This window comes from Anabaena sp. 90 (genome assembly GCF_000312705.1).
Classification (GTDB): Bacteria; Cyanobacteriota; Cyanobacteriia; order Cyanobacteriales; family Nostocaceae; genus Dolichospermum; species Dolichospermum lemmermannii.
The window spans coordinates 3278329-3335999 of record NC_019427.1; the positions used below are offsets into that span (position 1 = coordinate 3278329).

Genomic DNA, 57671 nt, shown 5'->3' on the forward strand with positions numbered 1-57671 from the left:
ACTCGTGAAGTTTTGGATGCGATGAGAGAAGACGCGCAGGTAAATTTAACTGCTTTGAAGGTAGATGGAGGGATGGTTTATAACAACCTGCTAATGCAATTTCAAAGCGATGTGTTAGGTGTGCAAGTGATTCGTCCCCAGGTATCAGAAACTACTGCTTTAGGGGCAGCTTATGCTGCTGGGTTGGCGACTGGTTTCTGGAGTAGTCTGGAGGAGTTAGCTGATAATTGGCTTTTAGATCAGACTTGGGAAGCGAAGATGGATGCTGTGGAGAGGGAAGGTTGTTATCGGCTTTGGAAGAAGGCGGTTACTAAAACTTTTGATTGGGTGTAATCAGTTGCAAGGGCAGATTTACCATGCCCCTACAATTTAGGATAATTTATATGGATGCACTCAAGTCAATACGTTTATGCAAATCTATCTTCAGTATATGCCTTTATGGATCGGGGTCTAACTGTTTGCCAGGGATATCGAGGTTGTAACTTGTTTAACGGGAAACTACCAAGACGATTTTCAATATGATCTTTTTCTCTGTCAGTGATGTTGAACATGGTGTAAACAGTTTCATCAATTTGGTTAAGAGCATTGAAAAAATCGGATTCAACTTCTTGAAAATCAGCAAATCGCTGGCGATAGTTTTGCATCAAAGTGGTATAATCTTGAGGCACATTCAATTTTTGAATGGTTGCCTTAGAAATAGTTTCATCAGTGCTATTAGTTAAGAGTAAATAAACTAATTCTGCTAAATCAGCATCAACCAGTTCTAGTGAAAACAAATCTGCCCCAATACAGTTACCATCCAAGGTTAATTCTTCTGCTAATACGTCTTCTGTACTCCAGCTAGAAAAGTTTAAACCCAAACGGCGATCGCTCAACCTGTAGCGACTTGTGACAATTTGCTTTTCTACTTCTGATAATAGCCACTCATTGGGATTGTTTCTAGCAATACCAGCTAAACGAGATAGATTATTATACCCATCTACTAATTGCTGTTCTATATCAGGTGCTAAATTTTTGATCCAAGGTAATGCTTCGAGGACACGAGGGTAAATATGTGAACGAGAAGAACCTTCCAATACTCCTGATCTCAGTCTAATTAAGTAGTAAAAACGAACTAATTTACTATTTATAAAAGAAGTAATTGCCTTTGCTGATATTCCGTCTGTTTTTGGTAAAGCTACAACAATGCTATTACGAGCAGCAAGGTCTTCTCTCTCCACGACAGAAGCAAATGGAACAAGTGCTAATTCAGCCACAGCAATAAATGATGAATGTGTAAGCTCCCCCCAAATACTAAGTTTCTGGACATCTTCAAGATTGAGCCATCCTTCCGGTTCCCCGTGCCAACCCATTGCCAAATTTCCACCTGTTAATATTTGGATAGAACGATTGCCTGTAGAACTTTCAGTAACTTGTGCCTCTCTACCTGCTTGAATGCCATAGGTAAACCAAAATGGACGGTTATTTCGGCTCATTTGTTTTGCAACGGCTTCTTTTAACTCAACAACGTTTCTACCATTATCGTTTGGATAAAGTTTTTTTAGTATTGGAACATCATTAGGATGCAGCAATGGTAACAAATAATCTCCCCACAAACCTTCTGTGGGATTACTTGGATCAATAGCAGTAATTCTTGGACTAATTTTGGCATCAAAAAAATCTTTGTATTTAATTTTTACCGATTGTTCATTACTTGGCCATTTTGACGGTACATAAACTTCAATTTCATCATCTTCTTGGGCTGATGTTTTTTCAATTACTAACAACATAGGAATTACATTTGCATCCCACTGTTTTCCAGCAAACTCCAGCCAAACTATTTTTCGTAGTGCTGCATTTTGTCTAGGATAAAGCAGTTTCCAAACCTTTGCGGCTGCTTCAGAATTAGCGTAGCCACCACTTACCACCATGCCTAAAAAACCATTCGGTTCTAGCCATTCTGTCAAAGAACGATAGAGAAAAACTAAACCTGTGTCGGCATTTTGTCCCCAGACTTGTTGCCATAGTCCTTTCATTTCCTCGCCATATTTTACCCGTTCTGCACGAATATAAGGCGGATTTCCGAGAATGTATTTCCACTGACTGCGATCGCGTTCCAATGATCCAGGAGATAAAAAATCTTCTCCTAAAATCGAAACTAAATCATCATCCCGAAGCAAACTGTTTAAGTTATAAACATAAATATTGGGAATATCTGTTTGATTTCTAGAAGGTTTAAATCTTATCATTGCCCACATTAATTGAAAGTGGCTGATAAAAGCAGCAAATGGATTCAGATCAAACCCCCAAACATTTTTTTGTAGCTCTCGCAATACAAAATCTACATCTAAATCTCTCGCTTTTGCATCTTCTAAACAGCGATGAACATAGCGCACGAGAAATGAACCACTGCCACAAGATGGATCTAGTAATTTTCCTTCTTCGTGACTGTAAACAGTTTGTTCTAATAACCAATCAACAATTGCAGGAGGTGTATAAAATTCTCCTAAGCGTTTGCGTTTGGCAGCAGGTAAAAATTCTTGATAAATGTCTCCTAAGATTTCTTCAGACAACCCTGAAAAATCATAAGCATTAAATCGGAGAATCAGACGTTGCAAGGCTTCATTTAATGCTCCATTTGTTTCATAAATCCAATCAAACACATTTTGTTCAAATGGCTCATGATACAGCCGCCCCAAATCCTCAGCAACCAGTTTTACTAATGCCTTTGCATCTCCAATTAGGTGATCAACAAACGCTGACCAATCTTTTGGACCACCATTAGAAAGTCGTCGTTTATTGGTTAATTCTAAATCCTCTACTAATCGTAGAAACAAAACTCGTGCAATCAATACAGCTACAGAATCAGCCGCAAATGCCTCCCTAATTCTTTCTTGTATTTGTTTATCTTTTGCATTTATTTCTCGCCCATATTGAGCTTCAAACTGGGGTAAAATATCCTCACATAAATGCCTTTCAAAATTAAATTTACGTTTGAGGCGCATCATTGCTCGCTCTCTACTATCTTTCGTCGCAGATGCTAAATTGCCCTCAGCTTCTTTTTCTTGCTGCTTAAAATATTCATAATTTTTACTTAATTCTGCAATAACACCTTCTGCGGCAGCGTTTAATTCTGTAAAACTAATTTGTAAATCTTGTCGCAATTGATTTAAAGTATCATTTGCATCAAGTTTTAAATAAATATAAGGTAGGTTTCCTTCAATAAAAGTTTGCCATTGATTATCGTGAGATGCTTGTGAATAAGAAATAAATTTGAGTGTTTCTCTCAATTCTTCAAAAGTAATATTAGATAAATAAATTGGATTTTCTAATCCTTCAACAGCCTCACCTGTTGGCTTAACAATCCAAAGATAGTGAGCCGTCAGAAATACAACATAACGAGTTAAACCTTCAACATATTTGCGTTTTTGATTCCATAACTTTTGTCGTCCGGGTTCTGTAGTCAGTTCTTTATCATCTTTTTTTAAATCACCCACAACCCAAGCAATTTTTTCATGGGTTAAAAGCTTAATATCTGCATACCCTCCTCCACCTGCATCCTCTGTGACAACATAATCTTTAGGATAATCAAGCAATCCTGCCAAAAAATCTCGGACATCTGGATTGTAGGATCTTTCTGGCCTATTCCACTCTAAAGCCAGCCATTTTTCTAATGGGTTCAGGTGTTGTTTTGGTGATCTACTATTTTTAGGCACAGTCTAACCTCTTTATATTTCAGTGATGATTGATATTCTAATATACAACAGATTAGTATTATGCGATTTGCTTGCAGCGGCACTTCGCTATCGCTCATCCTTTCCTTTCTCTCTCAATAAGCGATCGCTACTAAAAAATATCACTGAGTAATTGTAAATGTTGCTGCACAGGCGCAATAGTATTAGCAACAATCATCCCACTAGCAGCCACAGCCGGCAACCCAATCCCCGGAAAAGTCGAATCTCCACAACACAACAACCCCGATAAAGGTGTATTCCCACCAGGAAATAAACCCTTCCCTGCCGCTATAGCTGGTCCATAACTACCATGATGACGACGCAAAAATCGCCCATGAGTAAGGGGAGTACCCACCAAACTGACTTCACAACGAGAACGAATATCAGGAATAATTCTTTCTAAAGCTTGCCACATCACTTCCGCACGTTCTTGTTTTAACAACGCATATTCTTCGCTATTGCGTTCCTTTCCTTGCCAAATAGCATAAGGTTCATTACCAGGAGTATAAACGTGAATTACGTGCTTACCCACTGGTGCTAAAGACGAATCAAGAACTGAAGGAATAGATACAACTACCACATTTTGCGGTGCAGTTACGCCTTTGTCCCAATCGTTAACTACAATGTAGTGAATACCTAGATTCTCAGGCAATCCTGCTGCATCAATACCTAAATGCAGGTGCATAAAACTATCACATTCAGGTATTGCTTGTTGCTTTTCTGCATACCGTTTGGGGACAGCACCTTCAGGAATGAGTTTGAGAGTGTCCCACACAGAAGCATTAGAAACAACAGCTTTACTGGCTCGGATTTCTTGACCACTCCGCAGACGTACCCCGACAGCACGGTTATTTTCTACTAAAACTTGCTCCACATGAGCATTCAAAACTAACTTACCACCATGTTTATTCAACCCCCGTACCAGTGCATCAACTAATGCACCACTTCCCCCAATCGGATAATCTAACTGCACATGAGGACGATACCAATCTGCAAACATGAAAGCCACTTCTGCGGCTATTGTCCCATCTGCGGGTAATCCAGATAACAAAAAGCAAAGTAAATCTAACCAGTTGCGAATAAAAGGGTCTGTGATTACACCATCAATAATGTTAGAAAAAGACCCTGTTAATTTGATGACGTTAGCGGCCTGTTGCAGTAAAGCTGGGGTAAATTTACCCATAGTTAACACCGCACCTAAATCATAGCGCAAGGCAGAGGGTGGGAGAGCAGTGGCACTCTTACCTAAAGGTGTCATAATTTCCTGGAGTTTGCGCCATTGTGCTACAGCTTTATCTCCCCGCAGTTGTTGCAATATTTCACAGAATTGGTCAGCACCAACTTGAGCATCAAAGTAGCCTTCTGGTAAATAACAACCCCAGGTATTGTAATTGACGCAGGGTAAATCTTCGCCAATAGCATCTAAAACTTGACGTAAGGGATTAGGTGAAGGGGTATAAGATAAACCAGAATATAAAGAGGGTCCAGACTCAAACTTGTAGCCATTGCGTTCAAAAGCATGAGCCGCACCACCGGCAATGGAGTGGCTTTCTACTACTGTGACATCAATTCCATAGCGTGCTAAGAGTGCAGCGCAACTCAATCCGCCAATACCGCTACCAATTACGACTACTTCTGTGTTACTCATAAAGAATGCTTGATGACTGGGCTTTTTCAAAAATCATAGATAATGGATTTATTCTCAATTCTCGTCAACTTTGGTTAGCAGTAGGTTAGCTGGAAAAATTCAAATCATGTAACGGTATGTAAGGTTGATTCAATCCGTTATTGTTGTTGAGTTTTAGCAATTTTACAAAACCCAATATATTTGGATTTTATCACACGAACCTATTTACCTATTGATGATTCATGTCAACAAGAATAAAAATTTTATCCATTTGAATGTGTTTTCATAAAAAATTACAATTTTACTTTTGTTATATCTGGCTTTATTTTAGCATTTTAGTCATCTCCTAAAAGGGTTGCAGCATAACCATACTTATTTTGATGATTCTTATTTAACCATCTTTTAACAGCCGCATTTTCACAATCTTGTTTTTGATGTCCATCTTGTTTTTTAATAAATTCTGGTTCTAAATTAATTACTTGTTTTTGATTAGGAGAAACTACAATGGGTGTGACACAGCCATGAAAATAAGTTGTAGTTCCATTTCGATGATTACGAAAATTACAATGAGGGCAACTAATTTTCTTAGATGAGAAATATTCTGTCCCATCTAAAGCGATTAAAATTTCTTCATCTAAGTAGACAAACTTTTTCAAAACTCCATTTTTATTTAACCATTCATAGACCTCTTGAAAAGTCATAAAGAATATTTAAATTCACCTGATGTCTAATGACCAAGTTGAGCTTTAGCCTGTTGCCACAGGGCATCTAATTCTTCTAAACTATAATCTGTCAACGGACGTTCAATTACATCTTCCATTTTTTGCAATCGCTGAATAAATCGCTGACTTGTCCCTTGTAAACCCGCACTAGGATCAAGTTTATGCCATCTGGCAATTTGAATAATGGCAAATAGTAAATCACCTAATTCCGATTCTTGTCTTTCTTTGGTTTCTTCAGCTAAAGCCTGTTGAAATTCCCCTAACTCTTCCTGGAATTTGCCCCAAACTTCATCTACATTATTCCACTCAAAACCAACCTTAGCCGCCTTTTCAGATATCTTCATAGCTGCATTTAATGGCGGAAGACTACGGCGATAACGATTCAATTGATCACTGAGTTTTTGGGTTTCTATAGTTTCGCCTTTTTCCGCAGCTTTGATGGTTTCCCAATTTTTGTGTACCTCTTCCATATTTGCCACAGTCACATCAGCAAATACATGAGGATGACGACGTATTAACTTTTGAGAAATACCCTCAGCGATTTCTTGCAGAGAAAAATCACCCGCTTCACTGGCAATTTGCGCCTGTAATACTACTTGTAATAATAAATCACCTAATTCTTCAGAAATAGCCTTTTTATCCCCAGTTTGAATTGCATCTACCACCTCATAAGCCTCCTCAATCACGTAAGGAGTCAGGCTTGACGGGGTTTGTGCCAAATCCCAAGGACAACCTTGAGGTGATCTTAATTTTGCCACCACATCTATTAATTCTTGTAACGCCAGCAAAGTTTGATTAACTTCCATATTTTTTACCGCTTTTTTGCACTGCGACGACTGGGGCTAACTTTACGTTTCTTAATTTTGCCACGGGGAAGTAAACCTTGAATACCCTGTTTTTGAAAGCGCTTATAACCGGAAACAGTCCAATCGCTGCAAGAATGACTCATTGCACCGAGTTCACAGCCGACAAAGAGGGCAAAAAATTCTCCATAATATATATAGATGGTCTTCCCCACAGTTCCCCACACTTCCCCCCAGTTCCAAGCCACATTTCCCAACTTGGTGAAAATCATCACCACCACAATGGCCACCAAGGCCAAAAAAGTCGTCAGATACACCACTCTTAATGTTGTACCAATAATCGGACCGTGAGATAAAAAAGAGCGATGGCGCAGACTTTTTTGATAAGGTAGCCAAATCCACCGCAGAAAACCCCACCGCTGAAATTGACGGGAGTAAATATCCAAATCGGGACCAAACATCAGCCCCCCAAACATAAACCCACCCGCCACCAACAAAGTCATATTACTGCTGTGAGTGGAAATCAATGTTATACCCGCTACCACAGGCATAGACCAGATAGTAATGCGATCATGCGTTTGACCAGAGGGCATCTTAGAAAATTAAAAATTAAAAGTTCAAAATTAAAAATTTTAGTCCTGAGTTAGTATAGCTCAATACCGTTTAAATCAAGCTTTCCCAGCTCTAAAAAAAAGTTTATCAAAAGACTTGCAAAATTTGGCAAGGCTATGCTATATTGATTGAGTGAAAGAAACGGGCGGTTAGCTCAGTTGGTAGAGCGCCTGCCTTACAAGCAGGATGTCATCAGTTCGAGTCTGGTACTGCCCATTTAACCCGTTTGTTTGCAGCGCAAAACTTTTTGTGACTTTACCCATATCTTTGCTGAGACGGCAAGCTTATGCTTCCTACTCAATCCGGCAAAGTTATGGGTTTAGCTTTTGAAGCTATACTCAAAACGCTTGGGACATAGACTTTTATAAAATCACGAAAAACCTAGATTTGTAAGGGTTTAGCAGTACTGATATGTGTCAACTTAACGTAAAATCATAGACCCCTGGGAATGAATTCCCAGTCTAATAGCCAAAGCCCGCCTGGGAATGAAGTCCCAGTCTAATAGCCAAAGTTATCTAAAGATAACTAAATATAAAAAAATCTTTAGAGACTTCCAATTTAAAAAAATATCCCAAAATTTCTTGTAGTGCGGGCATCTTGCCCGCTAATAATACAAGGACGGGCAAGATACCCTTGGTGTGCGAGAGAGTTGGAGAAGTTTGGTATAAATTTGACGATCGCCTGCTTTGAAAAATGTTTTATTCTTCCTCCTCAAGCTTACCAATAGCGTCATCAAACTTATTGATGATGTCGAGTAATTTCGATACGACTCGCGCAAAGATTTTTTTACGCTCTAATAATTTCGGTTTTTCGTTGCAAGCACTCAACACCGTTTCCCTTAACGGTTCTTTCCCAGAGAATTTGTAGTCAGCAATCATTTGATTAACGGCTTCGATCTTGAGGTTCTCCTCTGTGCAGAGTCGCTGAATCGCTGCAATACGTTCTTGATTCCAGAAGTCTTTAAAAACAGTTTCGATTTTCTCTTCTGGTTCAATGCTAGGCATTCGCTCTTCAATAAATTTCTCCAGTAGATCCCGCTTACTGCGTAGTTGGGCTTCTTTCCCGATTATCTCAAGGATATAGGCTTTCTGATTTTGGTAATCTTCTTGCGTAGCATCATTGTCGCGCTGGAGTTTGCCCAAAAGCTCAAGAATATAAGTAACATTAATTTCATCTCTGTGGATCAGTTCTAATTCAAAATCAACTTCCTCAACCAGAGATTCCTTTTCTTTATCGGGTTTGGGTCGCGTTTGATCATAGATGTCCAGATATTTGCTTTTATAATCTTCAAAGGTTTGTTCATCCAGATTTAAGTCGGAAAAACTAAACTCAGTAAATGATTTACTAACATTTAATAGGCGGATAAGATTACGAAAGGCTTTAACAAACTCAACTTGCTCCTCTTCACTAATCAGTTTATTGACATCGTTGGGAATAGTGGCGATCGCTCTGAGTTCTTGTACACCTTGATTAAATTTTTCAATGTAATATTCGTAGGGTTCAATAAAAATTTCTTCCTTAGCGTTGGTGTCGGAAAACAAAATAACTGCTTGATCGGTATTATCTTTGAGGTTGCGGAAACAAACTATATTTCCCTGGGATTTAAGTTCGCCCAAAATGCGATTAGTGCGGGAGTATGCTTGAATTAATCCGTGATATTTCAGATTTTTGTCAACGTAAAGTGTATTCAGCTTTTTGACATCAAAGCCCGTGAGAAACATATTGACTACTAACAGAATATCGGCGCGTTCCTGATCCTGAAAGTTTTCTCGATCCCTGTCCTTCATCCGCTTGGAGATGTCTTTATAATAGGCATAAAAAGCCTGACTATCCTTGGCTGAATGTTGGGTTTTATATATCTGGTTATAGTCCGCGATAAATTGATTTAATTTGTCGCGGCTATGACTGCGGTTACTTGTATCTGCGCTGATATTGAAACCAGGTTCTCCAATTAAGCCGTTTGCGTCTTCGTCTTCTTCGTTATCGCTGGGGGTAAAAATAGTAATTACTCGCAGATCATGTAATCCCTGTTTTTGTTTATTTTTAAAGGTTTCATAATAAGTAATTAGAGTATCTACATTACTGACGCAGAGCATAGCAGAGAATTTTATGCCGTGGGTTTTACGGTGATGGTTGGCAATAATCCAATCTACAATTAGAGAAATTCGGTCGGGATTTTCAAAAAATTCTCGGTCTAATTTTGGTTCTGTGATCAGTGTGCCGTCTTTGCGTTTGATTTTGCCCCAATACTCGACGGAAAATTTAAGAACATTTTCATCAGCGATCGCATTGGTGATTACATATTTATGCAGACATTCTTGGAATAGGTCTTTAGTGGTGCGTTTACCGTGTTGATTACTGGCAGCGTTATCGGCAAAGATGGGAGTACCAGTAAAGCCAAACATTTGGGCTTTGGTAAAGAATTTGACGATATTTTTATGGGTTTCACCAAATTGGGAACGGTGGCATTCATCAAAGATAAACACAATGCGCTGATCTTTCAAGCCCTCCATTGCGGCTTCATGGCGAGGCTTTTTGATAGCGGTGTTCAGTTTTTGGATGGTGGTGACAATGAGGCGACTATCCCCAGCCATTTGGTTAACGAGTTGTTTAGTGTTATCGGTGGTGTCTACGCAGTCGGGGCTGAAATCATTAAATTCTCTGCTGGTTTGGTAGTCAAGGTCAGCACGATCAACCACAAACAGCACTTTATGTACTTTGGGGAGTTGGGTAAGGATTTGGGCAGCTTTGAAGCTGGTGAGGGTTTTACCTGATCCGGTGGTATGCCAGATATAGCCATTTTTATCGGTATCCTTGACTCGCTCAATAATGGCTTCTACTGCGTAGTATTGATAGGGACGCAACACCATTAGCACTTTATCGGATTCGTGCAGGACAATGTATTTACAGATCATTTTGGAGACGTGGCATTTTTCCAGAAAGCTGTCGGCGAAGTCTTCCAGTTGGGTTATGAGGTTGTTTTCTTGATCTGCCCAATAGAAGGTTTGTTTAAATTCTTGTTTTCGGTTGTTGGCGTAGTAGCGGGTATTAACTCCGTTGGAGATAACGAAAATTTGGACATATTGGAAGAGTCCATTTTCTGCGCCGTAGGAATGGCGTTGGTAGCGGTTGATTTGGTTGAAGGCTTCTTTGAGTTCCAGTCCTCGGCGTTTGAGTTCAATTTGCACCAGGGGTAAGCCGTTAATCAGCAAGGTTACGTCGTAGCGATTTTTGTAATTGCCTTGCTGGGTGATCTGGTTGGTGACTTGATATTGATTTTGACACCAATGTTCAGTGTTGAGAAATTCTAGGTAAAAGGTTGTACCATCATCGCGGCTAAGTTCCATTTTGTCTCGCAGACGTTTGGCGCGGTCAAAGATGTTACCTTTATCGAGGTGGTTGAGGATGCTTTTAAATTCGGTGTCGCTGAGGGTAATACCGTTATGTTTTTCCAGTCGGGCTTTGAGATTGGCTTTCAGGTCTTCGGCATTGCTAATGTTGACTGGTTCATAGCCTAGCCCCGTTAGACGTTTGATCAGGTTTTGTTCGAGTTCTAGTTCAGATTGGGGCATGATGATCGATCGCCTGAAATGATTGAATTGATTAAGATTCTGGGGTAAGGTTTAGACCCCGATAAACTTGTTCAATGGGGAAGCTGAAATTGATGCTTTTTAGTTCAATGGTGTCACTTTCTCCATAGTTAATAATCATCCATTGTCCCGCATCATTTTTGTGATACAAATCTATTTCGATTGCAGTGGAACTAACCAATAGGTAATCTTTCAATACTGGGTTGTTTTGATACATTCTGAACCGATCGCACTCTTAAACCGAATTTTTTGAGCAAAGATTTTCTGCATAACGCCGCGTTTGTAGGTTTGCAGGAGTTTTCGTTTGCGACGGAGTTGGGTTAGACGGCGATCTATAGCCCCTAGTAAACTAGCGATCTTCTCTTGTTCTGCGATCGAGGGCAATAAAAATTTGGAATTTAGAAAATCAGAAAAATGTACTCTTTTTTTCTCTACTAAAGACCCCATTGCAATACTGTCATAGAATCTAATGGAACTACTCTTAGTTAGGAGATAATCAACAAAAATGACATTCGCTTTTGGATTAACAGAAAATATATTGTAATACTTAGAGACTTTTACAAGTTTTGACTCTGTATGTCTTGCCAATGCACCAAAACGTAAATTCATTGGGTTATAAGCAAAATCATTAGGTTGAACAACCTTATATGCTTCTTCTTCATTTTTCACAAGAAAGCTTCTCTCATATCTCTCTGTTTTAGGGACAATTCCACTTTCAATAGTCAAGCTATATAATGGCAATTCTTCAGAAGCTAGAACATTGCTTTCAATCAAGATATTTTTAAGTTTTTGTGATTGCCAATCGCCCTCAAACTCAGGAAACCGCAAAACAGGAACATTTTTATTTAACTTATTACCCATTACCTATTACCTATTACCTATTACCTAACTTTCCAGTGGCAAAGAAAGAACTTTTACTTGGCTGATTTTGGACAACTGCTTATCATTTGTAATCAACATCGCATCACATTCCCAAGCACTAGCAACAATAATAGCATCAGGCATCTTTAAGCTATACTGCCGCCGTAATTGAATTGTTTTTTCAACAATATTTGCACTTATGTACACCTGAACCAGACTTTGTAGACTTGATCTAATTAGACTTTCTTCTTGTGAAGATAAACCCTTAAAAGATAAAACTTCAATATTTGTAATGACAGAATAACCGATCACTCCATTTGGAACTGGTTGAGTTAATTCTTCATTAAATAACGAGATTAAGATATTAGTATCAATGAGATAATCTAGTTTCATCCCACTCACTCCTAATTTGCTGTTGCCAAGCTAAAGCATTAACCCCTTGAAAAGCCTTGATTTTTCCTGATAGTTCGTTAAGGGAATGCTGTGCGCCTTGTTGGTTATGGAGTTTTTGACTGAGATATTGCAAAACCTCTTGTTGTTCTGCCCAAGATAATTGTTCCAGTAAACTAAACACTTGATCCTTCGTAATTTGCAAAGTCACCATAGCCAAAATCTCCATAAATTTAATAAAACCAATCTAGCAAAAAAGATCAATAAAATCAGTAATTTCCTGATAAAAAACCTGCCCCTTTTCTCTACTGCTACTTGCAGTTACTACTAATCTTAAAGTTTCCACCAACGAACTGATAGCAGCATCACAAACCAAATCAAAAAGCTGACCTAAATCATCTTGGTTTTGTTGTCCATAAGCTAAAGCATTAATATAATTATTGCGAATTTTATTATTAATCACCACAATGGGATACCCGGCACGAATTAACAATAAATTCATTAATAATCTAGCCGTTCTGCCATTCCCATCCCGAAAAGGATGGATCGAGACAAAACGATAATGAGCCATTGTTGCATATTCTACAGGATGGAGGGGTAAAGTAGCATTTGAATTGAGCCAGATTGCAAAATCCGCCATTAATTGAGACAGTAAATAATGGGGAGGATAAAGATAATTTTTTCCTGCTGCCATTACATCCAGCGTCCGATAACAACCCGCTTCATTAGGGTTAATTTTTCTCAGAATCAGATTGTGAATTTGTTTAATTTCCCATTCATTAATTTCTGTATCTTTTTGGGCTAAACTCTCAATATAGTCTATCGCCTCTTTATGTCCAATCACCTCCAAATGTTCATCAAGAGTCTTACCACCAATTGTAATCCCTTTAGTTAACACTAACTCGGTTTCACTTTGAGTTAAAGTATTCCCTTCAATGGCATTAGAGTTATAAGTAAAGCGGACATCATACAGCTTTTTGAGTTCCGCGATCATTGTTGTGTCAAAGGGTCTAAAGTCATCTAGCCAAACTTTTAGCTTGTCTATTTGCTCTAATTTAAGTTGATAATTCATACTCACATATTTACTTATTAAAGCAGTTAAGGAAAAATCTTTTTTTTGACTTAAACCAATTACCTGTTGAATAAACTGCTCGTAAAGTTGAGAGGAAGATACTAGCATAGGGTAATTGGTAATGGGTAATGGGTAATGGGTAATGGGTAATTGGTGATGAAATCTCTACTTTCATCCTGTAAATCCTTAAATCCTGGATATCCTGATTCTGACAAAAAAATTCTGACAATTTCCCCAGCCTCTAAAACGGTGCTTCAATCCCCAACTCCCTACAAAAACCCCGAATTAATTGATCCGTCTCCACCATATTGCGATCAATTTCCCGGATCTCCCTAGCCACCGCATCTAAATCAATCCCCTCCTCCTCCTCAAAAGTATCCACATAACGGGGAATATTCAAATTAAAATCATTCTCGGCAATCTCCGCTAACGGGGCGCGATAGCTATACTTTTCCTCCTCCAACCGTTGGCGATAGGTAGAGACAATTTTATCAACATCCTCATCCCGCAAATAGTTCTGATTCTTCGCTTTTTCAAAATAGGCACTGGCATCAATAAATAAAATATCGTCAGGATATTCCCGACACTTCTTAAACACTAAAATACAAGTTGGGATACTCGTCCCATAAAAAATATTCGCTGGCAACCCAATCACCGCATCTAACCAATTCCTTTCCTTGATTAGATACTTACGAATATGCCCCTCTGCCGCACCACGAAACAAAACCCCGTGGGGCAACACCACCGCCATAATGGCGTTTTCATCCAGATGATGAATCATGTGTTGGACAAAGGCAAAATCAGCCTTAGAAGCCGGGGCTAACTTCCCATATTGACTAAAGCGATCATCTGACTCAAACAGCTTATTGGCGCTCCAATTGGCTGAAAATGGCGGATTTGCCACCACCGCCTCAAACCGCATCCCCTCATGCTGGGGTTTCTCCAGCGTATCCTCTTGCCTCAGATCAAAATTGCGATAATGTACCCCATGCAAAATCATGTTCATCCGCGCCAAGTTGTAAGTTGTGCGGTTCATTTCTTGTCCGTAAAAATCCCCGACTGATTCTACCTCCCGCGCTACCCGCAACAACAAAGATCCCGAACCACAAGTTGGGTCATAAACCGACTTCAACCGACTTTTCCCCGTCGTCACAATCTTCGCCAATACCTTAGAAACCTGCTGGGGTGTGTAAAACTCCCCTGCTTTTTTACCTGCACCACTGGCAAACTGCCCAATCAAATATTCGTATGCATCCCCCAGTACATCGCTTTCCGTATCCTCTAGCCGAAAATCAATTTTATTCAAATGCACTAAAATCTTGGCAATTAACGCATTTTTGGCCTTCGGAGTCCGCCCCAACTTCGTCGAATTCAGATCCAGATCCTCAAACAAATGATCAAAATCTTCCTCACTTTCCCCGCCCATTGTGGAGCGTTCAATGTTGTTTAAAACATCCGTCAAGTCCCCCAAAATAAAAATTGAACTCTGTTCTAACTCCTCATCACTAATCTCATCCTTATCCGCCTGATTGCCCAATGCCCGTTTAGCCAGAGAACTAAACAACTCAGATGGCTTCAAAAAATAACCCAATTCGGCAATAGATTCTTCTTTAATTGCTGCTAAATATTCCTGCCCATCTTCCGAGGATTCATCAAGCTTTAAAAAATCAATCTTATCCTCCGCCAAAATCTCATTGGCGTAAAGATGCTGACGCTCGGATAGGTACTTATAGAAAATAAACCCTAAGCAATAATCCCGAAACTCATCGGCGTTCATCTTGCCCCGTAGAGAATCGGCAATATTCCAAAGCTGAGTTTCTAATTTTTTCTTTTGTCCGTTTTGTCCGTTCAGTCCGTTCGTCATTTATCTCTCTTATTGGGCGTTACCGCAGGTCAGCGTAGCTATCTCTAGCACTGCTAAAAATAGTGTCTCAGCCAAGTATAGGACATAGCAAGGGACTAGGCATGGAAAAGTTATAAGGAAAATGCCGAAAACCCTTGAAGGTGTGGCTGACTGAGTCAGCCACACCTGTTCTTTAGACGAGGGATGAAGGCTAGGGGTAGGATTTATCCTGCATTGACGTTAATTGCGCTGAGTATTTGTATCTAATCGTCATTCAAATTTTCTCCTAATTAACCCTGGTCAGTTTCGCCAGGGTTTTTTATTGCTGAATTTGAATACTAATGAATTAAAAAAGCAGATTTCGCCACCTTTTTTAATTTCGAGTTTCATTTTAATAAATTTATTTTTCCTCACTAATTGTTGGGGGAATGAGATAAATTATTCCGGAAACAATTGTTAAGATTACAGATATCCAAAAGGCAATTAAAACCGGAGTTTGCCAAGTTGGAGATAAGGGGGCAATTAGTAGAGATATGGCGATGATTTGACTAACCGTTTTCAGTTTACCCCAAATATTTGCCCCAGTAATAGTAGTTTGATTAACTCGCCAACCTGCGATCGCTAATTCCCGTGCTAAAATTATAAACACTGCCCAAGCTGGAATTTTTCCCAATTCTACCAATACTAACAATGGTGCAAGTACCAATAATTTATCTACTAAAGGATCAAGAAACTTACCTAACTCGCTAATTTGGTTAAGTTTTCTGGCTAAATATCCATCTAACCAATCAGTTAACGCTGCAATTAAAAATATTGTCAAACATATCCACTTTGCTTGATTTGTGGGATTGTATAAACCGTAAAGTAAAAAAGGTATTCCTAGCAGTCGAGAAAAAGTAATCCAATTAGGTAGAGTCATGACAATTTAAAATTTAATAATTCACTGAGTCTTCCATACCCACCAGGTACACCACTAGCAACATTAGTCAGCCAAACACCACGAATTTCTGTAGTTACAGGTAGAGAATTTGAATTTTGAGTATAACTAGGATTTGCAGAAATTGGAAATATTGTTAAACTAATGACAAATCCCAAACACAAAAAATACACAAAAAACCGCCGTAATACAGAATTCATTAGTTAAATAAGTCTAGATTGCTAATATCTATATAACTACAAAATCCAATTTTATTGTCGGGATTAGATAAAGATATGAATATTTTTTGATAAAACAAGGAACAGAGAAGAGGGAACAGGAAACAGGGAACAGAAAAATATTGATTCTTCATTCTGACTCCTGACTCCTGACTCCTTTCTTAGAATCTTTCTACACCTGAGAATTGTTGAATAGATGCTTTTGCTGCTTCTCCACAAGTGCGAGGTGTGGGAAAAATCTTGCCAGGATTTGCCAAACCTTGGGGATTAAATACCTGTCTTACCCATTGCATTGTTTCTAAATCAGCTTCACTAAACATATCTGGCATATAGCATTTTTTATCAGCACCAATACCATGTTCACCGGAAATACTTCCACCTACTCTTACACATAGCCTGAGAATTTCTCCTCCCAATTCTTCGACTTTTTCCAATTCTCCATGTACAGAATTATCAAATAAAATTAATGGATGTAAATTACCATCTCCAGCATGAAAAACATTGGCAATGGGATAACCATATTCATGACTTAATCTTTCAATTTCCTGGAGAACATAAGGTAATTGAGTGCGAGGAATTACCCCATCTTGCACATAATAATCAGGGCTAATATGTCCCGCAGCCGCAAAAGCTGCTTTTCTGCCTTTCCATAATTTTAATCTAGTTTCTGGGTCACTAGCACTAGTAACATTTCGCGCCCCATTCTTTTTGCAAATTTCTATGACTCGCTGTTTATTGGCAGAAACTTCTACTTCTAAACCATCAATTTCTACTAACAAAATTGCCGTCGCATCACGAGGATAACAATTAGTGGCAACAACATCTTCTACAGCATTGATACTAATATTATCCATCATTTCCATGCCACCGGGAATAATCCCCGCGCTAATAATATCAGAAACGGTGGCAGCCGCAGCATCTACGCTAGTAAAATCTGCTAGTAAGACACAAATAGATTCCGCACTCTTGAGAATCTTCAGGGTGATTTCTGTGGCAATTCCTAATGTTCCTTCTGAACCCACAAATACACCAGGTAAATCATAACCTGGGGTTTCGGGAATTTGTCCACCAACATCAACTATTTCACCGTTAGGAAGGACAAGTTTTAAGCCCAAAACATGATTTGTTGTCACACCATATTTTAAACAATGGACTCCTCCAGAATTTTCGGCAATATTGCCACCAATAGAACAAATAATTTGACTAGAAGGGTCAGGTGCAAAGTAAAAACCAGCACCACTAACAGCTTGAGTCACCCAACTATTAATTACTCCTGGTTGCACTACAGCCCGTTGATTTTCTAAATCAATACTAAGGATTTGTCGCATTAAAGAAGTGACAATTAAAACAGAATTTTCCGTTGGTAAAGCCCCACCAGATAAACCTGTTCCTGAACCTCTAGCAATGAAGGGAACGGAATATTGATTGCAAATTTTGACAATTTCTGAGACTTGTTCTGTGGTTCTGGGTAATACTGCGACTGGGGGACATTGTTTATAGCTGGTTAAACCGTCACATTCATAGGTGAGAAGTTCTTCTTTGCGTTGAACTACGCCTTTTTCACCAACTACAGCGACAAATTTTTTGATAATAGGTTTCCAGTTGATTTCTTTTTTATTTTTGGTAAGCATGGATTTTTTTATTTGTGGTAGATATTGACTGTATTTATTATTTTATATAAAGAATATAACTTATATTGTATTTTTGAAAGAATTGGTACAGGATAATTTGATATGATTTAGAAATTAACCATTGACAAAAAATCGAATTTATGTTTTGTGAGATATTTTTTATGGCACACAAATAATACCTAATCCTGCCATCTGACGAATATGCTCATCAAAGGCAAAAACTTCAAAGACACTTAAACGATTTGCCATTACTAAAATAGAACAATCAGTATAACTCCATTCTTTATCATTATATTTACAAAAAGTCTCCCAGATAAGCTGGTCATCTTGATCAGAAATATTGATGTAACGATGTTCAGTTCTTAAAACTTGACCAATTTTAATAGAAGCATCACTAGAAATTTTACTTCTAATCCAAGTGACTGTCTCATCAAATACTGTTTCTAAGATAATCCAGCGATGATTTAGATTATGGTATGTATATTGCTTTGCTATTTGATGATTGGTTTCAGATTTAACGAAAAAAGCAATTAAAGCTGAGGTATCAACAATTATTTCTTGATTCATGGTTTTATATTAAAATAGTTGAGTTTAATATAAAACATCATCAATATGTTCTGCATAGTTAGTAGATAGTTCTGCTTTTTGATCTTTAATTATAAATTCAGGATCAGGATTAGGAATTTCTAAACTTCCACAGAGTTCCCAAGTCTTAGTTTTAATTAAATTTGATTGTTCTTTCGCTAAATATGCTTCCAGAGCTTTAAGCAAAATATTTTGTAAAGAATCAGATTGATTTTGCAATTGATTCATTAATTGATCAGGAATCTCTAATGTAACTTTATTCATGGTGATTTAGAGATAAAAATCTGTTTTATGAAAATTATACCCTAATTTGTATTTTAGATCAACAAGGTTTGAGTTTGACACTGAGATAAAAAATAAGTGTAAGCATTCAGCTATCAGTGGTTAGCAGTCAGCTAAAACCGGATTTTAGGATCTTATTCAAGTGCATACCGCTATAACCAGCTAATAATGTATCATAAGTTAGAGATTTTTTTAAAATCCTGAATTTCTAAATTTAAAAATAATTAATTTTATGAATTTTCGTGATGAGTTTAAATTGTTACTCCGCGCTCGTTATCCGTTGATTTATATTCCTACTTATGAGGAAGAACGGGTAGAAGCGGCGATTCGGGAAGAGGCGATAAATCAAGGTAATCGTCCGGTGTATACTTGGGATTTTGTGGACGGTTATCAAGGAAGTCCCAATGATGTGGGGTTTGGTAAACGTAACCCGTTACAGGCTTTGGAGTTTGTGGAAAAGTTGACTGCTGCTGCACCTGCGGTGTTGATTTTACGAGATTATCATAGATTTTTGGATGATGTGGCTATTTCTCGTAAACTTCGTAATTTAGCCAAACTGCTGAAATCACAACCGAAAAATATTGTCCTATTATCCCCTCGCGTCGCTATTCCTGACGATTTGACGGAAGTGCTGACGGTGGTTGAGTTTCCCCTACCTAACGCCTCGGAAATCAAAATGGAGGTGGAACGGTTGTTACAAGCCACCGGGAATCCCCCTGTTGGCAAGTTTTTGGATGATTTGGTGCGTTCTTGTCAAGGGTTGTCTATGGAAAGAATCCGCCGGGTATTGGCGCGAGGAATCGCCACTCATGGACAATTAGAACCGGAAGATGTAGATTTAGTTTTGGCAGAAAAGCGGCAAACTATCCGCCAAACCCAAATTCTTGATTTTTACCCCGCCACTGAGGAAATTACTGATATTGGTGGTTTGGATAATTTGAAAGATTGGTTAATTCGGCGTGGGGGTTCGTTTAGCGAAAAAGCCCGACAATATGGTTTACCTTATCCCCGTGGGTTAATGTTGGTGGGAATTCAAGGAACTGGTAAATCTTTAACGGCCAAAGCGATCGCTCACCATTGGCATTTACCTCTGTTACGATTAGACGTAGGGCGGTTATTTGGTGGTTTGGTGGGTGAGTCAGAATCCCGCACCCGGCAAATGATTCAAGTCGCAGAAGCGCTCGCTCCCTGTATACTTTGGATTGATGAAATTGACAAAGCTTTTTCGGGTTTGGGTAGCAAAGGTGATGCAGGAACTACCAGCCGGGTATTTGGGACTTTTATCAATTGGTTAGCGGAAAAAACTTCTCCTGTATTTGTTGTGGCTACTGCTAATGATATTCAGGCGTTACCACCAGAAATGTTAAGAAAAGGGCGATTTGATGAAATTTTCTTTGTCGGTTTACCCAGCCAAGAAGAAAGAAAAGCCATTTTCAATGTGCATTTATCCCGATTGCGTCCCCATAATTTGAACAGCTATGAAATCGAAAGATTAGCCTACGAAACCCCCGATTTTTCCGGTGCAGAAATTGAACAAACGTTAATTGAAGCCATGCACATTGGCTTTAGTCAAAACCGTGATTTCACCACTGATGATATTTTAGAGGCTGCTAGTCAAATTATCCCCTTGGCACGAACTGCCCTCGAACAGATTCAAAAACTCCAAGAATGGGCAGCATCCGGTAGGGCGCGTCTAGCCTCAAAATACAGTCCTTTAAGCGATCGCATTCAACGTCAATTATAGGAGTCAGGAGTCAGGAGTCAGGAGTCAGGAGGAAGAAAAGAAAGAAGAAAGAAGGAAGAAGAAAGAAGGAAGAAGAAAAAAACTAACCAATTACCAATTACCAATTACCAATTACCAATTACCAATTACCAATTACCAATTACCAATTACCAATTACCAATTACCAATTACCAATTCCCTACTATATGCTTACAAACTTACTTAAAGTTATACTCGGTTTTATTTTAGCGATCGCAGTTTTATTAGGTACTGGCTTAACAGTTGCCCTATATTTTGTTAACCGTACCGCAGTAACTCCTCCCAAGCCACTGTATGCTAACGATAATCCTTCTAAACAAATTAAAAAGCCCAAAGCCACTCCCAAATCTCAACCGCAAAAACCAGCTACTCCCAACCCCACATCTAGCCCTACAGCTACTCCCACTCCCACACCCACAGAATCACCCAAACCATTACCACCAGATGCTTACGAAGGAACTGTTACTTGGGCGCAAGGACTAAGTATGCGGTCTGAACCAGATGCAAATTCTTCCACAACTGGTGGAGTTGGTGGTAATAAAAAAGTAATTATTTTAGAAGAAAGCGCCGATAAAAAATGGCAAAAAATTCGCATTGCTGATACCGATAAAGAAGGTTGGGTAAAAGCAGGTAACATTCAACGTTCCCCGTAAATAGGTGAGCATTAAAAATTATCCTATTTATGCTGATAAAATAGTCGGTTTTAACCGACTTTAGCTTTTAGACAGGGAATTTATTCCCTGGCTGGCTGGAAGGGAAATCAATACCGCGTTTAATTTGTTCACGTTCAATAGCTTGAAATAAAGCCAGAAAATTACCTTCTCCAAAACCTTGGGCAAAAGAACGACGTTCAATAAACTCAAAGAAAAAAGTTGGTTTTGAAAAAATTGGTTGACTGAAAATTTGCAATAATAACTGACCTGGGTGAGAATTTTCATGCCAGTCTACCAGAATTTCCTGATGAGATATAGCTTGTAATTCTTCAGTTGACAGAGAAAATTTATATCGTTGTTGTAGCTGGGAATAGTAACTTTGGGGAACAGAAAGAAAAGATAAACCAGCAGCGCGAAATCGAGAAATTGCATTCACAAGATCAGGTATTAATAAAGCAATATGTTGAATACCTGCCCCTCGATTTACATCCAAAAACTCCTGAATTTGCGAACTAGGCGAAGCCGGTTCATTAATTGGTAATTGAATATTACCATGAGGTGAAATCATTACCTGACTATGCAAACCAGAACGATCAGTTTTAATATTAAAAGTTTGTTGAGGTTGAAAATCAAATATTTTTTGATACCAATTAACAGCAGTTTCTAATTCACCAACTCCCACATTCAAAACTAGATGATCAATCGCCGTAATAGAATCATGTAAAATATTTTCGTTATCTGCTATTCTTGCTGTATTTTTAGTAATTAACGTATGATTTAAACTACCCCAAGCAGCAATTTTGGCATACTGACAAAATCCAGCATCTTCAACAGGTTGAAGAATCCTAGCCCCATTACTTATAGCCCTTGCTGTCAAAGCTTCCACATCATCAACTACAAAGGCTATATCAGCCACACCGGGAGGATGTTGACGCAAAAACTCAGCCACCGGGCTAGTCGGTAAAATCGCAGAAGAAAGTAAAAAGTAGACAGATCCACTTTTCACCACTTCTGTCCGAGTATGTAACGATTTTTGATGATGAGAAAGACTTGGAAAAAAGCCATCATTTACTGTTTGAAAACCAAGACAATAAACAAACCAATCTCGCCACCTTTGGGCATCTTCGACATAAAAGTGAACGTGATCAATTTGCAGCATAATTTATTTTAAATCCAGTATTTACTATCACCTTTATCTATGACATACTAAAAAAATAAATGACTCTCAGGTTGAATATTAATTTCCATGGGTATAGCCTGGGGTTCGGCAGATAAAGCATAAAAAATAGCATTTGCCGCAGTTTCACAACTCAGCATTTTACTCCGATCTACTTTTAAATTTACCTTATCCCAAAAAGAAGAATCTATCCCCCCAAAGTAAAAAAGCGTAATTTTCACCCCAAAGCGTTTCAGTTCTTCCGCTATACATTTACTAAAACCCACCACACCGAACTTAGACGCAGAATAAGCCGCAGCCATAGGCATTGAATGTTTACCAAGAATACCGACAACATTACAAATATGACCAGATTTCCGTTTTTGCATCTCCTTCGCTGCGGCTTGAGTGGTGTAAAAACAGCCTTTTAAATTCAAATCCAGCATTGCATCTAAATCTGCCGATTCAATGGTGTTGTAGGCTTTGAGAATACCCGCTCCAGCTGCATTTACCAAAACATCAATTTGTCCAAACTGAGCTATTGTCCTTTGAATTAATGCGTCTACCTGTTGGGGTTGAGTAATATCAGTAGGAACTGTCAGAACCTCTCCTGATAACTCATTAGCTAATGCTGCTAAACTTTCCCCGTCTCTAGCTACAAGTACCAACCTCGCACCAGTGGAGGATAACTGACGAGTTAAGGTAGAACCAATACCACCAGTAGCACCGACAATGACAATAACTTTATCTTGTAGCATCATAATATTTACATTTCTTTACAGACTATATTTATAGTACAGTCTATCTCGGTATTCTGGGTTTAATTCTCTAAATCAAATTAATTATCCAAATCCAACAAATCATAGTTCAGATTTTTTCACACCCACTTCCCATTTTTTACCGACTTGCTGAATTTGCAAAGAATGACAAGAATGGAGAAATTTAGCAAAACTACCCCCAATCTTTAATTGTTTGATTTGTTCAGTTATTGGTTTACCATATTGCTGATAAAATTTACTTGCCAAAATACTAATATCAACAGATTTATGATTATCTACCTTGCTTAAATTAGTCAAAATATTCTTGATTGCTTGCTCTAAATCTGCGGAAGAATTAATAGGATATAATACTTTTGATGTCAGAATTTCCTGTTGTGAATTATCCTGAGTATTTTCTGATTTCGATTGATGATGTTCAAAAAGGGTGACATATAATTCAGATTTCTCATCAATTTGATGAACTACAATCTCAGATGGATAGTGAATAAATACGTCTTTGGCTTGCTTACCGGGAAAGTGATGAGCAATAATTTGGCTAATGGTTAATTGATGTTTGCTTTTAAATAATTTAGACAGAATCGAAAGCTTAATCCAATAACTTTTAGTTTGTTTTTGTTGTAATTTAATCAAACCCTTCATTTGCAAAAGAAACTGCTCTATAGATGGTATCTCTGGCAAAGGTTTAAGAGAATAATTAATAGTTTCACTTGTTAAACTATTGAATACTTTAATATTTTCTCCATGCTGAGTAACTTGATAAACTAATATCCCATTTTGTTGTAGTGTATTACATAAGTTTGTCATTACCTTATCTGACGAACAAACAAACACCTCCTTCACATGAGGATAGCGTTCATGAATAGAAGAACCCACCGCAATCATTTTACCATCAGCATTATCTCTACCAGCAGGAACATGAATTAAATCATAGCCACGTTCATGTAATTCTACATCCAACTTTCCGCGATTTGACCAATTAGCAAAAGCAATTTTAACTTGTACAGGACAATGACAAATTGTAGTTAAAAACTTTTCTGTATTCGTGTTTAGTTGCAGGTTTTCTGCATCTAAAAGCAAAATAGTTATACTAGCAGATTGTCGTTGGAGTAAATGGTTAGTATTTACATCAATATTTTCTGGATTTAGCTGCTCAACAGCAGATATTAAATCTGATAGTATTTGTGAATCAAAAGCTGCGGGAACAAGCACCGCTTTAAGTGATGATTGCAGTCTTTGTAATAATTCATCCCAGCTTTGAGTTTGACTGAGTATGGCTGTGAATTTTGTACTTAAAGCCGATTTATTTGTAGATATTTGCCAGTTAATAGTTCGATATTTTGCAATCAAGAATTCTGGTTGCTGTTTTTGAATAGCAATAATTGATTGACAAATCTCGACAGAGATTTTTTGTAATAAGGCAGAATCATGATAGGACATAGCTTACAGCGTACAGTAGAGCATCCTGAGTATGAAGCCTCAAGTCTGAAAATATATTTTCCAGAACTCAACCTTCAGTAACTTCTATAACTTTAACTGTTACCTTACCTTGTGCCAACTGAATCACTAAATTTTCTCCTATAGTTAATTCTGATACAGAACGAGGAATTACACCATTTTCTGTTATCACCACTGCATAGCCACGCTGTAAAACGGACTTGGGGTCAATACTAGCCAATTTTTGTCGTAACATTTCTAAGTGTTGGTCGGCCTGTTGTAATTTTCCCGTTGTTACCTGTAATAATTGCCGATGTTTCCAAGATAACTTGTCTCTTTCCTGTTCTACTTGTCTATCTAACCGCAATTGACGCAACCGATGTTTTAATCCTTGAAGTTGCTTTTCCCTAGCTGCTAATGATGAATTTACGGCTGTACACAAGCCTGTAATTCGCTGTTGGTGTTGAATTTGCAAATCAGCCAATGCAGGTACTACGGTTTCCGCTGCGGCTGTTGGTGTATGTACGCATAAATCGGCCACCAAATCAGTTAAGGATTCATCCCTTTCATGTCCAATACCAGTAATAACGGGAATTGGACAATTAGCAACAGCCATAACCACTCTTTCATCATTAAAACAAGCTAATTCCTCAACAGCACCACCACCTCTTGATAAAATTAATACTTCTGCACGTCCATCTTTTTTAACCCGTTCAATGGCTTTTACGATAGATGCTGGTGCTTGTTCACCTTGTACTGTTGCGGGAGAAAATAAGATGTGTAAGCCGGGATATCTATGTTTAAGGGTTTTTTGAATATCACCCCAAGCGGCTGCTGTTGGGGACGTAATAACGGCGATAATTTGCGGATGTGAGGGAAAGTATCTTTTTCTCTCTGTATCAAATAGTCCCTCAGCCTGTAAGCGATTTTTCAGTTGTTGATAGCGTAATGCCTGTAAACCTACACCAGCAGGTAAGGCTTGCCACACTGTTAATTGATACTCTCCCCGTTGCGGGTAAATACGAATACTGCCTAAAATAATTAACTGTTCACCAGGAACTGGCATTTGTGCTAATTTTGCTACTTGACTTTTCCAAGCCACGCACTTAATCGCGGCTGTACTATCAGTATCTCTTAATGTAAAAAATAACCCACTCTGGTGATGATTGGTGCTGGAAACTTCTCCAGTTACCCACACTTGTCTGAGAATTTCATCTTGTTCTAAGAGTAATTTTAGATAGTCGGTTAAACCAGCTACGGAAAGGGCGGTATTAGGAAAGTCAAAGGTCATAGCAGTAGGTGATAGGTGATACAAATAACCGAGATCCCCGACTTTTTGATCACCTTTTGTTCATGGATTGATGATTGGAAAATGAAAAAAATTAGGGGAGAGTTCTTAATTGAGTTAGTATTATTGTATCATAAAGGTCTAATGCCTTGATTTGTGCAGATTATTGATAATTTCCCTCACGCTTTGAGAATCGGGATAATAAAACTTTATATACTGATATAAGAAAATACTAATTTATGACAAGACAACCGCACGACCAACTTGCTAAAGAATATCTAGAAGAATTATTAGCACCTTTAGGAGAGGTCAAAACCAGTAAAGATGTAAAAAGCGAAGTTCAGGAAATAGATGTTTGGTTTGTTCCGACAACAACAGTTATAAATTCAGAATTAGGATTATTAGGAAAAATGGCAGTTACAAGCTGTCTTTTTGAACCTTACCGTAATGCACGTAATGAGATAGAAATTAGAAGTTGTTTGTTAAAATTGTATAGCGTTCAGGGTGAATTGTTAAGACAAGCAAAAAGAGAAAAACGTTCTATCTCTGAAGAAGAATTACCCTTTCTATGGATTTTAACACCAACTTGTTCTGAAAGAATCTTGGAAGGGTTTGGAGCAAAAACAAAGGAGGGATGGGAAAAAGGAGTTTATTTTCTGCCAAAATACCAGAAAGCGGCTATTGTTGCTATTAACCAATTACCCATAATAGAGGATACACTATGGTTAAGGGCAATGGGAAAAGGCAAAACTCAAACTGAAGCTATCAGCAAAGTTGTTGAACTTTCACGAGAGAATGATAAATTGAACAAACTGGTAGCAATTTTCGCATCTTGGCAGAAAAATTTAGAATTGAATAGTGATGTCAATGATGAAGAAGTAAGGGAGTTAATTATGAGTTTATCACCAGCATATCTTAAACAGTGTGAAGAATGGAAACAAGAGGGAATAGAAGAAGGAAGACAGGAAGGAAGACAGGAAGGACAACAAGACGGACAGCGTTTGATGGTCGAGAGTTTGTTAGCGGTGCGTTTTGGTAATTTAGATGAGGAGTTATCTACTATTGTGATTCCGATGATGGAACTTTCTTTAACGGAAAGAACCCAGTTATTACTTAATTTATCTAATCTTTCCCGTGAGGAATTGTTAGCTAGGTTTAAAGTTGATTAGATGTTTTGAAAAACAATGTAGAGACGTTTCATGAAACGTCTCTTTTATAAGTTTGAATGGAATTATCTATCGAATAAAAATGGAAGAAAATAATAATAGCGATGAAGATAAGGAGTTAAGGATAGCTTGATCACCAGCATATTTATACCATCAGTTTCTTGTTTTGATGTTTGTTGCAGCACTTTCAAAATTTGGAAGTTTAAGAAAGTACCTTAACTGTTTGCCATTTGTTAGCTAAACAGTGCAAAGTCGCGGCTTTACCTTGGATATTGCCAATGCTTTCACTGATTTGTAAAGACTGCTGGTAGAGGGCGATAGCTTCGCTCGCCGTAGGCATCGCTTCTCTACATCAACGATTGCATAAAATCATTCACTGCATCATATTGATCTGCCATTCGAGAATAAAACTCTAGTGACCGCAAATCCAATTCTGGTAATAATTCACTCTTACTTACTAAGTCATATCCTGTAGAACGCAAACAATAAACCGAAATTACACCATCTTGCCAAAACCAAACCTCTGATACTCCGACTCGACGATAAATTTCTAGGGTGTCAATTCCACCACTGGTGACTATTACCTCAATTGCCAAGTCTGGAACTGGTTTGCGTGTACTCAAACAATAAGACTCATCTGGTTCTTTGCGTGCGCCTAATTCTTTTGTCCCAATTGTTGTACTACCACGTCCATAAAAACGAATATTTTTCACCCGCATATAAATCTCTAAAAGCTGACCTAAAGTATTTTTAGGTTCTTCATGGGCATCAGATAAAGGAGTCATAATTTCTAAATACCCATCTAAATAAGTTAACTGCGCTCCAGTTTCTGCCAAATCTGCATCTAATTTTTCCAGAGTTTCCCATGTTAGATTTGATAGCAAAGCTCCAACTGGATTTTTTTTAGCTTGAGAAATTGTGACAACCATCTGATTCACCTTTTACGCTATTTTTATAATATCCTAATTGCCTATAAAACCTATGGTAATTGCTCATATTCATCTTCTAGTTGCCACATTTTAGCGGCTTCATAATTGTCATCCTTGTTGTTTTGCGATATGCCCTAAACACCATAATGTCATGGCTTTACCTTGGACATCCCCAATGCTTTCACTGATTTGTAAAGACTGCTGGTAGAGGGCGATAGCTTCGCTCGCCGTAGGCATCGCTTCCCAATACTGCTCGGTTAAGCCTCAAAAAGTCATTATATGGTAGGTTGGGTTGGGTCACGTGAACGTATCCCTGGGGGACACTGCGTGAACGCCAAGCAATGGAACGTATCCCTGACGGGAGGCGTTAGCCATAACCCAACGAAATCATTGGTAATGTTGGGTTTTGTTACCTCAACCCAACCTACAACTAATTTTCATAGAAATATACCCACTATCCTAATTAGGACTTGCCAAAGCACACACATTCACATACGATGATTGGTAACATATCTGCCAATCATTTAACTGTGTCCGAAAAGGAGCATCTATGTCTGAGCCATTCTTTAACTTTCAACAAGGGTCAATATCTACCCCCTTCTACAACCATCAGGGTTTGAGCGTTTATCAAGATCCTTTCTATAGCAATCCTTATAATTCTTCTCAGTTACCTGTTCCGGTTATTGATACGTTTGTTCAGGCAATTAATGCAACAAAAGTTTTTCTAAGTGAACTCAGTGGTAATTCTCAAAAAGATTACATTATGGGGACTGCTTTTGGTCTTTATAATCAGGAGTCGGCTAATCCAATATTGACAGATTGGGCGCAAAATAATTTTACTGGTACACCACATATAGAATTAGTATTTGGTCAAAACTTCAATGGAGCCTATGCGAAGGACAATGATACTATTTATCTGTCTGGAGAATTTTTAGCGGCTAATTTGGGTAATGTTGAGGCTGTTACAGGGGTTTTATTAGAGGAAGTTGGGCATTATTTAGATAGTCAAATTAATGTTGTAGATGCTGCTGGAGATGAAGGAGATATTTGGTCAAAGTTGTTGCGGGGACAAAGTATTAGTTCTGGAGAATTGGTATTGTTGAAGGGTGAAGATGATCATGGCTTTGTGATTGTTGATGGGTTGAGTATTGGGATTGAAAAGTCTGAAGTTGCTCTCGCTAGTTTAAATGGCAGACTTTATCAGTCTATTCGAGGTCAAGATAGTGGTATTTACACCCGATCTTCAACAGATGGATTAAATTGGACTAGTTGGAATAATAATGGTGGTGGTGGTACACCTAGTGGTGTAGATTTAGAAGTTTTGAATGGTAGATTATATCAATCACATAGAGGATTTGATAATAGAATCTATACTCGTTCCTCAACAGATGGAGTTAATTGGACTGGGTGGAATAATAATGGTGGTGGTGATACACCAAATGACCCATCTCTAGCACTTTTCAACGGCAGATTATATCAATCACATAGAGGATTGGATAATAGAATCTACACTCGTTCCTCAACAGATGGAGTTAATTGGACTGGGTGGAATAATAATGGTGGTGGTGATACACCTAGTGCGCCAGTAATTGAAGCTTTTAATGGTAGACTCTATCAGTCTCATCGGGGATTGGATAATGCAATCTATACGCGCTCCTCAACAGATGGAGTTAATTGGACTGGGTGGAATAATAACGGTGGTGGTGGTACACCTAGTGCGCCAGTAATTGAAGCTTTTAATGGTAGACTCTATCAGTCTCATCGAGGATTTGATAATGCAATCTATACGCGCTCCTCTACTGATGGATATAACTGGACTGGGTGGAATAATAATGGTGGTGGTGGTACACCTAGTGACCCATCCCTAGAGGCTTTTAATAGCAGATTATATCAATCTCATAGGGGTTTTGATAACAAAATTTATACGCGCTCCTCTACTGATGGATATAACTGGACTGGCTGGAGTGAAGGATCAACAATTTCCGACAATGCAGGTAATACTCTAGCTACAGCCCGTGATATTGGCACATTAAATAGTTCTCGTAGTTTTAGTGATTGGGTAGGTGCAGCAGATACTAATGACTACTATCGTTTCTATGTTAGTGGTCGGAGTAACTTTAATCTTAATTTAACAGGATTAAGTGGCGATGCAGATGTTCAATTACTGAATAGTGTAGGGACTGTAATTACAAGTTCTACTGCTGGTGGTAGCAGCACTGAATCAATTAATACTCAATTAGGGACGGGAACTTACTATGTAAGAGTCTATCCCTGGAGTATTGATAGTACCAATTATAATCTCTCCTTAAATGCTACTCGTGTTAACTATTCTGCCCCTGCGACAATTAATAATAGCGGTTGGCAAAGTGTTCTCAATGCTCGGAATAATGATTTCGGAAGTCTTCCTACTCCTTGGTATTTAAAGCCTGGAGAGATATCTACTGAATTAGCAATTGGCGGACTAGCTAATAGTTGGTCAACAACGGGTAATGATGATGCGGCTGAACTACTCTATAATTATCTTAATGAAAATAATGGCGGACGCAATTACAATATTAGTTTTGATGAAGCTATTCGAGAATCTTCTGCATACAAAAATAATATTCTCAATGGAATGGTTAATAATGCTTGGTCAACAATTAGTGGGCTGGTAAGATCAGACTATTACTCAGGACAGGTAAACAATAATTGGATGACTGCCACTGGAAATGATTGGGGTAATAATAATTGGAAATGGGCTGTTGGAGGACATCATGTAAGATATACTTCTAATTATCAATATTCCCCAGAAACTGATATTGTGACTGTTGGTTTTCAATTTTTACTAAAAGATGTTTATGATTTTGCTTCTTTTGATACCTCTGCACCTGATCTGATTGATTTTGCACCACACGCATTACATTTATCCGGTGCTGCAAGGGCTTTTGAAGTTAGCGGTACATCTAGCACTTATGAATGGCAATTCCGCTTATCTTCTGGAACAGTTGTTAGAAATGGATTTGCTTAATTAGGATACGTTTTCTATGCTGTTTTAGCGATCGCTTTTCTTCGATGATGGAGAATGCGATTCCTACGGAGCGCTTCGCTATCGCTCAAAAAAAGTTATAATCTAGAAAATACTCTTGATTAATGCCTTATGTTAACTACATACACCGCAAAATATACCAAAATAAATAGTGGATATATGGGACAACTGATTGAATGGCAAGAAGTCATTACCGAAGGAGAAACACTAGAAATATGCAGAGCTATGTTACAAGATGCACTCAAAGAAATGATTTTTGCCTATCATCAGCAAAATAAAGAAATTCCCACAGGAAACTCTTTACTTGAACAAATTCCTGTAGAAGTATAATCATGTCCGTAAAACGAAAAGATTTAATTAAATATTTGGAAGAAAATGGATTTTATTTATTGCGGGAAGGTGGCAATCATTCTATTTATACTAATGATATAAAAACCATTCCCGTCAAAAGACATCGTGCAATTGATAGCTGCGCTCGCCGTAGGCATCGCATTACTGCCAATGCAATTTGTAAACAAGCTGATTTATTACCTAAATTTTAAACCTTATGGTCTAATTCTTCTATACTTTTGATCACTTTTACCAATTTCTGAAGATGTCCTAACTCATGGGTAGCCATTACAGATATTCTAATCCGACTGGTGCTAACTGTGGGGGGACGAATGGCTGGGGCAAAAATTCCCGATTCTCGCAAATGCTTTCCGGCTGTTAATGCTGCGGCTGCACTAGATAATTGAAAACATAATATCGGCGATTCTGTGGGTAATAATTTTAAATTAGGTAAATTCTCTGTAATTAATTGTTTTAAATAATTGACATTTTGCCAAAGTTGCGATCGCCTTTCCGGTTCTTCTCGCACTATCTTCATAGCGGCTATTGCTGCTGCTGTGTCTGCGGGAGAAAGGGCGGTGGTATAAATCCAACTGGGGGCGCGATTGCGTAAAAAGTCAATCAGGGAGCCACTTCCAGCAACATATCCGCCTAAACTTCCCAAAGCTTTACTTAATGTACCAATTTGAATTAATTCTCTGCCTGTACACCCAAAATGTTCTACACAGCCAGCGCCAGTTTTTCCCATCACTCCCGTAGCATGAGCTTCATCGAGCAGTAGCATACTACTAAATTCTTCAGCTAAATCTAGCAGTTGGGGTAATGGACATAAATCACCATCCATGCTAAAGACGCTATCAGTGATGATCAAACAGCGGCGAAAATTTTTCCTGTGTTCCCATAACTTTTCTTGCAGTACTGCAGTACCACCGTGCGGATATTCCATGACAGTTGCACCGCTGAGAATTGCCCCTTTTTTTAAGCTGGAATGGTTATATTCATCAGAGAAAATTAAGTCTCTTTTGCCGACTATGGCCGCAATTGTCCCTAAATTTGCTAAATAACCAGAACTAAATACTAATGCGTCTTGGGTTTGTTTAGTAGATGCTATTGCCTGTTCTAATTCTTTATGTATTTCTCGATGCCCACTGAGTAATCTAGAACCTGTACTACCAGTGCCGAATTGTTGAATAGCAGTAATGGCGGCTATTTGTAAGCGTTCATCTCCTGCTAATCCTAAGTAATCATTACTGGCAAAATTAATAACCTCTTGCCCAGATAAGACCACAGTTGCACCGGGTCGGCTGTGAATAGTTTGCACGCAACGATACCAGTCAGCCCGATGAATAGTGGCGAGAGATTCATTTATCCAAGCATAGGGATTATTATTGATCATGAATTAGGAACACTCTACTTCACTACTGCTAAGATAAGCGATCGCTTGTCTAATCCAATCTTCCACATAGGCATTTTTGGGTAAACCAATATTTTCGCTAACTGTGTGCAAAGCGTGACTGACTTCATGGGCAGTATATCCCAAAGCAAAGAGAGTCATTTGCACTTCTTCTAAAATTCCTGGTGCGGGTCCCCCTGTAGCCACAAAGAAGCCCGCTGATTTGCGCCATTCGATGAGTTTACTCTTTAGTTCTAAACAAATGCGTTCAGCGGTTTTCTTGCCCACTCCAGGGGCTTGAATTAGCATTTGGATGTTAGCAGCGACAATGGCTTGGACTAACTCTGGTAATTCCATTGTATCCAAGAGAGCGATCGCTAATGCCGCACCAATCCCGCTAACACTGAGCAAATGGCGAAATAAATCCCGTTCGGAAGGAGAAGAAAAACCATAAAGCATGGGGATTTCCTCTCGAATCTGGTAATGGGTAAAGATTTGGATCACATCCCCAGTAGATGTTAACTGGTTGGACAAACGTTGGGGAATTTGTAAATCGTAACCTGTGCCATTGACTTCTAAGGTCAAGATGACGCGATTAGGAGTAATGGCTTGGACACCAGCAACGATACCTTTAAGATAGCTAATCATTCTAGGAAACCAAAATATTTTAAACCTTCCATAATCCCAGCAGCACAACGGTTTTGGGCGAGGTAACGGTAGTCCGCAGGATGCTGATGATACCATTGGAGTAACTCTGGACGAGCATTCCCGACAATGATTCCCCGTTCCTGACCGACAGCGAATAAAGCTATATCATTACCTGAATCACCACAAACAACAGTCTGCTCGGCTGCAAATTTCCACTTCTGTCGTAAAAACTGCATTGCTTGACCTTTATCGCTGGTATGGGGTAAAATGTCAAGGTCAATTTCACTACTATAGATTAACTTTACATTTAGTTGAGTTTTTTGCAACTCGGTTTCAAGTTGTGGTATAGTCAGGCGAATTTGGTTTGAAAACGACTATATATAAGGAGTATACTGTGACTCAATTTCTTTTCATTACCGATCTTGATCACACTCTCGTGGGTGATGATCAAGCAATGGAAGGACTGAATCGCAAATTAGAACTATATCGTCAGCAACACAATACAAAAATTGTTTACTCTACTGGGCGATCGCTATATCTGTATCAGCAACTAGAACAACAACAAAATCACAAACAAATAGCACTTTTACAGCCAAATATACTCATTTGCGCCGTAGGTACAGAAATTTACTCTTATAATCATCAAGATCAATTGATTATTAATAATCAGTGGTCAGAGAATCTATCTGAAGATTGGGATAGAGAATTAGTTGTAAAAATAGCTGCCAATTTTACTCAATTAAAACCACAGCCGGAAAGTGAGCAAAGACCTTTTAAAGTTAGCTATTTTCTCCAAGAAAAAACTGCTCTACAAATAGTATCAGACTTAGAAAAAGCCTTACTCCAACAAAGTTTAGATATTCAAGTTATTTATAGTGATAACAAAGACCTAGACATCCTACCACGTAAAGCCAACAAAGGTATGTCCATGACCTTTGTCCGCGAATATTTAGAAATAGAACCAGCCAAAACAGTTGCGTGTGGGGACTCTGGTAATGATATTGCCCTCTTTGCCAATAGAAAAGAAAAAGGTATTATTGTTGCAAATGCCAAACAAGAATTACTAGATTGGCACAAAGCAAACCCAAGCAAAAATCGTTACTTAGCAAAAGCTGAGTTTGCTGCTGGAATTGAAGAAGGTTTACGGCATTTTGAATTTTTGGAAGAATAAAACTTAATAGTTCCGTTTTTTTTGATTCAACCAGCTTATTTGTTAATCTCTTGAAGCTCCTAATTCTTCTAAAACAGATATTTGGGCAGGATCTAAATTTTTAACTCCAGAAATATTCATACCCTGGTATGGTTTACCAAGTTCTATGGTGTGAAGACTAATATTAATTTTACTAATCTCCTTATTCTTATCTACCTCTACATCCCAAAACCTAATAGTCTGGTCTTGTCCACAACTAATTAACCTCTTGCAATCAGGAGTAAATACTATAGATTCTACAGCGCGTTTATGTCCTTTAAGTATCTTGATTTTTTTGAATACATATTCATTTTTTTCATTTTTTTCTATTTTCCATAGTATAATAATGCGATCATGCCCGGCACTAGCAATAATTAGTTCTGTGGGGTGACACGCAACAGAAAGTATTCTTTGACCTTCATTCACAGAACATAGTTTCTCCACAGAGGTATTATTGTGATTAATCCCCCATAATATCAGTTGTCTATCAAAACCACTGCTAACCAAAAAGGGTTTAATTTCCTGGGTTTCTGGAGGATTTTCCTGTTCTTTTGGAAAAACTAAACCTTCAGTGTTTTTAATAAAAGCAATACTATGAACTTGATCTTGATGCCCCTCCAGTTGTTTTTCCAAAACCGAAGAGTTTGACTGCTGGTCATTGCTTGGTTCACTATCTACAATGTCTATCAAACGAATAGTCTTATCCCGACTGCTACTAGCTAAGAAATGACCATCTGGACTAAAAGCTAGGGATAACACTCGGTCGGTGTGATTCGTAAATTTGGATAATACTTTTATATTATTCAGATTTCTTAGATCCCATAGAATAACTATATTATCATTCCCTGTACTAGCTAAAATATTTTCCGTAGGATGAAAAGCAACACATCTAACGCGTTTAGTATGTTTTATGTTAAGTAAGTGGTTTGTTTGTGATGTATTTTCTGCTTCAGGATTTATAAGATTCCAGTTGTTATCTTTAAACTGCCAAAGACCAATAGTCTTATCTTCACTAGCACTAGCTAAAAGTGTTCCATCATGGTTGAAAGCTACTAACCAAACCCAATCCTTATGTTTGGAAAGGGTGTAACTAGGGATATGTGTGCGATCATTGTAATTCCAAATATGAATATTATTATCTTCACATCCACAAGCAAAAATTGATTGATTTTCATTGTTACTAAATGCCACTGACCAGAGGCGATTAGCGTATCCTCTCAAATTATCTTGACATTTCCATTTTTTTTTGTCTTGATCCCAATCCCAGAGTTTGACAATGCGTCCATCACCACCGCTTATAAAAAATAGGGGTTTATCAGTGTTAGGACTAAATGCAATGCTTCTGATCAAATGTGTATGACCATTTTGGTCTTGGTTTTCTGAAAGAGAATTATCCAATGTGCTAATCAGTTTCCATTTGTCTCCAGTTAAATCAAACAGTAGAATTTTATGCTCACTATTATCAGGTTGATTCTTACAAATACATCCAATTGCAAGAATACTCCCATCGCAACTAAATGCTAGTGTACGTATTTCACTAATATATTTTGTATATTCATAGTCTTTTTCAGATCCGTTTTCAATATAGACTAGCTGGAATTGTAAGTCTTGTTTATTGTTAGTATCGAAAATTTTCAATTTTCCATCTTCAGATCCAGTGGCTATAATTTGTTTTGTTGCATTAAACGCAATACAACGTATTAATTTTTCATGCCTCTTACGTTCTTGGTAGAATATTTGAGGGTTACGTGTACTTAAATCCCAACCAATAAAATCTCCCTCTTGGCTACAACTATAAAGAGTTCTGTCATCAATAAAAGTCATACAATACACATTACTGATGGGCAAACGTATTGTATCTTTCTCTTTAATTTTGTAGAAAGTTATTGCATTTCCATCTCCTCCAAATGCCAGAATATTGCTTTCAGGATCAAGGCTAAAGGCTACTGATAATACACGTCCTGTTTCACGCCATGAGTTGGTTTCCTTAAAATTGAGTTTGCCTGAAGCAAGGTTTTCAATCTCGAACAACTTAACGCTACCATCTTCTGCTGCTAATGCAAATTGTTGAGAATTTGTCCCTGAACTAAAAGCCACTGACCAAATCTGATTTCCTGCTCCCTTTTCAAAAAAACACAGAGCCAAGTTTTCTGTATTATGTACTCGAATTAATCCATGAGCATCGCCTGTAGCAAAATAATTACCATCAGCATTAAAAGCAATGGAGTGAATACATCCTAAAGGTTGAGTAAAAATACAGTTCTTCAGGTCAGAGTCATTAAAATCCACTCCTGTTAAGATAGCGTCTCGGAAGTCAACACCCCAAATATCTATTTCTGATAGATCCCAGTATTGAAAATCTTTTTCCGAGTATAATTGCAACAATAAGTTGAGAATATTTCCTGCTGTATAGTTGTTTTTCAGAAATTTATGTTTTTCCATAGTGTCTTATTAATTTAACAATAGTTGTTGGATTATATTAACAATTTCGTTTTTATTTTTTCCTTTTTTTTCTAGCTTATTTTTAATTTGATTCATAATGTATTTATTTATCAGTAATTCTTGAGAATTTCTATATGCAGTAAAAATAGGAATTTTACCCAATCGAGGCAATATTTTATTTTTGTTTTTATCATTATTTTCTGCAATAGCATCAACTAAATCATCAACTAAATCATCAATAATTTTTTCAATAGCATCAAACCATATTGTAGCGTCTGCGTAGGGATTATCCTTTCTATCATAAATATCTTGAATTACTAAGTCTACTAACTTTTCTTTATTCGGTATTTTTCCTGGCTTTATCTTTATCTGTTCTGCTGAATAATCTTCTGGTTTCTGGCCTTTTATGCCCCATTGTAATAAATCTAAAACACGTTTATTGACAATTTTATTGACTATCTCACCGTCATAAATATTTATATAATTGAATTCTTTCAAAAAAAGCATATCCGGGGGTAAGTCGGACACTCCTGGCAATAACACAGGAATTACTGGTATATTCTGTTTTAAACACATTGACAAAATTACTTTTAATTCCAGTCCTTGCCACATTCCTAATCCACTTTTTCCAATAAATATAGCGGCTGATTTACTTAATGGAATTCCTTTTTGTATTGCATCTTGAAATAAACTTCCTGGACGAATTTCTTCTCCATCTAACCACGAGGTTATACCACGCTCTTCAAGTGCTTCATAAATAACTTTAACTACAGGCTTATCTATACTATTGTGAGCTAAAAAAACATCAAATTCAGCCATTGTTCACTTCCTTTTGTTTTTCCTTGACTCCAGCAATTTCCGCTAATGCGTTGGCATATTTTTCCAAGTCTTTCCTCAGTAATTCTAACTCAGCCCGCAATTTTGTTTCTTCAGACCAATTGCGCTCATGTTCTTTCGCACTCAGATGAGGAGGACGCTGTGCTTCCCATGTTTGTAAGAGAGGATGCCACTTAGCAAGGAAAGGACGCAAACCGTTATTTAAGACTGCGATCGCAATTCCTCCCACCGAATCAAGTGATGCTCCCACATCTGGACCTGCTTCCTTTAAAACTTGTCTTGTTACAGGAAACAAGTTGTATAAAGATGTTAAAGCTTCCCGTAAGAGTCCTTGGTCAGTTTCCAAAGACTGTACTGCAATGCGGGTAACAAGTTCAACATAGATTGACCATGCGGCTTTGCGCTCTGTTGGATCAGATTGCCATTCAACAGAACCAATACCAAAAGGAAGGCTGAATGATACGGTTTTGATTTTGGCAGGGTCAGACTTAGACATATAAGTAAAATTACGCACAATAATAACTATATTTCAGTATAACCAAATTTTGTAGGATTTTGGCTAAATATATCATATTACTTAAAAATCAAACTTGAGATAGTTGACAGGTAGGACGAGAGTATCAAGTTGGAGTTCGCGGTAAAGCACAGGCGATCGCCCTGTAGAGTAGACTATCTTTGTCCCATGTTGTTGACGATGTTGTTGCAAGCGATCGCTCAACAATAATAATGCCTGATCATCCCCTACGAAAGTATGATCTAAATCGGTTACGAATAAGAACTTAGTCACAGTCAACTCCTTTTGTGAGGTTAATTCACAAAAAGTGTATGCTGTTTTGGCACTTAGCGCAGAATTGACGAATTTAGTGGTTAATTAACCTTTGATTTTTCGCGCAAAAACAGTATTTAGATGCTTGACAATTGATTTGAAATTTGCTATGATAAATTTGATAAGGAAGAACTATCTTAAAATAAATACCAGAATAGTCAAGCTGACAACCCAGCGGGGAATGATGACACGACAACTGCACGACCAACTGGCTAAAGAATACCTAGAAGAATTATTAAAACCTTTAGGTAAGGTAGAAACCAGTAAAGATGTCAAAAGCGAAGTTCAGGAAATAGATGTTTGGTTTGTTCCGACGACAACAGCGATAAATTCTGAATTAGGATTATTAGGAAAAATGGCAGTTAAAAGCTGTCTTTTTGAACCTTACCGCAATGCACCTAACGAGGTAGAAATTAGAAGTTGTTTGGTAAAATTGTATAGCGTTCAGGGTGAATTATTACGACAAGCAAAAAGAGAAAAACGTTCTATCTCTGAAGAAGAATTACCTTTTCTATGGATTTTAACACCCACTTGTTCTGAAAGAATCTTGGAAGGGTTTGGAGCAAAAACAAAGGAGGGATGGGAAAAAGGAGTTTATTTTCTGCCAAAATACCAGAAAGCAGCTATTGTGGCTATTAACCAGTTACCCATGACAGAGGATACACTATGGTTAAGGGTATTAGGAAAAGGTAGAACTCAAAATGAAGCTATCAGCGAAGTAGTTGAACTATCAAAAGAGAACGATAAATGGAAGTATCTAGTAAGAATTTTCGCATCTTGGCGGAAAAATTTAGAATTGAATAGTAATGTCAATGATGAAGAGGTAAGGGAGTTAATTATGAGTTTATCACCTGCGTATCTTAAACAGTGTGAAGAATGGAAACAAGAGGGAATAGAAGCAGGAAGACAGGAAGGAAGACAGGAAGGAAGACAGGAAGGAAGACAGGAAGGAAGACAGGAAGGACAAAAAGACGGACAACGTTTGATGGTCGAGAGTTTGTTAGCGGTGCGTTTTGGTAATTTAGATGAGGAGTTATCTGCTATTATCAGTCAGTTGATGGAACTTTCTCCCACAGAAAGAACTCAGTTATTAGTTAATCTTTCCCGTGAGGAACTATTAGCTAGGTTTAAGGTTGATTAGACATATCCTAAACAAGGAGGCGTTTTAGTCAACGTCTCTTTTAATCTTTATCATCAGCATCTTGTTGTAAAATACGATTATTCAATCGCTCATATTCATCTTCTAGTAGCCACATTTTAGCAGCTTCATAATTGTCACTAGCAAAGATGATTTTATAGTTTTGTGCAGGGTTATGGATACAGAATTTTCCTGATTGTTCTTTGACTAACATCACAATATAAGGAGGAGATATAAGAGTATCTACCCAGATTTCTGCAAACTCCCATTCAGTTTTTTGTTTTGATGTTTGATTAATTTCAGTAGGTTCTACGTAGTTTGGTGTAAAGTATAACATTTCTTCAATATTTTAATACTTCAGCTTTGTAATTTAATACTTTAGATTTATATATTAATACATTCACTTTGTAATTTAATATTTTAAGATTGTAGTTTGATCTATTAGATTTGTAAAGCAGTGCATTAAAATTGTAACTAAATACTTTGACTTTGCAAGTTGATACTTTAAGAAAGTACCTTAACTATTTGCCATTTGTTGCACATCATTAATAATTTCCCTTACTGTCTCAGCATCAGGTGATTTGATACGCTGGAATATCTTTAAAGATTGCTCTAAATAGTCTAATGCAGTAACAAAATCTCTTTGTTTATATGCTAACAACTGCCCTAACGAAGTTAAAGTAATTGCTTGACCTTTAATATCATCCATTTCTTGAGATAAATTAAGTGAATTATTAAGTAAATTACTGGCTAAATCAAATTTTTTAATTTTAATATAAGTAATTGCCATATTATAAAATGTTGCTGCTTTAAGTTCAACACTGCCAATTTGTTCAACTATAGCCAAAGATGTTTTAAAAATACTTACAACTGCTTCTAAGTTTCCTTCATTTTCTTTAATAGATGCTATTTGACATAAAGTTGATATTTTTCCTTTAAGATTACCAAGACTTTCGTTAAGGTAGAAAGATTTTTCATAGTTAGCAAGAGCTTCTTGTATTCTTCCTATTTGTGATTCTATGTATGCAATCTGATGTAATGTTGCTGCTTGACCTTGAAGATCATTAATACTTTCACTTTCTTGAATCTCTAGACATTCTTGATATTTATTAAGTGCATTTTCTACCTTACCTTGTAATAAATATATTCCTGCTATCTCGTGTAATGCGGAAGCTTTACCTTTAAGATGACCGATTTTTTCGCTATTCATAAGACACTCTTGGTACATTTCAAGAGCTATATCTAATTCTCCATTTTTAGATTTGATATATGCCAAGCAGTGTTTAATTCCGCAGAGTTCAATTATTTCACTATCTGGACAAATTTTTAAAGCTTCTTGATAATACTCTACAGCTTTTTCAAGCTTACCTAGCTCAATTTCAACACGAGCTAAATTACTAAGCATACGATAATCTCTTATATTATTAAGTGTCTCTTGGGAAATTTTATGAGTGTCCTGAAAGCGACTCTGAGAAATCCACTTTCTAGAAAGATAATTTGCAACATTGACGGCAATTCTTTCATTCTTACCCAACAACGCTAAACGATGAATTTCTAACCTTTCTTCCTCTGTTGAAGTTTCTCCTTGTTCCCACCACAGACGATACAAAACCTCAGCCCCTTTTTGATGCAAGGTTTCTACATTCGTGGATAACGTCAATGGCAAAATTCTCGGTACACGCAACGACTCATCAGGACTAACTTCCAACAATCCCAACGCCACCGCCCGATTGATATAATCTGCCAAATTGGGGATATTTTCACAAACTGCGGTTAATGCTTCCCTGGGGACTGGTAACTCAAACACCAAACCCTGTGACAACATTTCCCCCATCGTTTCATCCATTTGTTGCAGCAAGGCTTCAGCTAAAACCTGTTCTCGCAACTCCACCGCATCAACTTCTAAACGATTGAGAATTGCAACTTGGTCAACTGTGGAATTTTGCAAAATCTTATCCAACCATTCCAGCAACCGGGGATTACCATCAGCTAACCTCCGCGCTTGAGATTTCAACGCCTCATCTACCAGAGATTTCGCCCCAAAAGCCACAAGACGACTACACTTTTTTCTTAAATCTGCCCCTCTCATTCCCTCCAAGGGCTGTTTATAGAAATACCGCAACTGGCTAAATTCAAAGTCATAACGACAGGTGAGAATTAAGCGGTGATTGGTGGATGTTACCCGAATCGCCCAAACCAAAGCTGTTAAAACCTCTGCGGCTATTGGTTGCAAACGACCTAACCCCCCTAACCCCCCTTCCCTGCGAGGGAATGGGGGAACTAGACTCCCCTCTCCTTGCAGGAGAGGGGTTGGGGGAGAGGTCAATTCTAAATTCACCTCAAAATCATCCAACACCAACAAAAACGGCTTTTCCCCAGCGTCCGACAACTGCTGAAATACCCGCTTGAATCTAAATTTCAATTCCTCATCAGGATTTTGTAGCTGTTTGCGTTGTTCGTTATCATCTAACTCATCCGCCAACTTATTGACTAAACTCGGTTCATCAATTCTCCCTACCAACACAACACGCTGAAAATTCGGGAGTCGGTCACAAAGTCTAGCTGCTAAACTACTTTTACCTAAACCACCCATGCCATAAATTAATACCCCTATTTCTTCCGTTGATTGTGTTAGCGTCCTTAAACAACTTTGCAACTGACGACGACGACCAACAAAACTCTCACGGGTGGGGACTTTCACCTTACCCGCAGGATCTAAAAATTCCGTACTCACAGAAAGAGGTGGCGCTGGTTTCCTCCCCAGAGTCCGCAATGGTGTCACCAATTCTCCTGGTAAACTATCGGCTGCATATAATCGCAATAAATGCCAATCCCGCGCTTTGTTTTTGATTAATGTTTGATAGGTTCTGGCAACTGCTTCGGTGATTTGCTTTCCTGCTGCTAATTCTTGATATAATGTGGCTGCTGCTTCCGTTGCATCAGATTCTAAAACTTTTTGTCCCCATCCCAAAACGGCTTTTGCACCTGCTTTGAGTAATTCTTCCGCCATTGAAGGGACTGAACCATAATTATCACCATCACCACCAGCTTGTCCGGTGCGACAACCAGAAAGGAAAATCAATTTGGGTAATCGGAATTGTAGTGCTGTAGCGATATCTTCTGCACTGGCATAATAAGCTGCGCCGGTTTCGGTTTCGGTAATAAATTCCGGTTGTCCGTTGGTAATTGTGGCATGACCGGTAATATGGAAAATATCAAAATAATCTTTACCGTAATCTGCGACTAAATAACCCAATTCTGATAAACAACCGCTTTCTTCCACTGTCAAAGCTAAAGGTTGTCTTCCCGTCGCTTCCAAGATTCGCGCTTCTTCGGCTTCAAAATCTAAAATAGGTTCTACTCCTTGGGGGGAAGTAGCCATAAATAAAACTTGCAAAGCGCGGTTTTCTGGGTTTGTCTCTACAGACAATGTTTTCACGGAGTCCGATGATACCCACCGGACAGGAACAATTGACTGTTGAACGAGAAAGGTTTTACCATTGTGCAGAACTTCCCAAGGTAAATGATTGAGAGACTTTCCAGAATTTAGAGACGTTGTATTATTTTGTAGAGACGTTCCATGGAACGTCTCTACATTCTCGACAGAGGTACGAATGGCTAAAATGATTCCTTGACCCTGATGTTGATGTTGATTGATGAGGTTTTGTAACCATCTGTCAGTCCCATCTAACCACCTATACAGATTCTTTCCTGTGACTGCGTAATCTTCCGCAAAGGAGGAAACGTAATAATCTGTTTCTGCTAACTCGATTAAATTAGTAATTTCGCTCAGATCGAGTTTGCGTTCTTTGTATTGGTTGTAATTATCAGTAAAGTAGCGTAACTCTACATAATTACCGTCAACGGCTTTTAGGTCAAGGTGAAGAATCTGCACGTTATGATTCTAAAATTTGGCGAATTTGTTCAATTGTAGCATTTTCTAACAACAATCGTCTACCGTTGCGTCCGACAATGAGGACTTTAGCAATCTTTTTACCTGACTGTTTTTGTTTATACTCTTGATACCATTTGCGGATTTGTTCAGCAATAGCGATCGCACCACCCACCAAACCAACTATAGTGGCAACAGTGGTAATTACTGCCTCTTTTTTCACATCTTCTGAATTTACGGTATAGTTACCAGTTATACCTTCAATTGCCAAAAGTTCCTCTGCGGCTGTAATGGCATCTTCACCTTCAATAGAAAATTTAATTTCTGTCATAAATTTACCTAAAATAGCTAATTTCCACGTTTATAAACCATTATTTTCAAATATCATAGAGTAAGGATGATGACTTTGCAAGCGATCAATTCCAATTAAATCCTGACATATAACTATCAATAATTGTGCAATACCAAATTAAAATGAAGTTGTATAGAATCAGATTTCCAGAATAATTGACCGCAGATAAACGCAGATAAACGCAGATCAAGACGGATGAATTAATTGGTTTCATAATTCTGTGCAGGATCTAATGTGAAGAATCATTTCTAGAACTGTTAACTTGATCTTTAATAGAGATAATTTAATCATTTTGATTCTATGGATTCCCCAAGATTAATATGTTTGTAAGTACCAAAATAAATCTTTCCCATTTACCTGCTTTCACTATGTCGAAGATATATAAAAATATTGCCCCTGTGATCTTCGGTTTGATATTATCAGGATTAATACCCGGTGTTGCCGGTGCAGAGACAGTGATGGAAAAAGTAGCCCGAACAGGAGTATTAACTGCTGGTACAAGCAAAGATGCTTTACCCTTTGCCTACTCCGACAGTCAAGGAAAATTGACTGGTTATTCTGTGGATATGCTAACTTTAATCCAACAGCAATTAGAGAAAGAATTAGGCAAAAAAATTACACTTAAATTAGTTGCAGTTACCCCAGCAGCAAGGATTCCCAAGATAATTAACCGACAAGTTGATATTGTCTGTGATGCCAGTAGTTTTACTTGGGAACGAGATAAAAAAGTTGATTTTTCTATTAGTTATGGTGTCACAGGGACGCAAATTTTAATTAAAAAGGAAACCAATTTAGGTTCACCAGAATCCCTGATTAATAAGCGTGTGGGTGTGTTAGCTGGAACTACCAATGAACAAGCAATCAAGCAAATACAACCCCAATCCAAACTTGTATATTTTAAGACTAGACCGGAAGCATTTGCAGCTTTGGAACAGGGTAAAATTGACGCTTTTGCATCCGATAGTATTCTTTTAGAGGGATGGTTACAAACAGCAAAAAATCCAGATAGTTTTGCCATAGTCCCTCCTCGTCCTTATTCACGAGAAGGAATTGCTTGTATGGTTCCTGAGAATAACTCTAAATTCCTCAATTCAGTGAATTATTCCCTCGTCAAATTTATGCAAGGATTTGTGAACAATAACTCCAAATATGTGGCGATTTTTGACCGTTGGTTTGGTTCTCAAGGTGCTGTATATCTCAATCAAGATTTACGTGATTTAGCCGTAGAAACCATGCAATTAATGATCGAGTTTCATGAACCGATTCCTCAGAAAGATTTGTAAGCCGTAGTTATTAATTAGCAAATAGTCTCACAAGTTAATTTTTTTTAATTTGGTTAATCAGGTAAAGTTTCAACATATCCAAAATGATGTTTGTTTCTGATACCTGAATTAACTAATTTTGGCAATTACCACAATTACGGTAATAATGAATAGTATCTTTGGCTGTATTTAAGAAGTATTTATTACTTATTTGGTTTTGACAATTTTACAAAACTCAACTAAGATAACGCATTCAGGAAAATTTGCATATTGTCGCATATTTTGGTTGTCTTCCGTTTATTTACTTCTGGTCATCTTGCAAAGTTTCAATTAACAAATCTACCTGCTGCTGTTGCTGCTGTAGAAAACTATCACATTCTTGTAAATACTTAACCGCAGTGGCAAATTCTGCAAATATATCCGCTAATTGTAATTCACCTCCTTCAATGCGAGTGATAATAGTTTCAATTTCTGCTATCTTAGCTTCATAACTTTCCCCATTTGCGGACATGGACTTAACTGAATTATTCCGTTTAACCATAAAATTTTCCCCCTAAATAAATTATGAATTCAAACAATAATACAACAATTAGCAGCATATATGAAGTCTGTATTGGTGTCCCAGATGCTATTTCTGCAATTCAATATTGGCAACAATTTGGTTATCGGATTGGAGAAATAGGAGAATTAACCGCAACTACAGCTTATCAACTATATCGGGTAAATTCACCTTTACAGACTATTCGACTTTATCATCAAAATGCAGATCATGGATTAATTCGGTTAATGATTTGGCAAAATCCTACATCTACAGGGTTAGGTGTGAGTTCCATGAAAACAAAAGGTAATCGTTGGGCTACTACCTTAACTGCGGATATATTAGGGATTTTAAATCATGCGGAAGCAGCAAAATCAATTGGTGAAAACATTCTTTACACTCAAACTCACTGGGAAGTAATTTATAACAAAGATCAAAAAATTCGTCCTTTCGTAGAACCGTTGGTGGGGGTACGAGAAATGCTATTACTTCAACCATTAACTCGGCAAGTTTTATTTCAACGTTTTGGTTATGATGTGACTAATTATGGACAGATTAATGATCATTCACCTTTAAAAACTAGTCAGTTTACTCATGTAGGTATAGTTGTCCAAGATGATAGTAAAGAAATTCTCAAATTCTATGAACAAGCTTTAGGTTTATTGCGTGTACGTGATGATATAGAAACAACTTATGAATCGTCCAGGAGGAATTTATCAAGCCGCAGAATTATTTAAAATCTCTGTACCTACAGCAGAATTAGAAAATGCAGAACTAAATTCAGTTACGCAATTAAGCCTGTCTTGGGATAGAATTAGACCTCTCCGAAAATGAATGTAGAGACAGCAAATTGCAGATTAATGGGGTACAGAATCTAAATTGAAACCTATACACAAAGACAGTTTTACTCCTGACTCCTGACTCCTGACTCCTGACTCCTGCTGTAATTACAACTTGTGCATATTGTGACTCAGAGGATCAAAATTTCTTGGAAATTTGGTGCTTTCATCATAATATGCACGATGTAAATTCGCTCCATATAACTTAGTATAATGCAGCCTAGCACCCCGAAGATTTGCTTCAGTGAGATTGACACCAGATAAATTTGCTTTAGTCAAATTTGCCTTTGCTAAATTCGTTCCACTCAAATCTGCACCCCAGAGTTTAGCTTTAGCTAAGTTAGCTTCACTTAAATCTGCTCCCCATAAATTAATTCCGGGTAAATAGGCATTAATTAATTTAGCCCTGATTAATTTAGCAGAAACAAAATATCTTTCTCCTGCAAGATAACGCCGTTTTAGTTCCTCAGTTTCCATATCTAACCTACTTGAGCAACAAAACCTCTATCTCCAGAATAGTTCCTAAGTTGTTTATTGGCATTTTATCACCACAAAAATTTTTGCCCATATAAACATAAATAGTATTATTAAACACTGATAAATTAATACTATTTATGGGAATATAACTATTTTACACATAAAAAACGCCTGAGTTTTGTAACTCAAGCGTTTCCCCGTATAACTTTCTACCAATTCATTATTTTTGTAACATTTGAAACCCGCAACTTAAATAACAAAAAGTATAAGTAGTGCTAGGAAAATTGTAACAAATATAAGCTGAAGTGGTATCACTCCTTGCATTCACTAAGGATATCTCTTTTAAAATTAAATTGCTAGTGTAGAGAGTGACACTTTCTGAACTGACACTAGTTAAAAATGAATCATAGTAAATAGTAGTTAATCAAACACGGCTAAATAGTAAATAGCGCAGTATTCCTGTATAAAGATGTCAGATTTGCCATAATTATATTTGGAGAAGAGTAAAAATTTCTTGACAATTACATAAGCTAATAAGCTGTTAAATAACATCCAAATTATAGAATTACACTAGGTTCTCAGGTGGAACATGAATTTAGATTTAAGTTACTCAACGTGATGATGAAAACCGAGAATTATTGATGACAGTTTTAGTATTTGACCTTAAATTAAGAAAAATCACATAACCACCCCATACAACGTTACATTAATAGATACACAATTACTGGAATTTAACTATGCCACTAAAACGCTTTATTATCGAAATGGGCATGGGTGTAGACCAACACGGACAAGAACCGACGGTAGCAGCAGCAAGAGCAGTTAGAAATGCGATCGCTCACAATGCGTTGCTTGGTATTATGGAAGTAGCAGGCTTAAAAGATCCCAATGAAATGATTATAGAAGTCAAAATTGCCGTTCCTTACCCCGAACAAGTACGGGAAACAGAAGTATTAGCTGTTCTTCCCTTTGGTCAAAAAACCCTCATCTTAGAAGCAGGGGGAATGGTAGTTAATGGTTTAGCAATTGCTTCTCTCAACGATAAAAATGATGAAATGTTGATAGCTGTAGCCGCAGTTACAGTTTTTGTAGAAACTGCATAATTAATCTTGAAAATATTGATTTCTTGTGGATTTTTTGAGTTAAAGTAGAGATAGTGGGATCATCTCTGGCAGTAATTTTTCCAAATTATACATCTACATAACTCCAGCGAAAATGTCTCAAGATCCTCAACAATCACCTCAAATCCAAGAAGTAATTGGATTAAAACCACAACACTTTGCTGATTTAATCAGAACTGCACAATTAGTTTTTGATCCGACTGCGGGCGTTATCGGCAGAAATGTCAAAATTGATTGGGAGGATTTTGGTATTCCTCGGAATATAGAGGATAATCTCAGAATTCTTGGTGAAGAGTTTCAATATGCTTCTCCCCATATTCCCGTTGATGTGATCTGGGGTAAATTAACTACAGAAACTCGGATTTGGTTTCTAGAAAATAAAGATCAATTGTGGCAATTTGAAGAAATTTTACCTGCACTTGACGAAGATTAGTTATTGCCAAAAATATTTTTTTAGAGTAGGATATATACATTTTGTATCCTACTTATTTACTAGAAAATAAAGTTGATGAAAATTATAAATTTCCAGTTTTTATTAGTTTCAGCTTCTTTGATATTGCCGATGATAACTCCGGCTTTCCATAAGTCTAGTATGGCTTTGGCAGCAAGTACAACAAATTATGATCAACCAATTATTAATCAGCAACTAGTTGTTAATAAGAGTGAATTTGGCGTAAAGATAGTCAACGCAGAAGGGAAAGTCAATTTTTTTCCAACAACTACAGTTCCCTTAAAAGAAGGTGATGCTTATGGTTGGAGAATTACAATTGATAATTATCAAGGTAAAGTCAAATGGCGCGAAGTTTTAACTTTACCACAAGCTCCCGAAACTTGGACAACAGAAAATAATAAAAATTTCTCCATATCGAAAGATGGAAAAACAGCAACTTCCACGCGCACAGTAACACCTGTGAATGGTGTAATTGAAAATTTTTGGACTATTGCTGCTGGAGATCCTTTGGGTAAACATCAAATAGAAGTCTATATTGATGAACGTTTAATTGGTACTTTTGCCTTTGAAATAGTTCCGTTCTAAAATGACAGTTTTGTGCTAAATGTAAGTATAGCATCTTTTTTATAGACTAATTATGTTAATCTCATCTTCCATTTTTCTAGCTGGTGCTAGTCGCGGTGTTGGGCAAGAAATCGCTAAATATTTGATAGCACAACAAATTCAAGTTAAAGCCCTGTTGAGAACAGAAGCCGCTGCTGTGGTAGCAAAAGCAATGGGTGTTTATCCAATTCTAGGAGATGCGTTAAATGTAACTGATATTGAACAAGCAATTTTAGGAAATGAACCTATTCAAGCCGTTATCAGTACATTAGGTGGTTTACCTACAGATAATATCAAACCTGATTATATCGGTAATAAAAACCTCATTGATGCCGCAGTCAAAGCAGGAGTTAAAAAGTTTATTCTCGTAACTTCCATTGGTAGTGGTGATAGTGTGGTGGCTTTACCTCCCCAAGCTTTAGAAGCACTCAAACCAGTTTTAATTGAAAAAGAAAAAGCAGAACAATATTTAATTTCCAGCGGACTTAACTATACAATTATCCGTCCTGGTGGTTTAAAATCAGAACCAGCAACCAACAACGGAATTATCACCGAAAATCCTCAGATTGTGGGTACTATTCATCGTGCAGATGTTGCCCAATTAGTTTGTCGCTGTTTAAATTCTGATCATACTAATAATAAAATTTTCTCAGCCATAGATCGGAATATGATATATCCAGGATTACCGGAATTTGTGGAATTTAATTTAGATTAGTTGTTGTTAACTTTGAGGACTAAAGTCCTCACTACTAATTCAATTTAAACAGAAAATACTACCCGAAAACCACACATTCTTAAACCACCGTCTGCTTCATTCCAACTTCTACTAGCGCTGCGACAAAGTTCTGCCCCAAAATTCCATGCACCACCCCTTAAAACCCGACGATGTTTATCACCTCCATCTTCCCAGACATTACCATTTGTAGGTGCGCCATGATAGTTATTATGCCAAGAATCTGCACACCATTCCCAGACTAATCCGTGCATATCATATAAACCAAAAGCATTAGCAGCTTCAAAATAACCAACATCAGTTGTTTTTTTCCGAAATCTACTTTTTGGTTCTACAGAATAAGTATCGCTACCGCTACAGTTAATTAAATCAGAAGTAATAGTTTCTCCAAAATGGAAAGATGTGGTAGTTCCTGCGCGACAAGCATACTCCCATTCGGCTTCACTAGGTAAACGATATTCTCTCCCAGTTTTAATTGCCAATCTGGCACAAAATTCTACAGCTTCATACCAAGAAACATTTTCGACAGGCAAATTTGCACCTTTAAATTTTGAGGGGTTAGGGTGCAATTCTTGTTGAACTGGAGGTAAAGCTGCTATGGTTCTCCACTGTAATTGGGTAATAGGATATTTTCCCATGAAAAACGCTGGAACTATGACTTGATGTTGAGGACGTTCATCATCATCACCTTCACAACTTAGAGAACCCATGATAAAATTCCCATTGGGAATTGATACCATTTCTAAAGTTGTATTTCTGCCTAATTCTTCTTTAAAATATTTAGTATTTCGTCTATCACGGTTAACTTCTCTCCCCGAAGTATCTACGGTAATTACATAAAAATCAAAGTTAGACAAGGAAGGTAAGGGAACAGTAATTTTTGGGGAAGGTGGAAGGATTAATGGTGGTTTAGGAAAGGAAGAAAATTTAATGACTACGGGAGATTTAGGAAAGTTCAAATCATCCAAAACATCCATTGCTGATTGATATCTATCATGTGCAAAATGTTGGAGTAACTTATCTAGGATTTGCTTTAATTCATTACTAATAGTAATTCCTTTGATTCGTAAACGTTCTGCCCATAACCATTTAGCATTCATGGCATCATAAAGATGATCTTGAAGTTGTCCATAATCATTTTGTAATGGTAAATCTTGAGTTAATAAGCGTACACAAGTGACACCCAAGGCATATAAATCACTTGCTTGACAAGCAAACCCAGCCATTTGTTCAGTTGGGGCATAACCAAGGGTATAAATAGCTGTTGCTTGTCTAGCTATACTGGTTTGAGTAACTTGTTTCGCACCTCCAAAATCAATTAATACGGGTTTTCTATCACTATCTCGACGCACAATGTTTTCTGGTTTGATATCGCGGTGAATTACATTATGTTTGTGAACAAAATCTATAACTGGTAATAAGTCAGCCAAAAGTTGCCGAACTTCGGTTTCATCATAAGCTTGATTTTGCAGTTCTTCGAGAAGAGTTTTCCCAATAATAAATTCCTGTACTAAATACAAACTAGAACCTTGTTCAAAGTAAGCTAAAAGTCGGGGAATTTGGGCATGGTTTTCTCCCAAATCGTAGAGTCTAAAAGCTTCTTCTTTGAAAAATTCCGCTGCTTTGGCACGTTGTCCAGTTCCCTGAACTTGGGGGAAAAATTGCTTAATTACACAGGGTGCATTCAGTCTATCTACATCTTCAGCAGCGTAGGTTCTGCTAAATCCACCTTCACCTAATAACCTCAAAACCCGGTAACGGTTTCGCAGCATTTCCCCAAAATTACTTTCTTGACAACTCAGACAAGATTTAGAGGTTTTCGGGTTGAAGGGGTTGGAACAATTGGGATTTTGACAAATTTGCATGAATGTTGAGAAAATAGCATCTTTTCAAAATTCATCCCCAATATTATTAAGTTGTCTAAACTATGATTTATTTGATTTCAATGATTATTGTGATTAAAATTATAGGTAATCATAAAAAATCATCTTGATCACAAAAAAATCTAAACTATGATTTATTTGATTTCTATGATGATTATGATGTATATCACAAAAATCACAGTTAAGACGATTTATTTATGAATAACACTTTCAAGTTGAGAAATCTGTGATGTTTGTTGCTGAAAGTTAATACAAAAAAAATTGTCAGCAGGGGACGGGGTTTCCCCGTCCCTACAAATATTTAAATTTCGCAGCTTAACTCACCGGCTTTTTTGGTAAAACGGCGATTTTCTCGATAATCTACCCGACAATCTATCACCGCTGGTACATCTTGTGCCAAAGCTTCTTTAAGTAAGGGAACAAAATCTGCGACAGACTCCACTCGATAACCTTTCAATCCCATACTTTCGGCAAATTTGACAAAATCAGGATTACCAAAATGGACAAAAGATGAGTTACCAGGACCAAATTGGTTTTCTTGTTTCCACTCAATTAAACCATAGCCACCGTCATTAAAAATCAGGGTAACAAATGGTGTTCCGACGCGCAAAGCAGTTTCCAATTCTTGACAATTCATCATAAAACCACCGTCACCAGTTGCAGCGACAACTTTACGATCTGGATAAACTAATTTTGCGGCTAATGCACCAGGAATCGCAATACCCATGGCAGCAAAACCATTGGAAATAATGCAAGTATTGGGACTATGACAATGATAATGTCTAGCAATCCACATTTTATGGGCACCAACATCAGAAATTACAATATCATCTGGTCCCATAACTTGCCGCAAGTCATAAATTAGTTTCTGCGGTTTAATGGGAAATTCATCATCGTTGGCATATTCTTCGTAATCAGCGCGAATGTTAGAACGTAAGCTAATAGAATAGGGATTGGGTTTATTGTGTCTGTCTGCTAATTTTAATATTTCATTAAGAGAATCAGAAATATCGCCAACTATTTCTACTTGGGGAATATAACTACTATCAATTTCCGAAGAAGTGGCCGCAATATGGATAATAGGAATTGTCCCTTCTGGATTCCATTTTTTGGGGGAAAATTCAATTAAATCATAACCAATTGCTATGACTAAATCTGTACTATCAAAGCCGCAGGTAATGAAATCTCGTTGTTGTAATCCCACAGACCAAAGTGCTAAAGGATGGGTATAGGGAATGACTCCTTTACCCATAAAAGTATTCACAACAGGAATATTCATTTGGGTGGCAAATTGCGTAACTGCATCACTAGCATGGGCGCGAATTGCTCCATTTCCGACTAAAATGATGGGATTAACGGCTTGGGAAATTGCCCCAGCAGCGGCGCGAATACTGGCAAAGGAAGCATAAGTTTTTTCGCTATTATCCTTATTTAAAGGTTTGCCTTCGACAGGCATGGCGGCAATATTTTCTGGTAAATCAATGTGAACAGCACCAGGTTTTTCAGTTTGCGATCGCTTGAAGGCTTTTCTCACAACTTCGGGTGTAATACTCGGCCTGACAATCTGTTTATTCCACTTAGTAACTGGGGCAAACATTGCCACCAAATCTAAATATTGATGGGATTCAATGTGCATTCTATCTGTTCCCACCTGCCCCGTAATTGCCACCAATGGCGCACCATCTAAGTTAGCATCTGCCACCCCAGTCATTAAATTAGTTGCCCCAGGACCAAGGGTAGAAAGACAGACTCCGGCTTTTCCTGTTAACCTCCCATAAACATCAGCCATGAAGGCTGCACCCTGTTCATGACGGGTAGTAATAAATTGAATTGAGGATGTTTTTAAAGCTTCCAAAACGTGCAAATTCTCTTCTCCAGGGAGTCCAAAAACATATTGAACTCCTTCATTTTCTAAACACTGTACTAATAATTCTGCGGTATTCATATCATTTCCTCAAAATAAAAAAATATCAAAATCACCAAATCAAGGCATAAATAAAAACCAATTATCTGCCTTTATCTGCGTCCATCTGCGTTCATCTGCGTTTCAAAAAAACAATCATTTCACCCAAACTGTCTTGATATTCACAAATTCATGTAAACCTTGAATACTCAACTCCCTACCGTAACCAGAACGCTTAATTCCCCCAAAAGGTAAACGAGGATCAGACTTAACCATGCTGTTAATAAATACTGCCCCGGCTTCAATTTCTTGAATTAGGCGATTTTGTTCTTCTGTATTTGTTGTCCATGCACTTGCACCCAAACCAAAGGGACTATCATTAGCTAATGTAATTGCTGCTGCGATATCAGGAACTCGGAATAATAATGCCACTGGTCCAAAAAATTCCTCTTGGGCAATTGGTGTATCTACAGGAATATCTATGATAATTGTGGGCGGATAAAAGTTCCCTGACATTTCTGTTAACGGGTGTCCACCGATGAGGACTTTACCACCACTTTTTACCGCATTTTTAACTTGTTCGTCTAATTCTTGGAGAATATCAGGAGTTGCCAATGGTCCCAAATCTGTATCTGCTGCCATTGGATTACCAATTTTCAGGGCTTGAAATTTTTCTAACAGCAATTTTTCAAATTGATCAGCCACAGATTCAGCAATTATAAAGCGTTTCGCAGCAATACAAGATTGTCCATTATTTAACATTCTTGCTGTTACTGCGGTGCTAACTGCTGTTTCTAAATCGGCACTTTCTAAAACAATAAATGGGTCACTGCCCCCCAATTCTAAAACAGTTTTTTTGATTTGTTTCCCAGATGCAACGGCGAGGGATATACCTGCTGGTTCACTACCTGTCAAGGTTGCGGCTTTGATGCGATCATCAGCCATGAGATTGGCAACTTGAGAAGCACCAATTAATAATGTTTGAAATACACCTGGGGGAAAACCTGCACGGCGGATAATATCTTCGATCGCCAGGGCGCACTGTGGCACATTGGAAGCGTGTTTGAGTAGCCCCACATTGCCTGCCATGAGTGCTGGTGCAGCAAACCGGAAAACTTGCCAAAATGGAAAATTCCAAGGCATGACGGCGAGAATTACCCCTAAAGGTTGATATTTTACAAAACTATGACTAGCATCGGTTTTAATGGTGACATCAGCTAGAAAACTAGGGGCATTTTCGGCATAATAACGACAAACCAGGGCGCATTTTTCAACTTCTGCGATCGCCGCTTTTAATGGTTTACCCATCTCCAGGGTCATCAATTTCCCTAAATCTGCCTTTTCTTGGTCTAAAATAGTTGCTGCTTGTTCTAACCAGTGCGATCGCTCTATAAAACTCGTCTGACGATATCCTTCAAAAGCCTTTCCTGCCAAATCTAACTTAGCAACAATTTCTGTATCATTTAGTGGCTCAAAAGTTTTGAGCGTTTCCCCAGTGGTGGGATTAATGGTAGCTATAGCCATTACCTGACCTCCCATTAAAAAATAGTTTGAGGTAGCTTTCCAGTGTTACACACATTCATCACAGAAGCTAACACGAAAATTGCCTTCGAGAGAAAATAATCAACAATAGTTTTGCGGGGATAATTATTTATCTTTCCTCACTACAAACTTTGAATTATTCAAGCCGTTCTACTTAGTTTTGACTTTTACTACCAGATAAATACAAATTAGCGGTTACATTGGCGGTAATTCTAAAGATATATTTCCAAAAAATCCTTTCCGAAAATCAGTGATCATTTGTCTGGCTGCGCGTTCTACATCTCCTTTATAGCGATGCTCTGCTAAAACTTGTAAATATTCTTCTCCTGTATAAATGATGGAATCGAGATCATATCGTGTAAGTAATGGATGTGGTGGTAATGAATTAGAATGCGTTTCTTGAAGTTCATTCAGTATATCTACGAAGGCTGCGGCTATCAGTTGATTATCATAAGCTGCTTCACCGATATCATCACAAATAGCTAATTTGATGGCTGCGGCTTGGCTGTCAAGTCTGGCAGGAATAACACCAGGAGCATCTAGTAATTGTAGCTGATCAGAAATTCTTACCCACCGCAGTTGCCGGGTAACACCTGGACGGGCTGCGCTTTCTACAACTCGCTTACCAATTAAACGGTTAATTAAAGCTGATTTACCGACATTGGGAAAGCCAATCACGACAGCCCGAACAGGACGGGGTAACATTCCCCTATCTGTGCGGCGTTGGTTAAGTTCTATACCCGCTGCTTGGGCAGCCTTGGTAATGGCGGTGATACCTTGACCATGTTGAGCATTGGTAAAATATGGAACTTCGCCTCTATTTTTAAACCACTCTATCCAGCGCGATCGCACTTGTGGCAGAATCATATCTACCCGGTTCAGTACCAATATCCGTGTTTTCGTCCCTACCCATTCATTCATTTGTGGGTGATTTGTGGTTATGGGAATGCGAGCATCTCTGACTTCTAAAACCACATCAACCCGTTTTAACTGTTCTTTGAGATTTTTTTCAGCTTTGGCAATGTGGCCTGGATACCATTGGATCAGATTTAATTTGTAGTTTTGTGTTATTGACATTTATTGTTTGTTAGTTGTTAGTAGGGGCGAAGCATTTGGAAAATAAATTATCGGTCATTGCCAAAAATAGTTCTCCAAATGCTTCGCCCGTACAGTTGTCAGTTGTTAGTAGGGGGCGAAGCATTGGGAAGATAAATTATCGGTCATTGCCAAAAATAGTTCTCCAAATGCTTCGCCCGTACAGTTGTTAGTTGTCAGTAGGGGCGAAGCATTGGGAAGATAAATTATCGGTCATTGCCAAAAATAGTTCTCCAAATGCTTCGCCCGTACAGTTGTTAGTTGTCAGTTGTTAGTGGTAATAATATTTGCTTGTTCCCTGTTCCCTGTTCCCTGTTCCCTGTTCCCTCTTGATGAGATTGGTGTAAAATTAATCTGTTGCCGTCGGGGTCGTAGGCATAAATTTCTTGACCGTGGGAAGCTGTAGAAATCGCTCCGGGTGGGGTACAGCCTAAAGATGTCAGGTGAGATATAGCGGTTTCTAGATTATTCACTTCTAAACACAAACTTAGCGGACTTTGGACATAAGTGACAAATTCAGGTTCGTTTGCCGATTTGGGTTTAAAAATCCCTAATTTTAAGCCAGAAATTTGAAATTCAGCATAGATATGGGGAATTAGTTTCTTTGGTTTTTGTTCTAGTAATTGAGTATAGAAACTGACTATATTATCAAAATTAACTGTGGCTATGGTGATAATTATACTATTATATTGCATATTTATTTTTACCATAGATTTGCCCCAGGAGCGGAGTTAATTCATCACCAGATATCGCACCCAGCATAATTATTAGTTTAAATTAGTTTTTCTAAACATATTTCTTTCTTCTAGTCTTGCACAACTGTGAGCGATCTTTGACTTTTATCTAAAAAACATTATGTTTCTAGCTAAATCAAAAGCTTTGGATCATCTATAATCTCCAATTTTGACTACCATTCGCTTATATCTTGAAGCCACTGAGTTTTACACTTACCGAATATTTCTATAAGTTATTTGTATGGGATTTTGGCAAAAAAGAACATTCTCAATTATTGGGGGTTTATTCTCATTATTATTGAGAATTTTATCAATAATGTAACGAGTTTTGGTAATTTCAGCTAGGGGGGTTGACAGTGTTCCGA

The 57671-nt window shown here is 37.8% G+C and carries 52 protein-coding genes, 1 tRNA gene and 6 pseudogenes (1 of these 59 running past the window's edge); 18 read left to right on the forward strand and 41 right to left on the reverse strand.

The window, feature by feature from the left end:
- Positions 1-333, forward strand: partial view of an FGGY-family carbohydrate kinase gene (locus ANA_RS14280; protein ID WP_015080762.1) — the 3' portion only. Its footprint begins 309 nt before the window's first position; only the last 333 of its 642 coding nucleotides appear in the window; the start codon falls outside the window, past its left edge; its stop codon occupies positions 331-333.
- A 74-nt stretch (positions 334-407) separates the two neighbouring features.
- Here ANA_RS14280 and ANA_RS14285 read toward each other — a convergent pair whose 3' ends face one another.
- From ANA_RS14285 to ANA_RS14305, 5 genes and pseudogenes are all read right to left on the reverse strand, one after another.
- A complete protein-coding gene (locus ANA_RS14285; RefSeq protein ID WP_015080763.1) occupies positions 408-3695 on the reverse strand; it encodes an N-6 DNA methylase in 3288 nt (1095 codons plus the stop codon).
- Positions 3696-3825: 130 nt separating this feature from the next.
- Positions 3826-5361, reverse strand: coding sequence for a phytoene desaturase family protein (locus tag ANA_RS14290; RefSeq protein ID WP_015080764.1), 1536 nt, complete (start codon positions 5359-5361; stop codon positions 3826-3828).
- 317 nt (positions 5362-5678) lie between these two features.
- Positions 5679-6038, reverse strand: a pseudogene (locus tag ANA_RS14295) (ISNCY family transposase); the annotation flags it as partial.
- Positions 6039-6067: 29 nt separating this feature from the next.
- Positions 6068-6868 carry a nucleoside triphosphate pyrophosphohydrolase gene (gene mazG / locus ANA_RS14300; RefSeq protein WP_015080765.1) on the reverse strand — a complete coding sequence of 267 codons (801 nt, stop codon included), beginning with the start codon at positions 6866-6868 and terminating at the stop codon, positions 6068-6070.
- A gap of 5 nt (positions 6869-6873) precedes the next feature.
- Positions 6874-7458: a metal-binding protein gene (locus tag ANA_RS14305; protein ID WP_015080766.1), complete on the reverse strand. Its 585-nt coding sequence runs from the start codon at positions 7456-7458 to the stop codon at positions 6874-6876.
- 162 nt (positions 7459-7620) lie between these two features.
- Between ANA_RS14305 and ANA_RS14310 the strand changes: the two genes are divergently transcribed.
- Positions 7621-7693: transfer RNA gene (locus ANA_RS14310), tRNA-Val, on the forward strand.
- A 482-nt stretch (positions 7694-8175) separates the two neighbouring features.
- On the opposite strand, the gene ANA_RS14315 is transcribed toward ANA_RS14310, so the two are convergent.
- From ANA_RS14315 to ANA_RS14370, 12 genes and pseudogenes are all read right to left on the reverse strand, one after another.
- Positions 8176-11049, reverse strand: a complete 2874-nt coding sequence (locus ANA_RS14315) for a type I restriction endonuclease subunit R (protein WP_015080767.1) — start codon at positions 11047-11049, stop codon at positions 8176-8178.
- A gap of 31 nt (positions 11050-11080) precedes the next feature.
- Positions 11081-11293: pseudogene (locus ANA_RS14320) on the reverse strand (Uma2 family endonuclease); the annotation flags it as partial.
- On the reverse strand, positions 11260-11928 hold the full coding sequence (locus ANA_RS14325; protein WP_015080769.1) for a restriction endonuclease subunit S: 669 nt from the start codon (positions 11926-11928) through the stop codon (positions 11260-11262). The pseudogene ANA_RS14320 and the gene ANA_RS14325, both read right to left, overlap by 34 nt.
- A 24-nt stretch (positions 11929-11952) precedes the next feature.
- Positions 11953-12321 (reverse strand): type II toxin-antitoxin system VapC family toxin, encoded by a 369-nt coding sequence (locus tag ANA_RS14330; protein ID WP_041458077.1) that lies wholly within the window; start codon positions 12319-12321, stop codon positions 11953-11955.
- Positions 12299-12547, reverse strand: a complete 249-nt coding sequence (locus ANA_RS14335; RefSeq protein ID WP_015080771.1) for a hypothetical protein — start codon at positions 12545-12547, stop codon at positions 12299-12301. The genes ANA_RS14330 and ANA_RS14335 overlap by 23 nt, the downstream gene beginning before the upstream one ends.
- 18 nt (positions 12548-12565) lie before the next feature.
- Positions 12566-13498 (reverse strand): Fic family protein, encoded by a 933-nt coding sequence (locus tag ANA_RS14340; protein ID WP_015080772.1) that lies wholly within the window; start codon positions 13496-13498, stop codon positions 12566-12568.
- A gap of 133 nt (positions 13499-13631) precedes the next feature.
- Positions 13632-15254, reverse strand: a complete 1623-nt coding sequence (locus ANA_RS14345; RefSeq protein WP_015080773.1) for a type I restriction-modification system subunit M — start codon at positions 15252-15254, stop codon at positions 13632-13634.
- A gap of 379 nt (positions 15255-15633) precedes the next feature.
- Positions 15634-16152 carry a CDP-diacylglycerol--glycerol-3-phosphate 3-phosphatidyltransferase gene (gene pgsA / locus ANA_RS14350; RefSeq protein WP_015080774.1) on the reverse strand — a complete coding sequence of 173 codons (519 nt, stop codon included), beginning with the start codon at positions 16150-16152 and terminating at the stop codon, positions 15634-15636.
- On the reverse strand, positions 16149-16370 hold the full coding sequence (locus ANA_RS14355) for a hypothetical protein (RefSeq protein ID WP_015080775.1): 222 nt from the start codon (positions 16368-16370) through the stop codon (positions 16149-16151). Before ANA_RS14355 ends, pgsA begins: the two co-directional genes overlap by 4 nt.
- A gap of 179 nt (positions 16371-16549) precedes the next feature.
- Entirely contained in the window at positions 16550-18019 is a 1470-nt protein-coding gene (glcD, locus tag ANA_RS14360) for a glycolate oxidase subunit GlcD (protein ID WP_015080776.1), read from the reverse strand.
- A gap of 159 nt (positions 18020-18178) precedes the next feature.
- A complete protein-coding gene (locus ANA_RS14365; RefSeq protein ID WP_015080777.1) occupies positions 18179-18586 on the reverse strand; it encodes a type II toxin-antitoxin system VapC family toxin in 408 nt (135 codons plus the stop codon).
- 24 nt (positions 18587-18610) lie between these two features.
- A complete protein-coding gene (locus ANA_RS14370; RefSeq protein WP_015080778.1) occupies positions 18611-18868 on the reverse strand; it encodes a hypothetical protein in 258 nt (85 codons plus the stop codon).
- A gap of 250 nt (positions 18869-19118) precedes the next feature.
- On the opposite strand from ANA_RS14370, the gene ANA_RS14375 reads away from it, so the two are divergent.
- Positions 19119-20630 carry an AAA family ATPase gene (locus ANA_RS14375; RefSeq protein WP_015080779.1) on the forward strand — a complete coding sequence of 504 codons (1512 nt, stop codon included), beginning with the start codon at positions 19119-19121 and terminating at the stop codon, positions 20628-20630.
- Between the two features lie 185 nt (positions 20631-20815).
- Positions 20816-21301, forward strand: a complete 486-nt coding sequence (locus ANA_RS14380) for an SH3 domain-containing protein (RefSeq protein WP_015080780.1) — start codon at positions 20816-20818, stop codon at positions 21299-21301.
- Positions 21302-21368: 67 nt separating this feature from the next.
- Here ANA_RS14380 and hppD read toward each other — a convergent pair whose 3' ends face one another.
- The 4 genes from hppD to xseA form a co-directional block, all read right to left on the reverse strand.
- Positions 21369-22460, reverse strand: a complete 1092-nt coding sequence (gene hppD, locus ANA_RS14385) for a 4-hydroxyphenylpyruvate dioxygenase (protein WP_015080781.1) — start codon at positions 22458-22460, stop codon at positions 21369-21371.
- A 47-nt stretch (positions 22461-22507) separates the two neighbouring features.
- Positions 22508-23218 carry an SDR family oxidoreductase gene (locus tag ANA_RS14390; protein WP_015080782.1) on the reverse strand — a complete coding sequence of 237 codons (711 nt, stop codon included), beginning with the start codon at positions 23216-23218 and terminating at the stop codon, positions 22508-22510.
- Positions 23219-23317: 99 nt separating this feature from the next.
- Positions 23318-24673, reverse strand: coding sequence for an NYN domain-containing protein (locus tag ANA_RS14395; RefSeq protein ID WP_015080783.1), 1356 nt, complete (start codon positions 24671-24673; stop codon positions 23318-23320).
- A gap of 67 nt (positions 24674-24740) precedes the next feature.
- Positions 24741-25961 (reverse strand): exodeoxyribonuclease VII large subunit, encoded by a 1221-nt coding sequence (gene xseA / locus ANA_RS14400; RefSeq protein ID WP_041458079.1) that lies wholly within the window; start codon positions 25959-25961, stop codon positions 24741-24743.
- Positions 25962-26197: 236 nt separating this feature from the next.
- Here xseA and ANA_RS14405 point away from each other — a divergent pair, with 236 nt between their 5' ends.
- The gene (locus ANA_RS14405) at positions 26198-27127 is read left to right on the forward strand and encodes a Yae1 family protein (RefSeq protein ID WP_015080785.1); all 930 of its coding nucleotides are present in this window, start codon (positions 26198-26200) and stop codon (positions 27125-27127) included.
- 199 nt (positions 27128-27326) lie between these two features.
- On the opposite strand, the gene ANA_RS26640 is transcribed toward ANA_RS14405, so the two are convergent.
- From ANA_RS26640 to ANA_RS28255, 3 genes are all read right to left on the reverse strand, one after another.
- Positions 27327-27464, reverse strand: a complete 138-nt coding sequence (locus tag ANA_RS26640; RefSeq protein WP_157749993.1) for a hypothetical protein — start codon at positions 27462-27464, stop codon at positions 27327-27329.
- Positions 27465-27471: 7 nt separating this feature from the next.
- A complete protein-coding gene (locus ANA_RS14410; protein ID WP_015080786.1) occupies positions 27472-28053 on the reverse strand; it encodes a Uma2 family endonuclease in 582 nt (193 codons plus the stop codon).
- A 108-nt stretch (positions 28054-28161) separates the two neighbouring features.
- Positions 28162-28290 (reverse strand): hypothetical protein, encoded by a 129-nt coding sequence (locus tag ANA_RS28255; RefSeq protein ID WP_256380184.1) that lies wholly within the window; start codon positions 28288-28290, stop codon positions 28162-28164.
- Positions 28291-28603: 313 nt separating this feature from the next.
- On the opposite strand from ANA_RS28255, the gene ANA_RS14415 reads away from it, so the two are divergent.
- From ANA_RS14415 to ANA_RS14425, 3 genes are all read left to right on the forward strand, one after another.
- Complete coding sequence (locus ANA_RS14415; RefSeq protein ID WP_015080787.1) at positions 28604-31060, forward strand: pre-peptidase C-terminal domain-containing protein; 2457 nt, start codon at positions 28604-28606, stop codon at positions 31058-31060.
- Between the two features lie 129 nt (positions 31061-31189).
- Entirely contained in the window at positions 31190-31408 is a 219-nt protein-coding gene (locus ANA_RS14420) for a type II toxin-antitoxin system HicB family antitoxin (protein WP_015080788.1), read from the forward strand.
- Positions 31409-31410: 2 nt separating this feature from the next.
- Complete coding sequence (locus tag ANA_RS14425) at positions 31411-31620, forward strand: type II toxin-antitoxin system HicA family toxin (protein WP_015080789.1); 210 nt, start codon at positions 31411-31413, stop codon at positions 31618-31620.
- On the opposite strand, the gene bioF is transcribed toward ANA_RS14425, so the two are convergent.
- From bioF to ANA_RS14440, 3 genes and pseudogenes are all read right to left on the reverse strand, one after another.
- Entirely contained in the window at positions 31617-32801 is a 1185-nt protein-coding gene (gene bioF / locus ANA_RS14430; protein WP_085929760.1) for an 8-amino-7-oxononanoate synthase, read from the reverse strand. The genes ANA_RS14425 and bioF overlap by 4 nt on opposite strands.
- Positions 32802-32807: 6 nt before the next feature.
- The gene (ruvA, locus tag ANA_RS14435; protein ID WP_015080791.1) at positions 32808-33449 is read right to left on the reverse strand and encodes a Holliday junction branch migration protein RuvA; all 642 of its coding nucleotides are present in this window, start codon (positions 33447-33449) and stop codon (positions 32808-32810) included.
- Positions 33446-33796, reverse strand: a pseudogene (locus ANA_RS14440) (HAD-IIB family hydrolase); the annotation flags it as partial. The gene ruvA and the pseudogene ANA_RS14440, both read right to left, overlap by 4 nt.
- 47 nt (positions 33797-33843) lie before the next feature.
- On the opposite strand from ANA_RS14440, the gene ANA_RS14445 reads away from it, so the two are divergent.
- Positions 33844-34620 carry a sucrose-phosphate phosphatase gene (locus tag ANA_RS14445; RefSeq protein ID WP_015080793.1) on the forward strand — a complete coding sequence of 259 codons (777 nt, stop codon included), beginning with the start codon at positions 33844-33846 and terminating at the stop codon, positions 34618-34620.
- Positions 34621-34662: 42 nt separating this feature from the next.
- On the opposite strand, the gene ANA_RS14450 is transcribed toward ANA_RS14445, so the two are convergent.
- From ANA_RS14450 to ANA_RS24730, 4 genes and pseudogenes are all read right to left on the reverse strand, one after another.
- Positions 34663-37080, reverse strand: a complete 2418-nt coding sequence (locus ANA_RS14450; RefSeq protein WP_015080794.1) for a pentapeptide repeat-containing protein — start codon at positions 37078-37080, stop codon at positions 34663-34665.
- Positions 37081-37089: 9 nt separating this feature from the next.
- Positions 37090-37899 carry a toll/interleukin-1 receptor domain-containing protein gene (locus ANA_RS23630; RefSeq protein ID WP_015080795.1) on the reverse strand — a complete coding sequence of 270 codons (810 nt, stop codon included), beginning with the start codon at positions 37897-37899 and terminating at the stop codon, positions 37090-37092.
- Complete coding sequence (locus ANA_RS14460) at positions 37892-38413, reverse strand: hypothetical protein (protein WP_015080796.1); 522 nt, start codon at positions 38411-38413, stop codon at positions 37892-37894. Before ANA_RS14460 ends, ANA_RS23630 begins: the two co-directional genes overlap by 8 nt.
- A gap of 111 nt (positions 38414-38524) precedes the next feature.
- Positions 38525-38704, reverse strand: a pseudogene (locus ANA_RS24730) (HAD family hydrolase); the annotation flags it as partial.
- A gap of 223 nt (positions 38705-38927) precedes the next feature.
- On the opposite strand from ANA_RS24730, the gene ANA_RS14465 reads away from it, so the two are divergent.
- A complete protein-coding gene (locus ANA_RS14465; protein ID WP_015080797.1) occupies positions 38928-39884 on the forward strand; it encodes a hypothetical protein in 957 nt (318 codons plus the stop codon).
- A 40-nt stretch (positions 39885-39924) separates the two neighbouring features.
- Here ANA_RS14465 and ANA_RS14470 read toward each other — a convergent pair whose 3' ends face one another.
- From ANA_RS14470 to ANA_RS14480, 3 genes are all read right to left on the reverse strand, one after another.
- Positions 39925-40218 carry a hypothetical protein gene (locus tag ANA_RS14470; RefSeq protein WP_015080798.1) on the reverse strand — a complete coding sequence of 98 codons (294 nt, stop codon included), beginning with the start codon at positions 40216-40218 and terminating at the stop codon, positions 39925-39927.
- Positions 40219-40398: 180 nt separating this feature from the next.
- A complete protein-coding gene (locus ANA_RS14475; RefSeq protein WP_015080799.1) occupies positions 40399-43776 on the reverse strand; it encodes a tetratricopeptide repeat protein in 3378 nt (1125 codons plus the stop codon).
- A gap of 1 nt (position 43777) precedes the next feature.
- Complete coding sequence (locus ANA_RS14480) at positions 43778-44104, reverse strand: hypothetical protein (protein WP_015080800.1); 327 nt, start codon at positions 44102-44104, stop codon at positions 43778-43780.
- 389 nt (positions 44105-44493) lie between these two features.
- Here ANA_RS14480 and ANA_RS14485 point away from each other — a divergent pair, with 389 nt between their 5' ends.
- The gene (locus ANA_RS14485) at positions 44494-45408 is read left to right on the forward strand and encodes an amino acid ABC transporter substrate-binding protein (protein WP_085929761.1); all 915 of its coding nucleotides are present in this window, start codon (positions 44494-44496) and stop codon (positions 45406-45408) included.
- A 280-nt stretch (positions 45409-45688) separates the two neighbouring features.
- Here ANA_RS14485 and xseB read toward each other — a convergent pair whose 3' ends face one another.
- Positions 45689-45928 (reverse strand): exodeoxyribonuclease VII small subunit, encoded by a 240-nt coding sequence (xseB, locus tag ANA_RS14490; protein ID WP_015080802.1) that lies wholly within the window; start codon positions 45926-45928, stop codon positions 45689-45691.
- A gap of 23 nt (positions 45929-45951) precedes the next feature.
- On the opposite strand from xseB, the pseudogene ANA_RS14495 reads away from it, so the two are divergent.
- Both ANA_RS14495 and ANA_RS24735 read left to right on the forward strand, forming a co-directional pair.
- Positions 45952-46629 (forward strand): annotated as a pseudogene (locus ANA_RS14495) (VOC family protein); the annotation flags it as partial.
- Positions 46628-46741, forward strand: a pseudogene (locus ANA_RS24735) (DUF1838 family protein); the annotation flags it as partial. The pseudogenes ANA_RS14495 and ANA_RS24735, both read left to right, overlap by 2 nt.
- Positions 46742-46872: 131 nt before the next feature.
- Here ANA_RS24735 and ANA_RS14500 read toward each other — a convergent pair.
- On the reverse strand, positions 46873-47241 hold the full coding sequence (locus ANA_RS14500) for a pentapeptide repeat-containing protein (RefSeq protein ID WP_015080803.1): 369 nt from the start codon (positions 47239-47241) through the stop codon (positions 46873-46875).
- Between the two features lie 737 nt (positions 47242-47978).
- On the opposite strand from ANA_RS14500, the gene ANA_RS14505 reads away from it, so the two are divergent.
- From ANA_RS14505 to ANA_RS14520, 4 genes are all read left to right on the forward strand, one after another.
- Positions 47979-48344, forward strand: coding sequence for a Lin0512 family protein (locus tag ANA_RS14505; RefSeq protein ID WP_015080804.1), 366 nt, complete (start codon positions 47979-47981; stop codon positions 48342-48344).
- Between the two features lie 112 nt (positions 48345-48456).
- Entirely contained in the window at positions 48457-48795 is a 339-nt protein-coding gene (locus tag ANA_RS14510) for a hypothetical protein (protein ID WP_015080805.1), read from the forward strand.
- Between the two features lie 75 nt (positions 48796-48870).
- Entirely contained in the window at positions 48871-49398 is a 528-nt protein-coding gene (locus ANA_RS14515; protein WP_015080806.1) for a hypothetical protein, read from the forward strand.
- A gap of 52 nt (positions 49399-49450) precedes the next feature.
- Positions 49451-50131 carry an SDR family oxidoreductase gene (locus ANA_RS14520; RefSeq protein ID WP_015080807.1) on the forward strand — a complete coding sequence of 227 codons (681 nt, stop codon included), beginning with the start codon at positions 49451-49453 and terminating at the stop codon, positions 50129-50131.
- A 44-nt stretch (positions 50132-50175) separates the two neighbouring features.
- Here ANA_RS14520 and ANA_RS14525 read toward each other — a convergent pair whose 3' ends face one another.
- The 4 genes from ANA_RS14525 to ylqF form a co-directional block, all read right to left on the reverse strand.
- Positions 50176-52014: a bifunctional serine/threonine-protein kinase/formylglycine-generating enzyme family protein gene (locus ANA_RS14525; protein WP_015080808.1), complete on the reverse strand. Its 1839-nt coding sequence runs from the start codon at positions 52012-52014 to the stop codon at positions 50176-50178.
- A 319-nt stretch (positions 52015-52333) separates the two neighbouring features.
- Positions 52334-53977, reverse strand: coding sequence for an acetolactate synthase large subunit (locus ANA_RS14530; RefSeq protein WP_015080809.1), 1644 nt, complete (start codon positions 53975-53977; stop codon positions 52334-52336).
- 114 nt (positions 53978-54091) lie between these two features.
- Positions 54092-55459: an NAD-dependent succinate-semialdehyde dehydrogenase gene (locus ANA_RS14535; protein WP_015080810.1), complete on the reverse strand. Its 1368-nt coding sequence runs from the start codon at positions 55457-55459 to the stop codon at positions 54092-54094.
- Between the two features lie 213 nt (positions 55460-55672).
- Positions 55673-56554, reverse strand: a complete 882-nt coding sequence (gene ylqF / locus ANA_RS14540; protein ID WP_015080811.1) for a ribosome biogenesis GTPase YlqF — start codon at positions 56552-56554, stop codon at positions 55673-55675.
- 14 nt (positions 56555-56568) lie between these two features.
- Between ylqF and ANA_RS26865 the strand changes: the two genes are divergently transcribed.
- Positions 56569-56745, forward strand: a complete 177-nt coding sequence (locus ANA_RS26865; RefSeq protein ID WP_162471199.1) for a hypothetical protein — start codon at positions 56569-56571, stop codon at positions 56743-56745.
- Positions 56746-56829: 84 nt separating this feature from the next.
- Here ANA_RS26865 and ANA_RS14545 read toward each other — a convergent pair whose 3' ends face one another.
- Positions 56830-57267, reverse strand: a complete 438-nt coding sequence (locus ANA_RS14545; protein ID WP_051155190.1) for a VOC family protein — start codon at positions 57265-57267, stop codon at positions 56830-56832.
- Between the last annotated feature and the right edge of the window lie 404 nt (positions 57268-57671).

What these genes read in the sequence shown, in the direction of transcription:
- hppD (WP_015080781.1), bottom strand. Translation starts at nt 22,460, where the DNA reads ATGCTGCAAATTGATCACGTTCACTTTTATGTCGAAGATGCCCAAAGG.
- ANA_RS14505 (WP_015080804.1), top strand. Translation starts at nt 47,979, where the DNA reads ATGCCACTAAAACGCTTTATTATCGAAATGGGCATGGGTGTAGACCAA.
- ylqF (WP_015080811.1), bottom strand. Translation starts at nt 56,554, where the DNA reads ATGTCAATAACACAAAACTACAAATTAAATCTGATCCAATGGTATCCA.
- ANA_RS14530 (WP_015080809.1), bottom strand. Translation starts at nt 53,977, where the DNA reads ATGAATACCGCAGAATTATTAGTACAGTGTTTAGAAAATGAAGGAGTT.
- ANA_RS14485 (WP_085929761.1), top strand. Translation starts at nt 44,494, where the DNA reads ATGTCGAAGATATATAAAAATATTGCCCCTGTGATCTTCGGTTTGATA.
- ANA_RS14460 (WP_015080796.1), bottom strand. Translation starts at nt 38,413, where the DNA reads ATGTCTAAGTCTGACCCTGCCAAAATCAAAACCGTATCATTCAGCCTT.
- ANA_RS28255 (WP_256380184.1), bottom strand. Translation starts at nt 28,290, where the DNA reads ATGCCTACGGCGAGCGAAGCTATCGCCCTCTACCAGCAGTCTTTACAA.
- ANA_RS14325 (WP_015080769.1), bottom strand. Translation starts at nt 11,928, where the DNA reads ATGGGTAATAAGTTAAATAAAAATGTTCCTGTTTTGCGGTTTCCTGAG.
- ANA_RS14390 (WP_015080782.1), bottom strand. Translation starts at nt 23,218, where the DNA reads ATGATGCTACAAGATAAAGTTATTGTCATTGTCGGTGCTACTGGTGGT.
- ANA_RS14315 (WP_015080767.1), bottom strand. Translation starts at nt 11,049, where the DNA reads ATGCCCCAATCTGAACTAGAACTCGAACAAAACCTGATCAAACGTCTA.
- ANA_RS26640 (WP_157749993.1), bottom strand. Translation starts at nt 27,464, where the DNA reads ATGCCTACGGCGAGCGAAGCTATCGCCCTCTACCAGCAGTCTTTACAA.
- ANA_RS14525 (WP_015080808.1), bottom strand. Translation starts at nt 52,014, where the DNA reads ATGCAAATTTGTCAAAATCCCAATTGTTCCAACCCCTTCAACCCGAAA.
- ANA_RS14425 (WP_015080789.1), top strand. Translation starts at nt 31,411, where the DNA reads ATGTCCGTAAAACGAAAAGATTTAATTAAATATTTGGAAGAAAATGGA.
- ANA_RS14415 (WP_015080787.1), top strand. Translation starts at nt 28,604, where the DNA reads ATGTCTGAGCCATTCTTTAACTTTCAACAAGGGTCAATATCTACCCCC.
- ANA_RS14345 (WP_015080773.1), bottom strand. Translation starts at nt 15,254, where the DNA reads ATGACGAACGGACTGAACGGACAAAACGGACAAAAGAAAAAATTAGAA.
- ANA_RS14355 (WP_015080775.1), bottom strand. Translation starts at nt 16,370, where the DNA reads ATGAATTCTGTATTACGGCGGTTTTTTGTGTATTTTTTGTGTTTGGGA.
- ANA_RS14515 (WP_015080806.1), top strand. Translation starts at nt 48,871, where the DNA reads ATGAAAATTATAAATTTCCAGTTTTTATTAGTTTCAGCTTCTTTGATA.
- ANA_RS14520 (WP_015080807.1), top strand. Translation starts at nt 49,451, where the DNA reads ATGTTAATCTCATCTTCCATTTTTCTAGCTGGTGCTAGTCGCGGTGTT.
- ANA_RS14340 (WP_015080772.1), bottom strand. Translation starts at nt 13,498, where the DNA reads ATGCTAGTATCTTCCTCTCAACTTTACGAGCAGTTTATTCAACAGGTA.
- ANA_RS14545 (WP_051155190.1), bottom strand. Translation starts at nt 57,267, where the DNA reads ATGCAATATAATAGTATAATTATCACCATAGCCACAGTTAATTTTGAT.
- mazG (WP_015080765.1), bottom strand. Translation starts at nt 6,868, where the DNA reads ATGGAAGTTAATCAAACTTTGCTGGCGTTACAAGAATTAATAGATGTG.
- ANA_RS14465 (WP_015080797.1), top strand. Translation starts at nt 38,928, where the DNA reads ATGACACGACAACTGCACGACCAACTGGCTAAAGAATACCTAGAAGAA.
- ANA_RS14405 (WP_015080785.1), top strand. Translation starts at nt 26,198, where the DNA reads ATGACAAGACAACCGCACGACCAACTTGCTAAAGAATATCTAGAAGAA.
- ANA_RS14535 (WP_015080810.1), bottom strand. Translation starts at nt 55,459, where the DNA reads ATGGCTATAGCTACCATTAATCCCACCACTGGGGAAACGCTCAAAACT.
- ANA_RS14380 (WP_015080780.1), top strand. Translation starts at nt 20,816, where the DNA reads ATGCTTACAAACTTACTTAAAGTTATACTCGGTTTTATTTTAGCGATC.
- ANA_RS14335 (WP_015080771.1), bottom strand. Translation starts at nt 12,547, where the DNA reads ATGGAGATTTTGGCTATGGTGACTTTGCAAATTACGAAGGATCAAGTG.
- xseB (WP_015080802.1), bottom strand. Translation starts at nt 45,928, where the DNA reads ATGGTTAAACGGAATAATTCAGTTAAGTCCATGTCCGCAAATGGGGAA.
- ruvA (WP_015080791.1), bottom strand. Translation starts at nt 33,449, where the DNA reads ATGATTAGCTATCTTAAAGGTATCGTTGCTGGTGTCCAAGCCATTACT.
- ANA_RS14375 (WP_015080779.1), top strand. Translation starts at nt 19,119, where the DNA reads ATGAATTTTCGTGATGAGTTTAAATTGTTACTCCGCGCTCGTTATCCG.
- pgsA (WP_015080774.1), bottom strand. Translation starts at nt 16,152, where the DNA reads ATGACTCTACCTAATTGGATTACTTTTTCTCGACTGCTAGGAATACCT.
- xseA (WP_041458079.1), bottom strand. Translation starts at nt 25,961, where the DNA reads ATGACCTTTGACTTTCCTAATACCGCCCTTTCCGTAGCTGGTTTAACC.
- ANA_RS14420 (WP_015080788.1), top strand. Translation starts at nt 31,190, where the DNA reads ATGTTAACTACATACACCGCAAAATATACCAAAATAAATAGTGGATAT.
- ANA_RS14510 (WP_015080805.1), top strand. Translation starts at nt 48,457, where the DNA reads ATGTCTCAAGATCCTCAACAATCACCTCAAATCCAAGAAGTAATTGGA.
- ANA_RS23630 (WP_015080795.1), bottom strand. Translation starts at nt 37,899, where the DNA reads ATGGCTGAATTTGATGTTTTTTTAGCTCACAATAGTATAGATAAGCCT.
- glcD (WP_015080776.1), bottom strand. Translation starts at nt 18,019, where the DNA reads ATGCTTACCAAAAATAAAAAAGAAATCAACTGGAAACCTATTATCAAA.
- ANA_RS14480 (WP_015080800.1), bottom strand. Translation starts at nt 44,104, where the DNA reads ATGACAGAAATTAAATTTTCTATTGAAGGTGAAGATGCCATTACAGCC.
- ANA_RS14365 (WP_015080777.1), bottom strand. Translation starts at nt 18,586, where the DNA reads ATGAATCAAGAAATAATTGTTGATACCTCAGCTTTAATTGCTTTTTTC.
- ANA_RS14470 (WP_015080798.1), bottom strand. Translation starts at nt 40,218, where the DNA reads ATGTTATACTTTACACCAAACTACGTAGAACCTACTGAAATTAATCAA.
- ANA_RS14290 (WP_015080764.1), bottom strand. Translation starts at nt 5,361, where the DNA reads ATGAGTAACACAGAAGTAGTCGTAATTGGTAGCGGTATTGGCGGATTG.
- ANA_RS14500 (WP_015080803.1), bottom strand. Translation starts at nt 47,241, where the DNA reads ATGGAAACTGAGGAACTAAAACGGCGTTATCTTGCAGGAGAAAGATAT.
- ANA_RS14450 (WP_015080794.1), bottom strand. Translation starts at nt 37,080, where the DNA reads ATGGAAAAACATAAATTTCTGAAAAACAACTATACAGCAGGAAATATT.
- ANA_RS14330 (WP_041458077.1), bottom strand. Translation starts at nt 12,321, where the DNA reads ATGAAACTAGATTATCTCATTGATACTAATATCTTAATCTCGTTATTT.
- ANA_RS14305 (WP_015080766.1), bottom strand. Translation starts at nt 7,458, where the DNA reads ATGCCCTCTGGTCAAACGCATGATCGCATTACTATCTGGTCTATGCCT.
- ANA_RS14370 (WP_015080778.1), bottom strand. Translation starts at nt 18,868, where the DNA reads ATGAATAAAGTTACATTAGAGATTCCTGATCAATTAATGAATCAATTG.
- ANA_RS14410 (WP_015080786.1), bottom strand. Translation starts at nt 28,053, where the DNA reads ATGGTTGTCACAATTTCTCAAGCTAAAAAAAATCCAGTTGGAGCTTTG.
- ANA_RS14395 (WP_015080783.1), bottom strand. Translation starts at nt 24,673, where the DNA reads ATGTCCTATCATGATTCTGCCTTATTACAAAAAATCTCTGTCGAGATT.